Source organism: Streptomyces sp. NPDC037301 (assembly GCF_055602785.1).
Map to the genome: position 1 here is coordinate 1 of NZ_JBVJWD010000021.1, position 53,542 is coordinate 53,542.

Annotated in this window: 52 protein-coding genes and 2 pseudogenes; 26 read left to right on the forward strand and 28 right to left on the reverse strand. The window is 70.3% G+C overall.

Features of this window, described 5'->3' with window-relative positions; genetic code table 11:
• On the reverse strand, positions 1 to 88 hold an 88-nt coding region (locus ACZ7IB_RS28750), incomplete at its 3' end, for a helix-turn-helix domain-containing protein (RefSeq protein ID WP_470916820.1).
• A 317-nt stretch (positions 89 to 405) separates the two neighbouring features.
• Between ACZ7IB_RS28750 and ACZ7IB_RS28755 the strand changes: the two genes are divergently transcribed.
• On the forward strand, positions 406 to 1,383 hold the full coding sequence (locus ACZ7IB_RS28755; RefSeq protein WP_470916707.1) for an AraC family transcriptional regulator: 978 nt from the start codon (positions 406 to 408) through the stop codon (positions 1,381 to 1,383).
• A 17-nt stretch (positions 1,384 to 1,400) separates the two neighbouring features.
• Here the strand turns inward: ACZ7IB_RS28755 and ACZ7IB_RS28760 are convergent, their stop codons facing one another.
• A complete protein-coding gene (locus ACZ7IB_RS28760) occupies positions 1,401 to 2,273 on the reverse strand; it encodes an NAD(P)H-binding protein (RefSeq protein WP_470916708.1) in 873 nt (290 codons plus the stop codon).
• A gap of 194 nt (positions 2,274 to 2,467) precedes the next feature.
• Between ACZ7IB_RS28760 and ACZ7IB_RS28765 the strand changes: the two genes are divergently transcribed.
• The 4 genes from ACZ7IB_RS28765 to ACZ7IB_RS28780 all read left to right on the forward strand — a co-directional run bounded on the left by ACZ7IB_RS28765 (position 2,468) and on the right by ACZ7IB_RS28780 (position 7,451).
• Positions 2,468 to 4,696 carry an acetate--CoA ligase family protein gene (locus ACZ7IB_RS28765; protein WP_470916709.1) on the forward strand — a complete coding sequence of 743 codons (2,229 nt, stop codon included), beginning with the start codon at positions 2,468 to 2,470 and terminating at the stop codon, positions 4,694 to 4,696.
• Positions 4,697 to 4,763: 67 nt separating this feature from the next.
• On the forward strand, positions 4,764 to 5,609 hold the full coding sequence (locus ACZ7IB_RS28770; protein ID WP_470916710.1) for an enoyl-CoA hydratase/isomerase family protein: 846 nt from the start codon (positions 4,764 to 4,766) through the stop codon (positions 5,607 to 5,609).
• Positions 5,610 to 5,771: 162 nt separating this feature from the next.
• On the forward strand, positions 5,772 to 6,440 hold the full coding sequence (locus tag ACZ7IB_RS28775) for a HEAT repeat domain-containing protein (RefSeq protein ID WP_470916711.1): 669 nt from the start codon (positions 5,772 to 5,774) through the stop codon (positions 6,438 to 6,440).
• Between the two features lie 6 nt (positions 6,441 to 6,446).
• Positions 6,447 to 7,451 carry a HEAT repeat domain-containing protein gene (locus ACZ7IB_RS28780; protein ID WP_470916712.1) on the forward strand — a complete coding sequence of 335 codons (1,005 nt, stop codon included), beginning with the start codon at positions 6,447 to 6,449 and terminating at the stop codon, positions 7,449 to 7,451.
• Positions 7,452 to 7,886: 435 nt separating this feature from the next.
• On the opposite strand, the gene ACZ7IB_RS28785 is transcribed toward ACZ7IB_RS28780, so the two are convergent.
• Positions 7,887 to 8,258 carry a hypothetical protein gene (locus ACZ7IB_RS28785; RefSeq protein ID WP_470916713.1) on the reverse strand — a complete coding sequence of 124 codons (372 nt, stop codon included), beginning with the start codon at positions 8,256 to 8,258 and terminating at the stop codon, positions 7,887 to 7,889.
• A gap of 428 nt (positions 8,259 to 8,686) precedes the next feature.
• On the opposite strand from ACZ7IB_RS28785, the gene ACZ7IB_RS28790 reads away from it, so the two are divergent.
• Complete coding sequence (locus ACZ7IB_RS28790; RefSeq protein ID WP_470916714.1) at positions 8,687 to 9,976, forward strand: hypothetical protein; 1,290 nt, start codon at positions 8,687 to 8,689, stop codon at positions 9,974 to 9,976.
• A 25-nt stretch (positions 9,977 to 10,001) separates the two neighbouring features.
• Here ACZ7IB_RS28790 and ACZ7IB_RS28795 read toward each other — a convergent pair whose 3' ends face one another.
• Positions 10,002 to 10,358 carry a hypothetical protein gene (locus ACZ7IB_RS28795; RefSeq protein WP_470916715.1) on the reverse strand — a complete coding sequence of 119 codons (357 nt, stop codon included), beginning with the start codon at positions 10,356 to 10,358 and terminating at the stop codon, positions 10,002 to 10,004.
• Between the two features lie 316 nt (positions 10,359 to 10,674).
• On the opposite strand from ACZ7IB_RS28795, the gene ACZ7IB_RS28800 reads away from it, so the two are divergent.
• Both ACZ7IB_RS28800 and ACZ7IB_RS28805 read left to right on the forward strand, forming a co-directional pair.
• Positions 10,675 to 11,463, forward strand: coding sequence for a DUF5707 domain-containing protein (locus ACZ7IB_RS28800; RefSeq protein ID WP_470916716.1), 789 nt, complete (start codon positions 10,675 to 10,677; stop codon positions 11,461 to 11,463).
• A 120-nt stretch (positions 11,464 to 11,583) separates the two neighbouring features.
• A pseudogene (locus ACZ7IB_RS28805) lies at positions 11,584 to 12,111 on the forward strand (class I SAM-dependent methyltransferase); the annotation flags it as partial.
• 176 nt (positions 12,112 to 12,287) lie between these two features.
• On the opposite strand, the gene ACZ7IB_RS28810 reads toward ACZ7IB_RS28805, so the two are convergent.
• The 4 genes from ACZ7IB_RS28810 to ACZ7IB_RS28825 all read right to left on the reverse strand — a co-directional run bounded on the left by ACZ7IB_RS28810 (position 12,288) and on the right by ACZ7IB_RS28825 (position 15,252).
• Positions 12,288 to 12,563, reverse strand: a complete 276-nt coding sequence (locus tag ACZ7IB_RS28810; protein WP_470916717.1) for a hypothetical protein — start codon at positions 12,561 to 12,563, stop codon at positions 12,288 to 12,290.
• A 68-nt stretch (positions 12,564 to 12,631) separates the two neighbouring features.
• Positions 12,632 to 13,564 (reverse strand): RpnC/YadD family protein, encoded by a 933-nt coding sequence (locus ACZ7IB_RS28815; protein ID WP_470916718.1) that lies wholly within the window; start codon positions 13,562 to 13,564, stop codon positions 12,632 to 12,634.
• Positions 13,565 to 13,573: 9 nt separating this feature from the next.
• Positions 13,574 to 14,536, reverse strand: a complete 963-nt coding sequence (locus tag ACZ7IB_RS28820) for a helix-turn-helix domain-containing protein (RefSeq protein WP_470916719.1) — start codon at positions 14,534 to 14,536, stop codon at positions 13,574 to 13,576.
• Between the two features lie 275 nt (positions 14,537 to 14,811).
• Positions 14,812 to 15,252 carry an ATP-binding protein gene (locus ACZ7IB_RS28825; RefSeq protein ID WP_470916720.1) on the reverse strand — a complete coding sequence of 147 codons (441 nt, stop codon included), beginning with the start codon at positions 15,250 to 15,252 and terminating at the stop codon, positions 14,812 to 14,814.
• Positions 15,253 to 15,407: 155 nt separating this feature from the next.
• On the opposite strand from ACZ7IB_RS28825, the gene ACZ7IB_RS28830 reads away from it, so the two are divergent.
• The 3 genes from ACZ7IB_RS28830 to ACZ7IB_RS28840 all read left to right on the forward strand — a co-directional run bounded on the left by ACZ7IB_RS28830 (position 15,408) and on the right by ACZ7IB_RS28840 (position 17,392).
• Positions 15,408 to 16,286, forward strand: a complete 879-nt coding sequence (locus ACZ7IB_RS28830; protein ID WP_470916721.1) for a helix-turn-helix domain-containing protein — start codon at positions 15,408 to 15,410, stop codon at positions 16,284 to 16,286.
• Positions 16,283 to 16,492 carry a DUF397 domain-containing protein gene (locus tag ACZ7IB_RS28835; RefSeq protein ID WP_470916722.1) on the forward strand — a complete coding sequence of 70 codons (210 nt, stop codon included), beginning with the start codon at positions 16,283 to 16,285 and terminating at the stop codon, positions 16,490 to 16,492. Before ACZ7IB_RS28830 ends, ACZ7IB_RS28835 begins: the two co-directional genes overlap by 4 nt.
• A 285-nt stretch (positions 16,493 to 16,777) precedes the next feature.
• Positions 16,778 to 17,392, forward strand: coding sequence for a flavin reductase family protein (locus ACZ7IB_RS28840; protein WP_470916821.1), 615 nt, complete (start codon positions 16,778 to 16,780; stop codon positions 17,390 to 17,392).
• Between the two features lie 76 nt (positions 17,393 to 17,468).
• Here ACZ7IB_RS28840 and ACZ7IB_RS28845 read toward each other — a convergent pair whose 3' ends face one another.
• Complete coding sequence (locus ACZ7IB_RS28845; protein ID WP_470916723.1) at positions 17,469 to 18,368, reverse strand: LysR family transcriptional regulator; 900 nt, start codon at positions 18,366 to 18,368, stop codon at positions 17,469 to 17,471.
• Between the two features lie 206 nt (positions 18,369 to 18,574).
• Between ACZ7IB_RS28845 and ACZ7IB_RS28850 the strand changes: the two genes are divergently transcribed.
• The gene (locus tag ACZ7IB_RS28850) at positions 18,575 to 19,669 is read left to right on the forward strand and encodes a M20 family metallopeptidase (protein ID WP_470916822.1); all 1,095 of its coding nucleotides are present in this window, start codon (positions 18,575 to 18,577) and stop codon (positions 19,667 to 19,669) included.
• A 44-nt stretch (positions 19,670 to 19,713) separates the two neighbouring features.
• Complete coding sequence (locus ACZ7IB_RS28855; protein WP_470916724.1) at positions 19,714 to 20,442, forward strand: DUF6585 family protein; 729 nt, start codon at positions 19,714 to 19,716, stop codon at positions 20,440 to 20,442.
• 32 nt (positions 20,443 to 20,474) lie between these two features.
• Here ACZ7IB_RS28855 and ACZ7IB_RS28860 read toward each other — a convergent pair whose 3' ends face one another.
• Positions 20,475 to 21,806, reverse strand: coding sequence for an MFS transporter (locus ACZ7IB_RS28860; RefSeq protein WP_470916725.1), 1,332 nt, complete (start codon positions 21,804 to 21,806; stop codon positions 20,475 to 20,477).
• 183 nt (positions 21,807 to 21,989) lie between these two features.
• Between ACZ7IB_RS28860 and ACZ7IB_RS28865 the strand changes: the two genes are divergently transcribed.
• Entirely contained in the window at positions 21,990 to 22,328 is a 339-nt protein-coding gene (locus ACZ7IB_RS28865; RefSeq protein WP_470916726.1) for a hypothetical protein, read from the forward strand.
• Here the strand turns inward: ACZ7IB_RS28865 and ACZ7IB_RS28870 are convergent.
• Together ACZ7IB_RS28870 and ACZ7IB_RS28875 are read right to left on the reverse strand one after the other, a co-directional pair.
• On the reverse strand, positions 22,276 to 22,686 hold the full coding sequence (locus tag ACZ7IB_RS28870; protein ID WP_470916727.1) for a ribosomal maturation YjgA family protein: 411 nt from the start codon (positions 22,684 to 22,686) through the stop codon (positions 22,276 to 22,278). The two genes, ACZ7IB_RS28865 and ACZ7IB_RS28870, sit on opposite strands and share 53 nt — an antisense overlap.
• 123 nt (positions 22,687 to 22,809) lie before the next feature.
• A complete protein-coding gene (locus ACZ7IB_RS28875) occupies positions 22,810 to 24,051 on the reverse strand; it encodes an MFS transporter (RefSeq protein ID WP_470916823.1) in 1,242 nt (413 codons plus the stop codon).
• Between the two features lie 142 nt (positions 24,052 to 24,193).
• Here ACZ7IB_RS28875 and ACZ7IB_RS28880 point away from each other — a divergent pair, with 142 nt between their 5' ends.
• The 3 genes from ACZ7IB_RS28880 (at position 24,194) to ACZ7IB_RS28890 (ending at position 25,933) form a co-directional block, all read left to right on the forward strand.
• On the forward strand, positions 24,194 to 25,177 hold the full coding sequence (locus ACZ7IB_RS28880; RefSeq protein ID WP_470916728.1) for a GlxA family transcriptional regulator: 984 nt from the start codon (positions 24,194 to 24,196) through the stop codon (positions 25,175 to 25,177).
• Between the two features lie 275 nt (positions 25,178 to 25,452).
• The gene (locus ACZ7IB_RS28885; protein WP_470916729.1) at positions 25,453 to 25,704 is read left to right on the forward strand and encodes a DUF6400 family protein; all 252 of its coding nucleotides are present in this window, start codon (positions 25,453 to 25,455) and stop codon (positions 25,702 to 25,704) included.
• On the forward strand, positions 25,688 to 25,933 hold the full coding sequence (locus tag ACZ7IB_RS28890; protein ID WP_470916730.1) for a hypothetical protein: 246 nt from the start codon (positions 25,688 to 25,690) through the stop codon (positions 25,931 to 25,933). Before ACZ7IB_RS28885 ends, ACZ7IB_RS28890 begins: the two co-directional genes overlap by 17 nt.
• A 133-nt stretch (positions 25,934 to 26,066) precedes the next feature.
• Here the strand turns inward: ACZ7IB_RS28890 and ACZ7IB_RS28895 are convergent, their stop codons facing one another.
• The 3 genes from ACZ7IB_RS28895 to ACZ7IB_RS28905 all read right to left on the reverse strand — a co-directional run bounded on the left by ACZ7IB_RS28895 (position 26,067) and on the right by ACZ7IB_RS28905 (position 29,264).
• The gene (locus ACZ7IB_RS28895) at positions 26,067 to 27,116 is read right to left on the reverse strand and encodes a Zn-dependent alcohol dehydrogenase (protein WP_470916731.1); all 1,050 of its coding nucleotides are present in this window, start codon (positions 27,114 to 27,116) and stop codon (positions 26,067 to 26,069) included.
• Entirely contained in the window at positions 27,113 to 28,267 is a 1,155-nt protein-coding gene (locus ACZ7IB_RS28900; RefSeq protein WP_470916732.1) for an acyl-CoA dehydrogenase family protein, read from the reverse strand. Before ACZ7IB_RS28900 ends, ACZ7IB_RS28895 begins: the two co-directional genes overlap by 4 nt.
• Before the next feature lie 82 nt (positions 28,268 to 28,349).
• Positions 28,350 to 29,264: an SDR family oxidoreductase gene (locus tag ACZ7IB_RS28905; RefSeq protein ID WP_470916733.1), complete on the reverse strand. Its 915-nt coding sequence runs from the start codon at positions 29,262 to 29,264 to the stop codon at positions 28,350 to 28,352.
• Between the two features lie 83 nt (positions 29,265 to 29,347).
• Between ACZ7IB_RS28905 and ACZ7IB_RS28910 the strand changes: the two genes are divergently transcribed.
• Positions 29,348 to 30,274 carry a cyclase family protein gene (locus ACZ7IB_RS28910; RefSeq protein ID WP_470916734.1) on the forward strand — a complete coding sequence of 309 codons (927 nt, stop codon included), beginning with the start codon at positions 29,348 to 29,350 and terminating at the stop codon, positions 30,272 to 30,274.
• 50 nt (positions 30,275 to 30,324) lie between these two features.
• Here the strand turns inward: ACZ7IB_RS28910 and ACZ7IB_RS28915 are convergent, their stop codons facing one another.
• From ACZ7IB_RS28915 to ACZ7IB_RS28930, 4 genes are all read right to left on the reverse strand, one after another.
• Entirely contained in the window at positions 30,325 to 30,861 is a 537-nt protein-coding gene (locus ACZ7IB_RS28915) for an ATP-binding protein (protein WP_470916735.1), read from the reverse strand.
• Between the two features lie 517 nt (positions 30,862 to 31,378).
• Positions 31,379 to 32,344 carry an acyl-CoA dehydrogenase family protein gene (locus ACZ7IB_RS28920; RefSeq protein ID WP_470916736.1) on the reverse strand — a complete coding sequence of 322 codons (966 nt, stop codon included), beginning with the start codon at positions 32,342 to 32,344 and terminating at the stop codon, positions 31,379 to 31,381.
• 7 nt (positions 32,345 to 32,351) lie between these two features.
• Positions 32,352 to 33,506 carry an acyl-CoA dehydrogenase gene (locus ACZ7IB_RS28925; protein WP_470916737.1) on the reverse strand — a complete coding sequence of 385 codons (1,155 nt, stop codon included), beginning with the start codon at positions 33,504 to 33,506 and terminating at the stop codon, positions 32,352 to 32,354.
• A 7-nt stretch (positions 33,507 to 33,513) separates the two neighbouring features.
• Positions 33,514 to 34,707, reverse strand: a complete 1,194-nt coding sequence (locus ACZ7IB_RS28930; RefSeq protein WP_470916738.1) for an amidohydrolase family protein — start codon at positions 34,705 to 34,707, stop codon at positions 33,514 to 33,516.
• 155 nt (positions 34,708 to 34,862) lie between these two features.
• Between ACZ7IB_RS28930 and ACZ7IB_RS28935 the strand changes: the two genes are divergently transcribed.
• The gene (locus tag ACZ7IB_RS28935) at positions 34,863 to 36,458 is read left to right on the forward strand and encodes a class I adenylate-forming enzyme family protein (RefSeq protein ID WP_470916739.1); all 1,596 of its coding nucleotides are present in this window, start codon (positions 34,863 to 34,865) and stop codon (positions 36,456 to 36,458) included.
• Positions 36,459 to 36,484: 26 nt separating this feature from the next.
• On the opposite strand, the gene ACZ7IB_RS28940 is transcribed toward ACZ7IB_RS28935, so the two are convergent.
• Together ACZ7IB_RS28940 and ACZ7IB_RS28945 are read right to left on the reverse strand one after the other, a co-directional pair.
• The gene (locus ACZ7IB_RS28940) at positions 36,485 to 37,006 is read right to left on the reverse strand and encodes an EF-hand domain-containing protein (protein ID WP_470916740.1); all 522 of its coding nucleotides are present in this window, start codon (positions 37,004 to 37,006) and stop codon (positions 36,485 to 36,487) included.
• 80 nt (positions 37,007 to 37,086) lie between these two features.
• A complete protein-coding gene (locus ACZ7IB_RS28945; RefSeq protein WP_327278089.1) occupies positions 37,087 to 37,455 on the reverse strand; it encodes an STAS domain-containing protein in 369 nt (122 codons plus the stop codon).
• 334 nt (positions 37,456 to 37,789) lie between these two features.
• On the opposite strand from ACZ7IB_RS28945, the gene ACZ7IB_RS28950 reads away from it, so the two are divergent.
• Both ACZ7IB_RS28950 and ACZ7IB_RS28955 read left to right on the forward strand, forming a co-directional pair.
• A complete protein-coding gene (locus ACZ7IB_RS28950) occupies positions 37,790 to 38,380 on the forward strand; it encodes an RNA polymerase sigma factor (protein ID WP_470916741.1) in 591 nt (196 codons plus the stop codon).
• The gene (locus ACZ7IB_RS28955; RefSeq protein ID WP_470916742.1) at positions 38,377 to 39,744 is read left to right on the forward strand and encodes a zf-HC2 domain-containing protein; all 1,368 of its coding nucleotides are present in this window, start codon (positions 38,377 to 38,379) and stop codon (positions 39,742 to 39,744) included. Before ACZ7IB_RS28950 ends, ACZ7IB_RS28955 begins: the two co-directional genes overlap by 4 nt.
• A gap of 32 nt (positions 39,745 to 39,776) precedes the next feature.
• Here the strand turns inward: ACZ7IB_RS28955 and purU are convergent, their stop codons facing one another.
• Both purU and ACZ7IB_RS28965 read right to left on the reverse strand, forming a co-directional pair.
• A complete protein-coding gene (gene purU / locus ACZ7IB_RS28960; protein ID WP_470916743.1) occupies positions 39,777 to 40,655 on the reverse strand; it encodes a formyltetrahydrofolate deformylase in 879 nt (292 codons plus the stop codon).
• Between the two features lie 28 nt (positions 40,656 to 40,683).
• Complete coding sequence (locus tag ACZ7IB_RS28965) at positions 40,684 to 41,130, reverse strand: SCO4402 family protein (RefSeq protein ID WP_470916824.1); 447 nt, start codon at positions 41,128 to 41,130, stop codon at positions 40,684 to 40,686.
• Between the two features lie 174 nt (positions 41,131 to 41,304).
• On the opposite strand from ACZ7IB_RS28965, the gene ACZ7IB_RS28970 reads away from it, so the two are divergent.
• Positions 41,305 to 42,585, forward strand: coding sequence for an ABC transporter substrate-binding protein (locus tag ACZ7IB_RS28970; protein WP_470916825.1), 1,281 nt, complete (start codon positions 41,305 to 41,307; stop codon positions 42,583 to 42,585).
• A 69-nt stretch (positions 42,586 to 42,654) separates the two neighbouring features.
• On the opposite strand, the gene ACZ7IB_RS28975 is transcribed toward ACZ7IB_RS28970, so the two are convergent.
• Both ACZ7IB_RS28975 and ACZ7IB_RS28980 read right to left on the reverse strand, forming a co-directional pair.
• Entirely contained in the window at positions 42,655 to 44,076 is a 1,422-nt protein-coding gene (locus tag ACZ7IB_RS28975) for a DNA polymerase III subunit gamma/tau domain-containing protein (protein WP_470916744.1), read from the reverse strand.
• Positions 44,077 to 44,248: 172 nt separating this feature from the next.
• Positions 44,249 to 45,631, reverse strand: a complete 1,383-nt coding sequence (locus tag ACZ7IB_RS28980) for a transcriptional regulator (protein WP_470916745.1) — start codon at positions 45,629 to 45,631, stop codon at positions 44,249 to 44,251.
• A gap of 331 nt (positions 45,632 to 45,962) precedes the next feature.
• Between ACZ7IB_RS28980 and ACZ7IB_RS28985 the strand changes: the two genes are divergently transcribed.
• Genes ACZ7IB_RS28985 through ACZ7IB_RS28995 form a run of 3 tightly spaced genes read left to right on the forward strand, consistent with a single transcriptional unit; the run spans position 45,963 to position 49,160 of the window.
• On the forward strand, positions 45,963 to 46,619 hold the full coding sequence (locus ACZ7IB_RS28985) for a bifunctional DNA primase/polymerase (protein ID WP_470916746.1): 657 nt from the start codon (positions 45,963 to 45,965) through the stop codon (positions 46,617 to 46,619).
• A 52-nt stretch (positions 46,620 to 46,671) separates the two neighbouring features.
• Complete coding sequence (locus tag ACZ7IB_RS28990; protein WP_470916747.1) at positions 46,672 to 47,511, forward strand: ABC transporter ATP-binding protein; 840 nt, start codon at positions 46,672 to 46,674, stop codon at positions 47,509 to 47,511.
• Complete coding sequence (locus tag ACZ7IB_RS28995) at positions 47,508 to 49,160, forward strand: transporter (RefSeq protein ID WP_470916748.1); 1,653 nt, start codon at positions 47,508 to 47,510, stop codon at positions 49,158 to 49,160. Before ACZ7IB_RS28990 ends, ACZ7IB_RS28995 begins: the two co-directional genes overlap by 4 nt.
• A 41-nt stretch (positions 49,161 to 49,201) precedes the next feature.
• On the opposite strand, the gene ACZ7IB_RS29000 is transcribed toward ACZ7IB_RS28995, so the two are convergent.
• Both ACZ7IB_RS29000 and ACZ7IB_RS29005 read right to left on the reverse strand, forming a co-directional pair.
• A complete protein-coding gene (locus ACZ7IB_RS29000) occupies positions 49,202 to 50,095 on the reverse strand; it encodes an alpha/beta fold hydrolase (protein ID WP_470916826.1) in 894 nt (297 codons plus the stop codon).
• 650 nt (positions 50,096 to 50,745) lie between these two features.
• Complete coding sequence (locus ACZ7IB_RS29005; RefSeq protein ID WP_093899867.1) at positions 50,746 to 51,438, reverse strand: metal-dependent transcriptional regulator; 693 nt, start codon at positions 51,436 to 51,438, stop codon at positions 50,746 to 50,748.
• Between the two features lie 218 nt (positions 51,439 to 51,656).
• Here ACZ7IB_RS29005 and ACZ7IB_RS29010 point away from each other — a divergent pair, with 218 nt between their 5' ends.
• Positions 51,657 to 52,412, forward strand: coding sequence for an SIS domain-containing protein (locus ACZ7IB_RS29010; RefSeq protein WP_470916749.1), 756 nt, complete (start codon positions 51,657 to 51,659; stop codon positions 52,410 to 52,412).
• Between the two features lie 25 nt (positions 52,413 to 52,437).
• Here the strand turns inward: ACZ7IB_RS29010 and ACZ7IB_RS29015 are convergent.
• Positions 52,438 to 53,451, reverse strand: a pseudogene (locus tag ACZ7IB_RS29015) (sensor histidine kinase); the annotation flags it as partial.
• Between the last annotated feature and the right edge of the window lie 91 nt (positions 53,452 to 53,542).

A 53,542-nucleotide genomic window follows, 5' to 3' on the forward strand; every position in this document is an offset into this window, starting at 1 on the left:
ACGTGCGCGACAGCTCGGCTGCCTGCGCATCAGTCGGATAGAAGCGGTACTTGAACGCCCGCTTCACACGGCTCGTGGTCACGCTCACAAACTAGCGGTGCTGCGAGTTAAGATCAAATCTGCGGGTCACAGCACGGTCTTTCGCTCTGGGGGCGAAACTCCGCTCCTTGCCCTGCTCCGCAGGAGTCCGTTTCCTCTCCGCCCTGAAGGGCTGAGTATCCACGGAGGAATCCGATGAAGACGGCGCGGAGGTATGAGCCGGGCCTGATGGCCCGGCTCGTCAGCACGTTCCCCGCAGGGCTGAAGAATTACGTGAGCCCAGAGCTGTGGGGAAGCGTCAATGCCGAGTCGAGGTTGTACGGCGATGCTGTCCGGCCGACCGCCCCGTGTGCGTACCGTTGGCGCATGGACGTGTTCGACGAGTTGTTGCGTGGTGTGCGGGGGAAGGGGGCGGTCTTCGGCCGTTCGGTGCTGTATCCGCCGTGGTCGCTGAGGTTCACGGACGGCGCGTATCTGACCCTGTGCGTGCCGCTGCGCGGCGAGGGCTGGATCGTCCCGGACGGCGGCAGCGACAACGGTGATCGCGCCGCGCGCCGGGTGCGGGTCGGCGAGGCGGCGATCGTACGGGGGCCGGCCCCGTTCGTCTTCACCGACGACCCGGCCATGGGCACGAGTACGGGTACGGATACGGGTGCGTCCGTACGCGAAGTGCGCTGGGACACCGAGCCCGGAGCCGACCCGCAACCGCCGGACGAACTCAGCGGCCCCACCGTACTGTTGGCCGCCGCCTACGACGTGCACGCCGAGGTCCCGCGACGGCTGCTCCGGGTCCTTCCTCCGGTGCTCGTCGTACCGGACGAAGAGGACTGTTCGCCGCTGCGCGACTATCTGGAGACTCAGATCGGCAGGCTGCGGCCGGGCCGGCAGATCGTGCTGGACCGGCTGCTGGACTGGCTGCTGGTGTGCACGCTGCGCGACTGGTTCGACCACCCGGAGGCGGCCCCGCCCATGTGGTACCGCGCGCTCGGCGACGAGGTGGCGGGCCCGGCGCTGCGTGCCCTGCACGAGGAGCCGGCGCATCCGTGGACGACGGCGGAGCTGGCCGCACGGGCCGGGGTTTCACGGACCACGTTCGCCAAACGGTTCACCGAACTGGTCGGGGAGGGCCCGGTGGCGTATCTGACGGAATGGCGCATGACGCTCGCCGCCGATCTCCTGAGCCGCCAGGAACTGACGGTGGCGGCGGTGGCCCGCCGGGTGGGGTACGCCGACGCGTTCGGCTTCAGCGCGGCGTTCAAACGGGTCCGGGGCATCAGCCCGAGCGCGTACCGCCGCGAGCCCGCGGTACGGGGCGAACCGGACCGGGAGGCCCCGGCAGGCTGACGCCCCCTCCCCCGGGCTCAGCAGGGCCAGGCACCCGCGTCGGCCGCCCTGCGCACGAACGCACCGAAGTCCCGCGGCGCCCGCCCCAGCGCACGCTGCACCCCGTCGACGACCGGAGCCTCCCGGCTCGTACGGATCGGCTTCATCGCGTCCGTCCACAGCGCCGCTTCCTCGGCGGACATCCCCTGGGCGACCAGTCCCGCCACGAACTCCTGCTCGGGGACCGGGACGTACCCGGCCCGCCGCCCGGTGACCTTCGCGATCTCGGCCAGCGCGTCGTCGACGGTGAGCGCCCGCGGTCCGGACAGCTCGTACACCTGACCCTCGTGGCCGGGCCGGGTGAGCGCGGCGACAGCGACGTCCGCAATGTCGTCCGCGTCGACGAACGCGGCGGCCCCGTCCCCGGCGGGCAGAGCCAGCTCACCGCCGATCACCCCGTCGCGGAAGACCCCCTCGCTGAAGTTCTGCGCGAACCAGCCGGGCCGCAGGATCGTCCACGGCACCCCCGAGGCCCGCACCGCGATCTCCCCCTCCATGTGCGGCCCTGTCCCGTCGTAGGAATCCCCGAAGTACCCCGGCACGTCGGCGCCCCGGGCGGACAGCAGCACCAGCCGCCCGACTCCGGCCGCCACGGCCCGCTCCACCAGGGCGGGGGTCCGGGAGGGAGCGAGGTCCAGCGGAACGATGTACGCCGCCGCGACCCCCTCCAGCGCCGCGTCCCAGGTCCCCCGGTCGTCCCAGTCGAACGGCGTCTCCCCGGACCGCGACGCCACCCGCGTCTCCACCCCTTGCTCCCGCAGCCGTTCCACGACCCTGCGTCCGGTCTTGCCGGTACCTCCGATGACGAGTAGGGGCCGGTCTGTGCGAGCGTTCTGTGCTTCCTGTGTCATACGAGAAGCCTGTCCCGGCGCCCCGCCCACCGGCCATGTCCCGGAATCCGGAATGGATGTCCGTGCGTCCGGATCAGCCTTTGCCTGCACACCCATTCCTGACGGGCCGTCAGTTCAGTAACCTGACAGAGCGTCAGCTTTCGGCTGGCCGGGCACGAGCACCCGACGGACTTCGAGCAGGAGTGGGCGGAACGATGCTTGGATCGACTCACGGCACCCTCACCACCGACTTCCGCGCCAGGGTGGTGGCCTGCGGCGAAGAGCCGCATGCCATCGTCCACAGCATGGCGGCCGCCGCCGCGGAGGGCGATCTCGATGTCAGCGGCCGCCCGCTGCACGCGCCCGTGCCGGATCTGGACCGGTTCTTCCGGCCCGAGTCCGTCGCCGTCATCGGCGCGTCCGACACCGAAGGGCGGCCCAATACCGGGATCACCCGACAGCTGATCGGCTGGGCCGAGCGGGTCGGGGCGCGGCTGTATCCCGTGCATCCCAGCCGGGAGTCCGTGTTCGGGCGGGTCTGTTCTCCTTCCGTCGCGGACCTGCCGGAGCAGGTCGATCTGGCCGTGCTGCTGGTCGGTGATCCGCTCCCGGTGATCGAGGAACTCGCGCAGTCCAAGGTGAAGTTCGCCGTGGCCTTCGCCTCCGGGTTCGCCGAGACCGGTGAGGAGGGCGCCGCCGCCCAGGCGCGGCTGGCCGCCGCGGTGGAGCGGTCCGGGCTGCGGCTGCTCGGGCCGAACACCAACCTCAACGCCTTCGAGGAGTTCCGGGACGATCTGGACGGGCCGGCCATCGCCCTCATCACTCAGTCCGGTCACCAGGGGCGCCCCGTCTACACCCTTCAGGAGCTGGGCGTGCGGCTCTCGCACTGGGCACCCACGGGCAACGAGGCGGATCTGGAGACCGCCGACTTCATCTCGTACTTCTCGCAGCGCCCGGAGGTCGGGGCCATCGCCTGTTACGTGGAGGGGCTGAAGGACGGGCGCTCCTTTCTGCTGGCCGCGGACCGGGCGGCGCGGGCCGGCGTTCCGGTGGTGGCGGTCAAGGTGGGGCGTACGGAGACGGGGGCCCGGATGGCCGCCTCACACACCGGCAAGCTGACCGGCGCCGACCAGGTGGTGGACGCGGCGATGCGGCAGTTCGGCGTGATCCGGGTGGACGGGCTCGACGAGCTCCAGGACACCGCGGCCCTGCTGGCCCGGGCTCGGAAGCCGCAGGCCGACGGGGTCGTCGTGTATTCGATCTCGGGCGGCACGGGCGCGCACTTCTCGGACCTGGCGACCGGCGCGGGGCTGAAGATCCCCACCCTGTCCGAGGAGAAACAGCGCGAGCTGCACGAGTGGATCCCCGGCTATCTGAACGTGGCGAACCCGGTCGACAACGGCGGCCATCCGGTAGGCGACTGGCGCGGTCGGAAGATCATCGACGCGATCCTCGCCGACCCCGCCGTCGGGGTGCTGATCTGTCCGATCACCGGCCCCTTCCCCCCGATGAGCGACCGGCTCGCGCAGGACCTGGTGGACGCGGCGGAGGCCACGGACAAGCTGGTGTGCGTGGTGTGGGGATCGCCCGTCGGTACGGAGGACGCGTACCGCACGACGCTGCTCGGCTCGTCCCGCGTCGCCACCTTCCGTACCTTCGGCAACTGCATCACCGCCGTGAAGGCCTATCTGGACCACCACCGGTTCGCAGCCTCCTACCGCTCCCCCTTCGACGAGGCGCCGCGCACGCCGTCGCCCTCGTTCCGCAAGGCGCAGGCACTGATGCGCCCGGGCCACCAGTTGAGCGAGCACGCCGCGAAGCAGCTGCTGCGCGCGTACGGAATCCGCGTTCCGCGCGAGCAGTTGGTGACCAGCGCCGCAGCGTCCGTCCGGGCCGCGGGGCTGGTCGGCTACCCGGTCGTCATGAAGGCGTCGGGCGCCCGGCTCGCCCACAAGACCGAGCTGGGTCTGGTCAAGGTCGGGCTCACCTCTGCCAGCCAGGTACGCGACGCCTACCGCGAACTGACCGACATCGCACGGTACGAGGGCATCGAGCTGGACGGCATCCTGGTCTGCCAGATGGTCGAGCGGGGCGTCGAGATGATGGTCGGTGTCACGCAGGACGCGTTGTTCGGGCCGACGGTGACGGTCGGGCTCGGCGGCGTGCTGGTCGAGGTGCTGCACGATGCGGCGGTGCGCGTGCCGCCGTTCGGCGAGGACCAGGCGCGGTCGATGCTGGGCGAACTGCGCGGCCGAGCCCTGCTGGAGGGCGTACGCGGCGGTCCGCCGGTGGATGTGGACGCGCTCGTCGAGGTCGTGCTGCGGGTGCAGCGAATGGCGCTGGAGCTGGGCGACGACCTCGCCGAGCTGGACATCAACCCGCTGATGGTGCTGGGGCGCGGGCAGGGCGCGGTGGCGCTGGACGCACTCGCCGTCTGCCGCTGACCGGCCACCCGGCCGACCGCCTCGAAAGCCGCGCCACCGGCCGACCCACCTACCCAGGAGCTGCCTCATGCCGTCCTCCCCCGAAGACACCACCGAGTCCACCGACCCGCTTGATTCATTGGTACTCCACACCACTGACAACGGCGTCTCCTGGATCACGCTCAACCGCCCCGAGGCGATGAACGCCGTCACCTGGGACCAGCGGGAACGCGTCATCGCCCTGCTCGCCGAGGCCTCCGCCGACCCGGCGGTCCGGGCCGTCGTCCTCACCGCCACCGGCCGTGGTTTCTGCGCGGGCGCCGACCTGCGGGGCGCTCCGGCGACGGGCGCCCCGTCGACGGGCGACCGGGTGCCGGGCGATGTCGCCCGTACGATCCGGCTCGGCGCTCAGCGCCTGATGGCCGCGGTCCTGGACTGCGAGAAGCCGGTGATCGCGGCCGTCAACGGCACGGCGGCCGGTATCGGCGCCCACCTCGCGTTCGCCTGCGATCTGGTGCTGGCCGCCGAATCGGCGAAGTTCATCGAGGTGTTCGTACGCCGCGGCCTCGTACCGGACGGTGGCGGCGCGTATCTGCTGCCGCGCCTGATCGGCCCGCAACGCGCCAAGGAGCTGATGTTCTTCGGCGACTCGCTCCCGGCGAGGGAGGCGGAGCGTCTGGGTCTGGTCAACCGGGTGGTCCCGGACGAGGAACTGACGGCGACGGCCCGCGCGTGGGCCCGGCGCCTGGCCGACGGCCCGACCCGCGCGATCGCCCTCACCAAGCAGTTGGTGAACTCCTCCCTGGACTCCGACCGGGCGACGGCGTTCGCGGCCGAGGCGATGGCCCAGGAGATCAATATGACGACGCAGGACGCCAACGAGGGCGTGGCGAGCTTCGTCGAGCGGCGTGCGCCGAAGTACCGGGGGCTGTGAGCGGCCCCGGAAGCGAACGTGCCTCATAGCGTCACGCACGCCTCATCTGACGTGACACGCACCGAACTCGGTGGACAGAGGGCGCCTGGTGACCTCGCGGCGTGGCCCCGCTTGACCTTGACACAGTGACAAGGTCTTCACTGTGTCAAGGAGGTGGTCCCGATGACCCTGCCGAAACAGGACACGGATACGATTCGAGCTCTCCAGGGGCTGGAGGACAGCCGCTCGTCAGTGCGGCTGCGGGCAGCGCTGGCGGTCGGTACGACCCCTGACCCGCGGTTCATCGACAAGCTCATCGAACGATGCGCGATCGAACCCGAGTTCAACGTGCGCGAAATGCTTACGTGGGCGCTCACCCGCCACTCACCATCAATGACGGTCCCAGAGCTTCTCGATGAAGTCCGCTCGGAGCGTGCGCAGGCACGAAGCCAGGCGTTGCACACGCTGTCCAAGATCGGGGATCGGCAAGCGTGGCCGGCGATCACACGGGCACTTCTGTCCGACGCCAACGATGAGGTGGCGCGGAGCGCTTGGCGGGCAGCGGTCGTGCTCGTGCCCGAAGGTGAAGAGCCCGAGTTGGCCGCAGTGTTGTCGACACAGCTCGGGCGCGGCGAACGTGAGACGCAGCTGAGCCTCAGCCGGGCGCTGATCGCGCTCGGTGAGGTGATTCTGCCAACTCTGCGCGCTGCGATGACGGATCTCGACCCTCGCGTGCGCGCGCACGCGATCGCCACGGAACGGCTGTTGCGCGACCCGGATGCCGGATTCGAGTTCGCGATCGAGGAGGCGAAGCGCCTCGTAGTACTCGGCAGGACCAGCCAGGAGGGGTGATGGGCCGTGTTGATCGGTGATGTGGCACGACGGTCCGGGGTCAGCGCCCGCATGCTCAGGCATTACGACTCGCTCGGCCTGGTGCGGCCAACGGGTCGTACCGACGCCGGCTATCGCGAGTACTCCGGCGAGGACATCCGACGGATCTTCCATATCGAGAGCCTGCGGTCATTGGGGCTGTCGCTGCGTGAAGTCAGGCGCGCGCTCGGTGATCAGGGCTTCACGCCCTCAGAGCTCGTCGACGACCTCATCCGCCAGACGCGAGAACGCATTGCGGGTGAGACGGAGCTGCTCACTCGACTCCGTCGGATCGGTGCCGCGGAACCCGCCGGCTGGGAGGACGTCCTCCAGATCGTCGCACTCCTCCAGGCGTTGGGGTCGAAGAGCGCTGGGACGCGCCAGCGCGCGGCCTTGTCCTCGATCGAAGAGGTTCCGGTGCCAGTGGAAGCACTGGTCGAGGCAGCGCTGAGCGAGACGGACCCGAACGTCGCCGGAGCCCTTCGATGGGCTTTGGCACGATCGGGCGATGGCGCATTGGCACTGCTGGCGGATGGCCTCGGCTCACCAGTGGCCGAGGTGCGGAAACGTGCCGTCCAGTCCATCGCCGAGATTCCGAACAGTGAGGCGACCGCACTGCTGCAGGACGCCCTCACGAACCCCGACATCGTGGTCCGCAGGTATGCAGCTCTGGCGCTCGGGGCACGTGGAGTAGCCGACGCGATCCCGACGCTCATCGACATGGTCGTCGAGGAGACGCATGAAGTCGGTGCAGCCGATGCACTGAGCGCGCTGGCGAGTCGTCCCGCGTTGGCGGAGCAGATCGCTACCGGGCTCGTCGACTGCCTCGCCCACGGCACCGTTGAATCGTCTGTACGTCGACGGCTGGCACAGGCGCTCGCGGACATTCCGGGAATCACAGCGTCACGTGCCCTCGCAGATCTGTCACATGACGAAGACCGTGCCGTTGCGCTTACTGCGGCATACATTCTCGGGATACGCAACGCCCGATAACGGATCTTTCCTGGGGTGCTGTGTGCGCGGGGCCCAGTTGTTGCTGGTCAACGCCAACAGGGCCACGGCATCGCCAAGGACCCAGCTGTACCGCCGGCCACAGGAACAGCCGGCTCAGCGACCAAGATCGATCCCGGCGCTACTTCCGGTACCTCAACTACAAGCGCCGCCAATTGCAGCGGATGCGAACTGGCGACGGTTTGAGTGCCGCCGCCGACGGACACAGGTTTCACCGCTCTTGGGCAGCAGTACTCGCGACAGTTGAATACGCGAGTCCATCAGTAATACGGGCCGTACTCGCCGATCGGCAAGTACGGCCCGACTAACTCCCGCTCCGCATCCGTCAGTTGCGCTCGCGTCATGTAGAACGACTTACCGGATGGGGTCCCGCCACGAGAGCGAATCTCGCAAATTGATCACGCCCCGATACGCGCCCTAGTACCAGCCCTTGCCGGTCTTAGAGGCCACGATCCAGCCCTTGCGGTCGTGGTTGTCCTTGCCGTAGTACCACGTGTTCCCCGCGGAGCTGGTGGCCTGGCACACGGCCCAGAAGTGGCCGGCGAAGTCGAGGCCGTACCGCTTGGAGTACGTCTGGCCGGGGCCGCTGCGGACAGCGGCCCCGGCCAGGTCCTCCACGGTCCGCCACTGGTTGGTGATGTTCTTGGTGCAGGAGCGGCTGTCCAGGGCCGATGCCGTGGGCGCGGTTGCGAGAGTAGTGCCGAGTACAGCGACGGCAACTGCCGCCGACGCGGCGGCAGTACGGCCGAGGCGGCGCGTAGAGCCGCGTGCCTTGAGGTATGTGGACACAAAAGCCTCCTGAAGGAGAGGGTGAGGTAGCCCCCGGAGTGTGGACACAGGGGTTCATGCTGCGAGCGAGAGCTTAGCTGTCCTGTGGTGTTGCTGTTCGAACTCCATCGGGGAGAGGGACCTTCTGACCTGCGGTGGTGTTCGAGATCCTTCTCAGTGCCAATGGCTGTACGCCTGCACCCCAACGCCGTAGGCGGTCGAAACTCGGGTACCGGTGCACAAATTCACTCCGCCCGACACGTAGCGTCCCGGGCTTACCGGAAGGGCTCCCACACCTCCGGGCCGGCACCCCGCCACTCGACGAGGCGGACCGTGATCCCTACTTCGGCAAGGCGTACCAGGCGGTGGTGCGCTACACCAAGAAGTTTGCTGTACCTATGCGATCGCGCGCCAACTTGAGCCCACAGCGCGTAGCTCAGCTCTTCAAGATGTTGGAGAGCGGCCAGTACAGCATCACCGGGGCAGCCGCAGGCGGGACAAGGGGTTCGCCGAGCAACGTTGCCGACCGGCTCGCCGAGCTGCTGGACGACGGCACCGGACGCATCCGCCGCGAACTCGTCCCGCTGGCCGACTCTCTCCGCACCATGGACAGGCCGGTATCCGGCCTTGCCTGGCTGGACAGACATAGAGAACGCTCCGACTCCACCGCCGACTGGTTACGGCGGCTCGCCACGGGCGATATCGAGCTGACCCACGAAGCCTTCCACACCCTCGACCCCTGGCGGGCCGCCGCCCACCTGCGGGAACTCCTCATGTCCTGCGGTGTTCTGCCCATCATCGACAAGCAGATCTGCTCGTTCGAACGGTGGCTCATCGGTCACACCGCCGACATCTGCGACCCCGACCACGCTCAGGTCATCCGCCGGTATGCCACCTGGGAAGTACTGCCACGGCTACGGACCCGAGCCGAGAGGAAGCCGATCACTCCAGCGGCCCGCAGACGTGTCGCGGATCAGGTCAAGCAGGCCACCGCGTTCCTCGACTGGCTTGCCGACCGGGATCACACCCTCGCCACCTGCGGCCAGACCGGCATCGACGCCTGGCACGCTGATCACAACGAGCACGCCCGCAACACCATCCGGAACTTCCTGCTGTGGTGTTCGGCCAGCAAGCTCACCCGGCCCTTCCGGTTGCCGCCGGTCCAGATCCGCCGGGCCACCCCGATGCCGCAGCCCGAGCGACTGGAGCAGATCGGGCGTCTCCTCACCGACGCGGACCTGCCGCTTCGTACTCGGGTCGCGGGTGTGATCGTTCTGCTCTATGCCCAACCACTCAGCCGAGTCGTGCGTCTCACCCTCGACGACGTTGTCCGCAGCGACGAACAGACTCTCCTCCGCCTCGGCGAACCGCCATCCCCAGTCCCCGAACCACTCGCGGAACTGTTGCTTCGATGGATCGACAGCCGGGACAACATGAACACCGCGACCAACCACGCCTCCCGATGGCTCTTCCCCGGCCGCCGCGCAGAACAACCGATGCACCCCGACGTCCTGGCGGCGCTTCTCAACGACATCGGCATCCCCACCACCGCCGGCCGCACCGCCGCGATCCGGCAACTCGTGCTGGAGATGCCCGCCCCGGTCGTCGCTGAGGCTCTGAGCTACCACCGGGTCACCACGGCCAAGCTGGCCTCCGAGGCCGGAGGCACCTGGAGCCGATACGCCTCTGGTGACCACTGGCGGTCACCACCAGGTTGGACCCCACGGAGCACTACCTGAACCTGCAGTCGGCCGATTGCACCTGCTACTCCGCAGGAAGTGGGCTCAACGGAATCTGCATCAACGCCCAGCGCGTGAAGGTGAGCAGTGCCTCACCGGCGATGTCCTCAAGCCGGTCGAAATCCTCCGGCAGCACGTCGAGAAGGAAGTGCTCGACTTCCCGGTCGCTCCGCTTGATCAGGACGAGGGAGCGGTAACAGCGCTTGGGGGGATGCTCAAGAAGGATCGCTCGCAGAGACCCCGTCGCATCGTCGGCCAGGTGGTCATCAAGCCATCCAGGCTCACGTCCCCTACCGAGGTTAAGGCGCTCGCTCTTCGAACTCAGTCCAACGAGGTCCTGCTTGCTCACACGCTTGATCGCTTTGGGCACCTTCATCGGCATGAGAGCAGGTTAGCCATCAACGGCCAGAACGCGAGTTGCTGCCAGCACAGAGATGCCCCTGGGACGCCCCCAGCACACACAGTGACTGCACTGACGCTTGAGCAGCAGTACTCGCGACAGTTGAATACGCGAGTCCACCAGTAAACCGAGGCCGGAAGATGGCGTGAGCCCCGCGCTCGTCCTGGCAGCCGTGTGATCGATGGGCAACCATTCCTGCGACCTGATGGTCATGTCCGTGCCACCGTGTACTGGGTGGGCATTGTCAGCTCCGCCTCGGGACGTTCCTGAGGCGCTGGAACATGGGGGAAACGCCTTCATGCATCACCGCACCACCGTGGCAGGCTTCGCCGGGGCCCTCGCCCTGTCCGCGCTCACGATTCCGGCGGCCGCCCAGGCGGATGACTTCTCGGGCGACATCAGGATCACGAAGGTGGTCGTCAACGGAGGGAAGGACATCGTCCTGGGGACCACGGACGTGAAGACGTTCACCATCGCGGTGACCGCCACGGACGACTCGGGCATCGAGGTCGGAAGGACCTTCCCGGTCATGTGGCACACGCCCCTCCCGAACGGCGACTATTACGGTCTCGTGATCCCCGACAACATCGCGGGCAAGTGCGTGCGCCAGAGCTCCACCACGACCACCTGCACCTACATGCTGAAAATCAACCCGCGCATCCACCCCCAGGACAACACCACAGCTGGGACCTGGACCGTGAGCGCCCACGCCCTGGCCAACGACGGTGACTACATCACCAAGGATTCCGCCGCGAAGGCGAAGGTCCTGCGCAACTCCAGGCTGACGGTCAACGCCTCGCCGGAACCGGTGAAGAAGAACAAGACGATCACCGTCACGGGCGCCCTGACCCGCGCCAACTGGGAGACCTACAAGTACGGGGGCTACACCAAGCAGCCGGTGAAGCTCCAGTTCAAGAAGAAGGGCACCAGCACCTACAAGACCCTCAAGACCGTCACGACGGACAGCAAGGGCAACCTGAGGACGACGACGAAGGCCATGGCGGACGGCTACTTCCGCTACTCCTTCGCAGGCACGTCCACCACCCCGGCGGTCGCCTCCGCGGCGGACTACGTCGACGTGAAGTAACCCTCGGGAGGGTCATCTATCCTCCAGCAAGCGCAGAAGGCTCAGGCCGGAGACCCTTCGGTCTGGGCCTTCTTGAGCCCTGGCTGTTTCCCGGCCGGCGGGCCGGTCAGCCGCTGCGGATGCGACGCCTTCGCTGACACCGTGAGCGAGCTTGGGCCTGTCCTCGACGTCGGCTGCGGACCCGGAACGGTGACCGCCTACCTTGCCGAACGCGGCCTCGACGTGTCCGGGGTCGATCTCTCCCCCCGCATGATCGAGAACGCGCGCCGTCTTCATCCGCAATGCCGCTTCAGCGTCGCCTCTGCCACCGACCTCGACCTTGGTGAAGCGTCCCTCGGCGGCGTGCTCGGGTGGTGGTCACTGTTCAACCTCCCCCGTGACGTCCTTCCTCAGGTCCTCGCCCTGTTCGCGCGCGCCCTGAAGCCAGGCGGACACTTCATCACCGCAACACACGTCGGCGACGAAGACGCGGTGCGCACCGAGGCCTACGGAGGTGTACCCGTTCGTTGGACGACACACAAATGGCGGCCGGAACAACTCGTGGACCTGATCGAGCAGGCTGGACTGCGCCCGGTCGCCGAACTTCGGCTCCCTGCAGATGAGCAAAGCGGGCCGGGTCTGGTCGTCATGGCCAAGCAACCCGGTTGAGAGTCAGGCGTCGGAAGCGGCACAGGGTCCCGCGCCGGGCAAGGCTCCTCCGGACGGTCGCGACGCCGGTTGAAGGTGCTGCCTCCACCCGAAGCCCTCTGGCGTCTGTCCCCCTGTCCTCCCGCTACGCCCTACCGCCGGAGAGGTGCCGGTGCGCTCCTCCCCGCCGGCTGCGGCTACCCCACTGCGAAGACGTCCTCGACGGTTGCGGCAGTGGGGGCGCGCAGGAGCCAACAGCTCAAGGTGTCGAGGTCCGTGCAGCCTCTGATGCGTTCGCGGGCCTCGTCGGGTACGTCGATACCGGCCTGGGCGAGGAGGAGCAGGATGCTCTTCGCGACGCCCTCTGCACGGCCTTCCGCACGGCCTTCCGCACGGCCTTCCGCACGGCCTTCCGCACGGCCCTCGTCCCGGATTTCTTCCGAGAGCGGTGACTTGTAGAAAGAAAGGTCCACGGCCACCAGGTTCCTCCACTGTTGTGCGGCCGGGACTCACCGGTCGGCGGGCCCCGGCCGCAGTCCGCCTACTTCTCGGTGAAGACGTCCTCGACGGATGTCGCAGTAGGAACACGCAAGAGCCAGCGACTCAAGGTGTCGACGTCGGTGCAGCCCATGATGCGTTCGTGGGCCTCATCGGGTACCTCGATGCCGACCTGGGCGAGGAGGAGCAGAATGCTCTTCGCGACGCCCTCTGCACGGCCTTCCGCACGGCCCTCCGCACGGCCTTCCGCACGGCCTTCCGCTCGGCCTTCCGCTCGGCCCTCGTCCCGGATTTCTTCCGAGAGGGGTGACTTGTAGAAAGAGAGGTCCACGGCCACCAGGTTCCTCCACTGTTGTGCGGCCGGGCGATTGCCCAGGCCCTGTGCGGTGAGTTCGACGATGGGGTCGGCGATGGTTTCCGGTGCGTCGCGCAGAGCGGTCGACAGCGTTTTGAGTATGGCACCGATGTCCGGATCGCCTGCGTGTGTGATCGCGGCCAGCGTGGCTAATGCCAGGTCCTTGCGGGCCTGGGCCACATCCGTGATCACCGGCATGTTGTGCGGGCCCGCGACGAGGGCTTGCAGGGTGAGCACGGGCGATTGCGGGTGGCCGACGGGGAACGGGCGCGCGGCCCATTCGGCGGTGGCCCGGTCCTGGCAGACGACCAGCAGCATGGGCGGCAGTTTGTACTTCGCCTGAAGGTACGACAGGTAGTACATCCAGCTCGCCGGCTTGTCCGGGTCCTTCTTGCCCTGGGCCTCGATCGCCAGGAGGTAGGACCGGTCGTCCTCCATGTCGATGCGCAGCAGGGTGTCGACACGGCGTTCGAGGGGCCGGTTCTCGGTGAGGTCGGTGGGCATGACGGTGGCTGAGGCGGGTGAGCCGATCTCAACCCCCAGCACCTCGGAGACGCGGGAGAACAGGCCCGGGTACTCCTGGAAGATGCGGTGCATCGCCTCGTGGGACGAGCTGACCATGTGGTTTTCCTAGAGCTCTTGAACAGTCGGATGGGAGTTGGTCCGGCAGTCGGGGCACTCTCCTGGCTCCGCCGCGCGGAATGCCCGGTCGCAGCCCTCGCAGTTCTGCAGCGGGATCGGCCTGGGCGGGAGCGTGGCCGGGGGCAGGAACGGGGGCGGTGGCGGAAGCCGGGCGGTGAGTCGGTGGGCCAGGAGACCGGCGGGGCGGCGCATCCCTTCGGGCGGGAGGTCGCTGGTCAGGGCGTGCTGTACGGCGGCGGGGCCCACCTCGCGCTCCAGCCATGCGGCGACCCCCGGGGCCAGGACATCCACGTCCTGCGCGGAGAGCAGCAGGCGCGGGTCCTGGTGGTGCAGCCCGGCGAGCAGGTCGGCTGCGGTCCGGAGGAGGGACGCGGCGGGGAAGGCCGGCTTCGGTACGAGCAGGGGCGCGGGTCGGCTACGTGGGGCGCGCTCGCGGCGTGGTGCAGGCGCGGGCTCGCGGCATGGTGCGGGCACTGTGTGGACCCGGGGCCTTGCAGGGCGCGTGTCATCGGGGTCGGGCGTCATGCAGGGCCTGGAAGGCGTGGGCGGACGGTCCGTACGCTGCGGGCGCGGCGGACAGTCACCGCCCGGCAGAGCGTCCGTGAGCCGCCGGTCGGCAGGCTGGTTGCAGGAGACCGTGCGGGTGACGATCCGGCCGTTGGACAGGCGCGTCCGGGTGCGTCGAAGGTAGCCGTGGGCTTCGAGTTCGCGTAACGCTGCGGCGATCCGGGCCTCGCTCTCCGGGAAGCGGCCGGCGAGGTCCTTGATGCCGATCCCTGCCCCGGCGGGCATGGACTGGATGTGCGCGGCGAGCCCGATCGCGGTGAGGGAGAGCTCGCGGTGCTGGGTGAGGTGGTTGCCCACGACCGTGAAACGGCTGGTGTGCCGGGAGTTGTCGTGCACGACACCGGACGAGGCGCGCGAGGGCGCGCTAATCTGCTGGGTATCCATCGGGAAGGGTTCTCTTCCTCGTTGGTCAGGCCCTCGATCGGGATGCCAGTCCCGGCCGGGGGCCGTCGCATGTCTGGGGTTGTTTGTCGCGGCGAGCATATGCCAGCCAACCGGGCCGAAATCCAGCTCAGTTGGACGATCTCACCCGTGTGGGTGACGGCAGGTGGGGTGGGTTCGGGAAGGTTCATTGCCCAAGGTGTTCAAGGCTTTTGATGTCCCACGGCGCCGCGTCGCGGACCACCGGATCGTGGATATCCGCGACCCGGCGGCGGCGGTCACGGCATGAGGTCGAGCTCGGCCCAGACGGTCTTGCGGGGGACGGGACCGGGGCTGACGCCCCAACGGTCGGCGAACGCCTCGACAATCAGCAGGCCGCGCCCGGACTCGCAGTCGTCATCCGGGACGGCCGTGCCGCCCGGACCGGGCGGAAGGCGCTCGCCACGGGCGTCGCTCACCTCGATCCGCAGAAGCGCGCCGCCGTCGTGGATCGTGAGGTCGAGCCGGAAGTCCCTGCCCGGTACGCGGCCGTGCACCATGGCATTGGCGGCCAGTTCGGCGACGATCTGCACGGCCGACTCCGAAGGGATCCCCCACTCGCCCAGATACGCGGCGGTGAGCAGCCGGGCCAGCCTGGCTCCCCGGCGGGTGGGCGAGAGCAACACGGTGAACGTGCGGCTGGGGGCAGGGGGTTGAGGGAGGGTAATTTCTTGTTTCACGTCACTCAGCGTGGCCGGGCACGCATACGCTGACCAGTGATCGACTGGATGCGTACGGTGACTGTCCAGCGGTTGTCCGGAGCTGTCCGCGCTGTCCGGAGGGGGCGTGCGGGTAGAGGGCGTCGAGGTGTGACGGCACGTCGGAGGTGGCGCGGATGCGAGTGGATGCGAACAGTACGGAACGGCCCGGGGGCGAGGCGGACGAGCCCGGTTGGGACGTCGACCCCGACGACGAGTCGGGGGCGGCGGTCGTCGCCACGGTGGGGCGGCAGCTGAGGCTGCGTCGTGAGGCGGTCGGCATGCGGGCGGCCGATTTCGGTGTGGCGATCGGGTACGGGGAGGACCAGGTCTACAAGGTCGAGGCCGGGAAACCGATTCCGCGCCAGGAGTATCTGGACAGGGCGGACGAGGTGCTGGGGGCGGGTGGGCTGATCGCCGCGATGAAGAAGGACGTGGCGGAGGTCCGGTACCCGAAGAAGATTCGGGATCTGGCGCGGATGGAGGCGCGGGCAGTCGAGCTGCTGTCGTACGGGAGCCACAACCTGCACGGCCTCCTTCAAACGGAGGAGCACGCTCGGGCGTTGCTGAGGACGAGGCGTCCGGCCCTGTCGGACGACGAGGTGGAGCGTGGTGTCGCAGGCCGCATGGCCCGGCGCTCCATCTTCGACCGCTCGCCGGCCCCCGAGCTGAGCTTTATCCAGGAAGAGGCGACACTCAGCCGCCCCACTGGAGGCAAGATGGTGCTACGCAGGCAACTGGAACACCTCCTGGAGGTAGGGCAGTTGCGCAACGTCGAAATTCAGGTGATGCCGACCGCCTACTGGGATCACCCTGGGACAGGCGGGCGGATCCAGATGCTGAAGTTCGAGGACGGCACGGCAGTCGGGCGTTCTGATGACGAGTTCGGCGGTCGTCCCGTCTCCAGCCCGAGGCAGCTACGGATCCTTGAACTCCGCTATGGCATCATCCGGGCGGAGGCTCTCAGCGCACGGGAGTCGCTGGCCTTCATCGAGCGAGCGCTGGGAGAGACATGATCCGGAAGACCTCCGCTGGGTACGGCTCCGAGCTGGCGTGGTTCAAGAGCAGCTACAGCGACAGCAGCAACCCCAACGACTGCGTCGAAGTCGCGACCACTCCCAGCTCGATCCACGTCCGCGACTCGAAGAACGCGCAGGGCCCCAGGTTCGCCGTAACCCCCGAGACCTGGACCGATTTCGTGACGTACGCCGCCAGAAGCTGACCGCCGACGCTCGCCCCGATCCCGGCACCGGTTCGGGCGGGCTCGGGGGCCGGTCACCGGCTGAGCATGTACCAGTCCGGCGAGTCGAGATCGCCGTACTCCCGGTTGAGTTCGGGCCGGTCCGACGTACCGCCGATCCGCCAACCGTCGGCGTCGCGGGGTTGACCTGGACCAGCACCGGTTCCACGGCGTGGCAGCGGCTCGGTGCACGAACCGCCTTCGCCCCAACCCTTCCGATCTGACGCTACGTCAGTTTCAATGGAAGACGTGATGGGACACGCAGGCATGGCCGCCACCGCCGTCCGGTACCTCAGGTCCGTCGGCGCCGCCACCACCGCAGGGCCGGCGCCGGTCGATCCGCTGCCGCCCCCGGATCTGCGGGCCGTCGCGGACGACGAGCGGCTGCCGGTCGACCCCGCCGAATTCCGCCGCGTACTGGGGCACTTCGCGAGCGGGGTCACCATCGTCACCGCGCACGACCCGGACGACGCGGAGGGACCGGCGGGCTTCGCCTGCCAGTCGTTCGCGTCGCTCTCGCTCGACCCGCCGCTGGTCACCTTCATGGTCGCCCGTACGTCGACGACCTGGCCGCGCATCGCCCGCGCCGGGGCCTTCTGCGTCAACATCCTGGGCGCGGACCAGGGTGCGCTGTGCCGGAGCTTCGCGGTGAGCGGGGCCGACAAGTTCGCCGGGGTGGCGTACGAGGCGGCCCCCGCGACCGGGTCGCCGCTGCTGGACTCCGTACCGGCCTGGATCGACTGCCGCATCCAGGCCGTCCACACGGGGGGCGACCATCTGATCGTGGTGGGCAGGGTGGAGGCGCTGGGGGCGGCGGACGGGGACGGTCCGCTGCTCTTCCACCGGGGGGTGTTCGGGCGGTTCGGGCCGCTCGGCGGGTGAGCGTTCACCGCGACCCCGGCCCGGACCGGCGGGTGAACACGCACCACGGCCCCGATCGTGCCCGGCGGACGGCGGTTCAGCCGACGGCGTCGCGCAGCAGATCCCGCAGTTTCAGTGCCGCCGGAAGCGGGGCTGCGGGCAACGCGACATGTACGGTCCGGCGCGGGGCGAGGTCGCCGAGCCGGCAGAGGGAGAGTTCGGCCGGGACCGCCCACGAGGCCAGCGAGGGGACCAGCGCGACCCCCAGCCCGGCGGCCACATAGCCGAACTTCCCGGTCCACTCCGCGATCCGGATGGTCTTTCTCGGCCTGAAGCCGGCCCGTGCGCAAATCTCGGCGAGCATCATGGGCCGGTCCGCAGGCGCGTCCTGGAGCCAGGCCTCATTGCGCAGTTCACGCAGATCGATCGCCCCGGATCCGGCCAGGCGATGGCTGCGCGGAAGAGCGACGAGCAGCTCGTCCACCAGCAGAGTCTCCGTGGTGACACCGTCGGCCGAGGGCAGGCCGGACGGGTAGTCGCTGACCACGGCGAGGTCGAGCGCTCCCTCCGCGAGGCGTTGCATCAGCGCACCGCTGCGACCCTCGGCTGCGATGACCTCGACATCCGGTCTGGACTGCACAAACGCCCGCAGAGCGGCGGGCACCAGGGAGATGTTGGCGGTGGCGAACGCCCCCACGCGCAGCGTCCCGCCATGCCCCGCATGGATCACGGTCAGTTCGTGCTCCGCCCTCGACAGACGGTCGAGCACCTCCACGGCGTGACGGTGCAGCGCATGCCCGGCAGGGTTCAGCCGTACGCCCCGGGCGAGCCGTTCGAACAGCGGCCCGCCCGCCTGCTTCTCCAACGAGGCGATGCGCCGGGACACCGCGGACTGCGTGTAGTCGAGCCGGGCCGCGGCCTGCGTGAACGATCCGGTCTCGGCCACCGTCACCAGCAGACGCAGTGCGTCGATCTCGAACACATTCCCCCCAAGCATGGCTCGCATGCAATCTAGTCGCTGGTGGAATGCCTTGTCCCGCCCTAGCGTCAATCGCGTGGTCGCGCTTGCGGGACGGGGCCGGACAGCACCGCCGCCCCGCGGCTTCTGCGGCATCAACTCCGAGGAGGAAACGTGTCATTACCGATAAAGGCCTGTGCGGGGCGGGGCCGGTGACCGCGCGAGCCGCGCTCGCGTTGCCGGCGATGCTGGCCGATCTGGAGGAGCTCGTGGTCTGCGAATCCTTCTCGGCCGACCACGCGGCGCTGGCCCGTAGCGCTGAGGCCGTCGGCGCCCTGGGCGAGAGGCTGTTGGGCCCGGCACCGGAGACGATCGTGATCGACGGGGTGCCCCATCTGCGGTGGACCTTCGGAACACCGCGTGTGCTGCTGGTGGGACACCACGACACGGTGTGGCCCATGGGTTCGCTGGAAACGCATCCCTGGTCGGTGTCCGACGGGATCGCCCGGGGCCCCGGTGTCCTGGACATGAAGGCCGGGCTGGTGCAGATGTTCCACGCGCTGGCCTCCCTGCCGTCCCCCGACGGCGTGTGCGTGCTGGTCAACGGGGACGAGGAAATCGGCTCCCCGACCTCCCGGGCAATGATCGAGGAATCCGCGCGCGGTTGTGCGGCGGCCTTCGTACTGGAGGCGTCCGCGAACGCGGAGGGCGCCCTGAAGACCGCCCGCAAGGGCACCTCACGCTATGAGGTCGTGGTGCAGGGCCGGGCCGCTCATGCCGGTCTGGAACCGGAGAAGGGGGTCAACGCCGCGATCGAGGCCGCCCACCAGGTCCTGGCCGTCGCCGGCCTCGCGGCCTCGCTGGGCACCACCGGTTCCGAACTGGGAGCCCCGACCGTCACGCCCACCCTGCTGTCGGCCGGCAGCACCCTCAACACGGTGCCCGCGCTGGCGAAGGTGTCGGTGGACGTGCGCGTACCGACCCTGGCGGCGCAGGACCGGATCGACGCCCTCATGCACGGGCTGACCGCCCGGACGCCCGGAGCGCGGCTGAGGGTACTGGGCGGCAGAAGACGGCCCCCGATGGAACCGGAGTCCTCCGCCGAACTGTTCGCCCTCGCCTGCGCGATCGCCTCCGAGCTGGGACAGGAGCCGCTGCGGGGAGTCGCCGTGGGCGGCGCATCCGACGGCAACTACATCGCGGGCACGGGCTGCCCGACGCTGGACGGCCTGGGTGCGGTCGGCAGCGGAGCCCACGCGGACACCGAGCACGTCGCGATCGGGCAGATGATCCCCCGCACCCGCCTCCTCGCCCAGCTGATCGCGCGGACCCGGCGATGACCCGACACACCGGTCGTTCCGGCGCGAACGCGAAGGAGAGATTCATGGCAGCAGCACCGACCGCCCTGTCGCCCGAGGCCGCCGAACTGGCCGCCCGTCATCAACTCGGCGCACTGGAAGGCGCGTTCATTCCCAAGCGCCTGGGCAAACCGATCTTCGCCCTCTACATCTTCACGATCGTCCACCTCTTGGCAATCTTCGTGATCCCCGGCCTGCTGTTCTTCTGGTGGCTGCGCAGGTATCCGAACTTCAGCAGAAAGCAGGCCGCCAAGCGTCTCCACCTGTTCGAGCACGGAATGATTGCGCACCCGCAGTCCGGCGACGGCATGGTCGCCATCCGCTGGGACTCCGTGCGGCTCTACCAGAACATCAGCCAGAAGATCATCAACGGTGTCCCCGGCCCCATCACCCACGTCTACTCCGCGGTGGCCCCGGGCCGCGTCAACGCGACGATCACAGATTTCTACGAAGGCCCCCAAACCTGGGGACCTCATATGCAGGGGGCCATCCTCCGTGCCCAGGGACCGACGGTCCTGGAATCGATCCTGGAAGGCCAGAGGGTCAACTTCGGTGACTTCTCGCTCTCCCGCACCGGCATGGCCACCACCAGGAACGGCCACCTCCCCTGGTCCGACGTCCAGGAGATACGGGTCGGGGCGGGCAGGGTGCACGTCATGAGGACCGGCGGATCCGGCCCCTGGTGCAGCGTCGCGGTCAGCGACATCGCGAACCTCCACGTCTTCCTGACGGTCGCCGAGAACCTCTCCGCCTGAGACCGGTCGGCGCCCGTCCGCCTCCGGCACCGTCAGCCGAGTCCGGCGGCGACGCCCGACGGCTCCCGGACCCGCCGGATCACCAGCGCCATCAGGGCCGCCATCGCGCACAGCGCCCCCGACGCGTACCAGACCATGTCGTACGAGCCGAACACATCACGCGCCACACCGCCCAGGAATGCCACCAGTGCCGCGCCCACCTGGTGGGAGGCGAGGACCCAGCCGAAGACGATGGCGCTGTCCTCGCCGTACTGCTCGCGGCACAGGGCCAGCGTCGGCGGGACGGTGGCGACCCAGTCCAGACCGTAGAAGACGATGAAGAACACCATCGGCGGATGCACCGTCGGCGCCATCAGCATCGGCAGGAAGAGCAACGAGACGCCGCGCAACGCGTAGTAGACGGCGAGGAGCCGGCGGGCGTCGAAACGGTCGGTGAGCCAGCCGGAGAAGACCGTGCCGATGATGTCGAAGACCCCGATGACAGCGAGCAGCGAGGCCGCGGCGGTGATGGGCATGCCGTGGTCGTGGGCCGACGGCACGAAGTGTGTACGGATCAGGCCGTTGGTCGAGGCCCCGCAGATCGCGAACGTACCGGCCAGCAGCCAGAACGGCCCGGTGCGGGCGGCGTCGAACAGGACGCGTACGGTGCGCCTCGCCGCCCCGCGTGCGGGTGCCGGCTTCTCCACGTAGGTGCCGCCGTAGGGGGCGAGGCCCACATCCGCCGGGTGGTCGCGCATCAGGAGCCAGACGAACGGGACGACGACCAGGGCGGCGAGGGCCACGGTCACCGAGGCCGGGCGCCAGCCGTGCTCCTCGACGATCCAGGCGCACAGCGGCAGGAAGACCAGTTGGCCGGAGGCGCCGGCCGCGGTGAGGATGCCGGTGACCAGGCCGCGTCGGGCCACGAACCAGCGGTTGGTGACCGTTGCCGAGAAGGCCAGCGCCATCGAGCCGGTGCCGAGGCCGACGAGCAGCCCCCAGTAGATCATCAGCTGCCAGGAGGCCGTCATCCAGACGCTGGCCAGGGCCCCGGCCGCCACCGCGGAAAGGGCCACGACGACGACCCGGCGGATGCCGAAGCGGTCCATCAGCGCGGCGGCGAACGGCGCGGTGAGCCCGTACAGCGCCATGTCGATGGAGACGGCGAGTCCGATCTCCCCGCGTGACCAGCCGAATTCCGTGTGGAGCGGGTCGATGAGGAGGCCGGGCAGGGAGTTGAAGGCGGCGCCGCCGATGATCGTCACGAAGGTGACGACGGCGACGATCCAGGCACGGTGAATGCGCCGGCGGGAGCGCCCGTCGGGGGCTGCGGAGGTGGCCTGCCGGTCGTCGTCCCGGGCGGCGCTTTCGGTTGTCTGGGTCACGTCACTCAGCATCGGGTCATGGCGCGCACTCTCACGAGTGGCCGGAGGGACACGCTTCGCAGGAATCGGGCCATGGCGACCTACGCCTTCCGGCCCGAACGGGCTCGTAGGCGCGTACGATCACCTGTCGGTCGGCGGGCGGTGCGTCCGCCCCTTCGACTGCGTACCGAACCGGGGGGTCTCATGCAGTGGGCAGCACGCCAGCAGTTCCACCACCGCTCCGCACTGATGCAGACCTGGGGCGCCGTGCTGCTGCTCGTCGCCTGCGCCCTGTGGATCTGGCTGGGCTTCCTGCTGGTGGACCAGCAGGACCTGTACTGCTACCGGATCTCCACGCAGTGCAAGGTGGTCACCGAGTTGCCGAAGCAGCTGGCCGTTCTGGGGATCTCCGCCCCCTTGTCCGTCCTCGGTGCGGCGCTGCTCGTCGGCGGCAGTGTGCGCAGGCAGACCAGTGCCCATGTCTTCCAGGTCATCGAGATGCAGAAGTCCGAGGATCGCGACCGGGCGAACCGGCCGAAGTAGCCGAGGCCGAAGCCAGGGCCGCCCAGGCGAACCCCGCCCCCACCACGTACCAGAACAGATCGGGCGCGTTAAAGGTCGAGCCGAACACCAGCCGCGCCACCGCGCTGTGCCGGGAGAACTCCGCGGGCACCCCGGTCAGTTGCAGCAGCTCGACCGACCAGCTGAACGCGAGCGCCGCCCCGGCCTTGACGACCGGCCGGGCGCGGGGTGCGATCACGGCGACCAGGGCGCAGATCAGCACGGTGTAGAGCGCGTCCCCGGCGTACTTGGCGACGTCGCCGCCCATGAACGCCCTGACCCCGAGTCCGGCGGCAACGGTCAGCGCCGCCGCCCCGGCCGCGACCGCACGTGCGCGCACCGCCGTCCGAACCGGCCCGGACCCGCCCACCACCGACGCGTCCCCACTTCCCCGATCCTCCCTCACCCGATCCCCGCTCACCCGATCCCCTCCCATCCGCCCCCGCCCATCCGTCGTGACCGGTCACCCGATCCGCTCCAGCCGCCGGATCGGCCGGGCCACCAGCAGTACCGCCACCACCATCAGGTTGATCACCGCTCCGGCCAGCAGCACCTGCGGTGCGCCCAGCCGGTCCGCGACCGGTCCCGCCAGCGCCCGGCCCGCCGCCAGCATCAGCAGGGAGCCCGCCACGTCGTACGCGTGCAGGCGGTTCAGCGCCTGAGGCGGGACATGGGTCTGCACCGTCGTCGACCACATCACCAGCCAGAACGCGAACGCCGCACCCGCCACGAACTGCCCCGCCCCCAGCGCGGCCACCGGCAGCCCGAGGCCCAGCACCACCAGGTTCACACAGACCGCGGTCAGCGCGACGGCCCCCGCCGCGAGCGGGCGGCGCGGCCTCAGGCGCAGGGCGAGCAGACCGCCGACGACGCTGCCCGCGCCGTTCACCGCCATCATCACGCCGTACGCCCCCGAGCCGTGCGCCTCGGTCACCTCGACCGCGGTGAGCGGCAGCATCGGGCCGAGCACCGTGAAGCCGTAGACCGTCCAGATCGCGATCACCCCCCACAGCCAGCTGCGCGCCCGGAACTCCCGCCATCCGTCGACCAGTTCGGCGACGAAGGTGCCACGCTGCGCGGCGTCCGACGGGGCCGGGGCGAGTCGCAGCAGGAACAGGCAGAGGCCGGAGACCAGGAATGTCGACGCGTTCGCCACGTAGACCGCCCCTGCGCTGGCCAGTCCGACGAGCATGCCCGCGAAGGCCGGGCCCGCCATGGTCATCAGCGCCTCGGAGACCCGGAGCACCGCATTGGCGCGCTGCACGTCCGAGGACACCCGGGGCACGGTCGATGCGACGCCCGGCTGGAAGAGCGCGGCGCCCACACCGGCCACCGCGCTGAGCGCGTACACCGCCCACAGCGGCGGGTTCCCCATGGCGAAGGAGACCGCCAGCACCGAGGCCCCGACCAGCCGCAACGCATCCGCGATGATCATCATCCGGCGCGGGGTGAACCGGTCCGCCAGTACACCGCCGAAGAGCACGAAGAGCGCCAGCGGGCCCATCCAGGCCGCCAGCGCGAACCCCACCGACGAGTGCGGCCGGCCCGCCCCCAGCAGGCCCGCGGTGAGCGCCACCGGGATCATTCCGTCGCCGAAGAGCGCGGCGGTACGGGCGACGAAGAAGAGCCGGAAGTTACGGTTCCAGAGCTCGGCCGGCCGGCCGACACCCAGGCCGTCACCGAGCCCGTCGCCCATCGGCCCCATGCTCGACGAACGAGGCGAAAGGGGCGGCGCGCCCTCGCGGTCCGCGGCGGGAATGCGCACGCGCTCTGCTGACTTTTCCTTCACAGCAGTGACATGTATCAGCTTAAGGTCTATACCAGCTAGGGGTGAAGGGAGTCCGCCGATGCCGCACCGAATCGCCGTCCTGGCCCTCGACGGGCTGCTTCCCTTCGAACTGGGCATCCCCCAAAGGATTTTCGGCCTTTCGCGCGGTTCCGAGCCGCACAACAGGGGCCACAATCTCTATGAAGTCGTGACCTGTTCCGTGCGCCCGCCGGGCCCGGTCCGCACCGACGCGGACTTCACGATCACCGTCGAACGCGGCCCCGAGACCCTGGCCACCGCCGACACCGTCGTGATCCCCGCCAGTTACGAACTCGGCCCCGTCTACACGGAGGGCAGGCTCACCGACGAGCTCGCCGCCGCGTTCGCGCACATCAGGCCCGGCACCCGCATGGTCTCCATCTGCACGGGCAGCTATGTGCTGGCCGCTGCCGGATATCTCGACGGACGCCCCGCCACCACCCACTGGTCGTCCGCCGACCACTTCCAGCAGCTCTTCCCCGAGATCCGGGTCGACCCCGACGTCCTGTTCATCGACGACGGGGACGTCCTGACCTCCGCCGGGGTCGCCGCCGGAATCGATCTCTGCCTGCACATCGTGCGCCGCGACCACGGCACCGCCGTCGCCAATGATGTCGCCCGCCGCACGGTGGTGCCCCCGCACCGGGACGGCGGGCAGGCGCAGTACATCCAACGCCCCGTGCCCGACGCGCAGTTCGCGACCACCACCTCCGCGCGCACCTGGGCGCTCGGCCGGCTGGAGCGCCCGATCCTGCTGCGCGACATGGCACAGCAGGAGTCGATGAGCGTACGGACGTTCACCCGCCGGTTCCGGGAGGAGGTCGGGGTCAGCCCCGTCCAGTGGCTGACCCGGCAGCGGGTCGAACGGGCCCGGCAGCTGCTGGAGTCGACGGACCTGTCGATCGACCAGGTGGCGAGGGACGCGGGCTTCGGGACACCCACTTCGCTGCGGCAGCATCTGCAGGCGGCGCTGGGGGTGTCCCCCACGGTGTACCGGCGCACATTCCGCGCGGGGAGGCCCTGACCGGGCGCTCCGGCCGTTCCCCCTCCGCATCACCCGGATCACCCCGCCCGACGCCCCGGACAACCCCATGAAGTACGTCACAGTGCCGCCCGTGGACCGCGTCCACCGTCGGGGCCCCGGTGCCGGCAACGACCCACTTCTGCCGACCGATCCGAGGGTTCCTCCCTCAGAGGCCCGGAGCCGCTTCGCCTCGGAGCGACTTAGGTCACCCTTCCCTGCCGCCGCTTCCGCCTGATAGGCATGTGGAGTTCCACCGGTACTTCGGAAGTTTCGCCATGAAAAAGGGAAATCCAGACAGCCTCATACCCTTCACGATCGATCTGACGTTCGAGGAAGCTCGGCGCCGGGTCGAGGTCGTGGCCGCACTCGGGCCCGACTGGGACCCGGTCGCCGCCCTCCAGGGCGAGGACGAGGCGTACGCGCTCCTCTACTCGGGCCTGGACGCCGAACAGCAGCGCACCTACGACCTGCTGGTGGCGACCGGCGTCCTGCCGGGAAGGGGGCCGGGCCGTGCGACTGCCGATTGATCCGCAGGCGGACGTGGCCCGCCGCGCCTGGATGCCCTGCCCCGTCTGCGACGACGCCCGTCATTGCGAGAACTGCGCCGGCCTCCGTACCTGCCGTGAGCACTGGCGCTATCTGATATCCAACAACGGACCGGTCGTTCACCTCCAGTGTCCGCAGTGCACCCACATGTGGTCCGTGAACACGCGGCCCGGCGTCACCCCGCGCGACAGCAGCGCCTTCGGCGACTGACCGACGGCAACGCGGCCGGGCGAGGCGCCGGGGCGGCATGCAGCCCCGGCGCGATCCGGACAGGAGGGCCTGGCGGAGGACCCGGGATTCGCCGGTCCGGGAAGACGCCGGCCCCACAAGACCTTCGCAGGGCCTAGAACACCAGCACCCCCCGTGCCACCCGGCCGTGGTGCGCGTCGTCCGCCGCCTTGGCGAAGTCCTCCACCGCATAGGTCTCGGTGACGAGTTCGTCCAGGAGCAGCCTGCCCTCCCGGTACAGGTCCGCGTAGAGCGCGATGTCCCGCTGCGGGCGCGAGGAGCCGTACCGGCAGCCCAGGATCGACTTGTCCAGGAACATCGACGAGACGAGGAACGACGCCTCCGCCGTCGCCGCGGGGACGCCCAGCAGGACCGCCTGGCCGTGCCGGTCCAGCAGATCGATCGCGGTACGGATCAGTTCCGTCCGGCCCACGCACTCGAAGGCGTGGTCGGCGCCGCTCGGCAGGATCTCCCGTACGCCCTCTGCCGACGTCAGGAAGTGCGTCGCGCCGAACTGCCGCGCCACCGCCTCCTTCGCCGGGTTGGCATCGACAGCGACGATCGTCAGGGCGCCCGCGATCCGGGCGCCCTGGATCACATTGAGTCCGATGCCGCCGGTGCCGATCACCACGACCGTGTCGCCCCGGTCGACTTTCGCCCGGTTGAGTACGGCTCCGACTCCCGTCAGCACCCCGCAGCCGATCAGGGCCGCCGAGGTGAGCGGCAGATCGGCGGGGATCTTCACCGCCTGCACGGCCTTGACCAGGGTCCGTTCGGCGAAGGCCGAGTTGGACGCGAACTGGTACAGCGGTTTCCCGCGCCGCGAGAACGGCTGTCCCGGCATCCCGATCGCCTTGCGGCACATCGTCGGCCGGCCCCGGTCGCACTGGGCGCACGCCCCGCAGTTGGCCAGCGTGGACAGCGACACATGGTCGCCGGGCGCCACATGGCCGACGCCCGCACCGACGGCCTCCACCACGCCCGCGCCCTCGTGCCCGAGCACCACCGGCGACGGGAACGGAATCGTCCCGTCGATCACCGACAGATCGCTGTGGCACAGCCCGGCCGCGGCCACCGCCACCAGTACCTCACCGGGGCCCGGGTCGCGTATCTCCAGATCGTCGACGACCTCGGTCCGCTTGCCGTCGAAGACGACGCCTCTCATCTCGGCTCCTTCGGTAGGCCGAGCACCCGCTCGGCGATGATGTTCCGCTGGATCTCGTCCGAGCCGCCGTAGATGGTGTCGGACCGGGTGAACAGGAACAGGCGCTGTGCCTCGTCGAGTTCGTACGGTGTCTGCGCCGACCAGTCGTCCGGGCCGACGGCACCGGCCGCGCCCCTGATCTCCACGGCCAGCTCGCCGAGGCGCTTGTGCCAGCCGCCCCAGAGCAGTTTCGCCACGCTGGGTGCGCCGGGGTCGCCCGTGGAGCCCAGGGTGCGCAGGGCGTTCCAGCGCATGGTCTGCAGCTCCGCCCACTGCCTCACGAGGCGCTCGCGCAGTACCGCGTCGGTGACGGCGCCGCCGTCGACGGCGGCGCGGACCACCCGGTCGAGTTCGGCGGCGAACCCGATCTGCTGCACGAGTGTGGAGACGCCGCGTTCCAGGGCCAGCAGCCCCATGGCGACCGCCCAGCCGTTGCCCTCGCCGCCGACACACTCCTGCGCGTGCGCCCCGTCGAAGAAGACCTCGTTGAACTCGCTGGCACCCGACATCTGACGGATCGGCCGCACCTCGATCCGGCCCGGCTGGTCCATCGGCACCAGCAGGAACGACAGGCCGTGATGGCGGCTGGAGCCGGGCTCCGTACGGGCCAGGACGAAGCACCAGTCGGCATCCCTCGCGAGCGACGTCCAGATCTTCTGCCCGGTGACGAGGTGGCCGCCGCGGCCCTTGTCGGGTACGGCGGCCGTCCGCACCCCGGCGAGGTCCGATCCGGCACCCGGCTCGCTGTATCCCTGGCACCACAGCTCGTCGCCGCGTGCCACGGCGGGCAGGAAACGCTGTTTCTGCGCCTGCGTGCCGTAGGCGATCAGGGTCGGGGCGAGGAGATTCTCGCCGATGTGGCCGGCCCGGGCGGGGGCGCAGACGCGGGCGTACTCCTCGGCCCAGACGACCTGCTGGGTGAGGCTTGCGTGCCGGTTGCCGTGGCCGGCGCCGCGGTTGTCCCAGCCGAGGCCGATCCAGCCGGCCCGGCCCAGCTCCTGCTCCCAGGCACGGCCGCCCTCGGTGGCGCAGGGCTGCGTGAGGTGGGTCTCCAGCCAGGACCGGGCCTCCTGGCGGAAGGCGTCGTCCGCCGCGTCGAATGCGAAGTCCACATCCACTCCTTGGGGTCGGGCGCGAGATCCAGCCCCTCCGGCGATCGAGGAGCGGGGTCCGGGGCGGAGCCCCGGTGAGAGGTCAAGCGTTCGGTCGCGCCTTCGCCGCCGCCGCAGCCGCCATCTCCTCCAGCTGCGCCAGCATCGGCATCGGATCCGTGCCCACCGTCCCCGGCAGGAAGTCCGCGATCCGTTCCGGGGTCCAGGCCCCCTCCGCGTACCCCGCCCGCAGCTCCCTCGGCTGGGCCCAGACCGCGATCTTCGGTCCTGCGATCGTGTACACCTGGCCGGTGATCTTCTCCTTGCGGGCCCGTTCGCTGAGCAGGTAGACGACGAGCGCCGCCACATCCTCCGGCTCGCCGATCTCCTTGAGTTCCATGGGCACATTGGCGGACATCCGGGTGCGGGCGACCGGGGCGACGGCGTTCGCCGTGACGCCGTACTTGTGCAGGCCGAGCGCCGCGCTCCGTACCAGCGAGATGATCCCGCCCTTGGCGGCGCTGTAGTTGGCCTGGGCGACGCTGCCCTGATGGTTGCCGCTGGTGAAGCCGATCAGCGTGCCGCCGTCCTCCTGCTTCCGCATCACCGCCGACGCGGCTCGGAAGACGGTGAAGGTGCCCTTGAGGTGGGTGGCGACCACCGGGTCCCACTCCTCCTCGGACATGTTGAACAGCATCCGTTCCCGCAGGATCCCGGCCACGCACACAACCCCGTCGATCCGCCCGTACTGCGCGAGCGCCGTGTCCACGATCCGCTGCCCGCCCGCCATCGTGGAGATGTCGTCGGCGACGGCCACCGCCTCGCCGCCCGCCGCCTCGATCTCCTTGACGACGGACTCCGCTATCTGGCTGCTCGGCTCGCCGCCCTCGATGGATACGCCGTAGTCGTTGACGACGACTCTCGCCCCCTCGGCCGCCGCCGCGAGTGCGACCGCCCTCCCGATGCCGCGCCCGGCACCCGTCACGGCGACCACTTTGCCTGCCAAGAAGTTCCCCATGTCCGGCCCCTTCCCGCGGTTTCTGACGGACCGTTAGATTTTATGGGTCATCAGGTCCACGAGCACAAGCCCCGGGAGGCTCCATGTCACTGCCGGCCGAGTTCCACGACATCGCCAAGCGGGTCAACAACTGGGGCCGCTGGGGCGCCGACGACGAGATCGGCACGCTCAACCTGATCACCGACGCGGTCGTACGCGAGGCGGTCGCCGCCGTCCGCACCGGACTGCGCATCCCGCTCGCGCTCCCCCTCCAGCAGGACGGCGTCCAGAGCGGACTGATCCCGGGGCGGATCAATCCGCTGCACAGCATGGTTCAGATCAATCAGGAACTCTTCGGCCCCGGCACCGTCGCCACCAGCGACGACACAGCCGTCCTGAGCCTGCAGACGGCCACCCACTGGGACGCCCTCACCCACGCCTCGCACTCGGGAAAGATCTACAACGGCCGCCCGGCCGCCACGATCACCGCGCACGGCGGCGCGCGGTTCAGCGGGATCGACAAGGCACCGCACATCGTCTCGCGCGGGGTGCTCCTCGATGTGGCACGCGCACACGGCACGGACAGGCTGCCCGGCGACCATGCCGTCACCCCCGAGGACCTGGACGCGGCCGAGGAGCTGGCGGAGGTCAGGGTCAGGGCCGGTGACATCGTGCTCGTACGGACGGGGCAAATACAGGTCTATCTGGCGGGCGACAAGCATGCGTACGCCTATCCGTCGCCCGGTCTCTCGATCAGGACGCCCGAGTGGTTCCGTGCGCGCGATGTCGCGGCGGTCGCCAATGACACCCTGACCTTCGAGATCTTCCCGCCCGAGATCGAGGATCTGTGGCTGGGGGTGCATGCTCTGGACCTGGTCGAGATGGGCATGCTGCAGGGCCAGAACTGGAACCTGGAAAAGTTGTCCACAGCCTGTGCGGAAGAGAAGCGGTACAGCTTCCTGCTCTCCGCGATGGCGGAACCGTTCGTCGGCGCGACCGGCACCCCGGTCGCCCCGGTCGCCGTCCTCTGAAGGGGCTCGGGCCGGCGCCGTACCGCAACCCGGACCGACCGCTTCAGCCTTTATCCATGATGCGTAACGACTCGTGACGGCTCGTACGCCTCACGGTCCGCATCCGCCGCGCCCGGTGCGCCATGAGCACCTTGTACGCTCTGCACGCCCGGATGCACCGGCACCACCTGGATCACCGGGGCGCTCCGGTCGACCTCGCACCAGATGCGCTTACCCGCGCCCTCCGGCTGCCAGCCCCAGCGGTCCGCGAGGCCGTCGACGAGCTCCAGGCCCCGGCCGCCGGTGTCCTCGCCCGCCGCGTGGCGCTGCTGCGGCGGACGACAGCTGGTGTCGGCCACCTCGACCCGTACGGTCCCGGCCGTCCCCGCCGTTTCCGCCGCGCCGAACAGCATGCGCAGCACGGCCGGACAGCCGGTGTGGACGACGGCGTTGGTGACCAGCTCCGAGATCAGCAGGATGAGCGTCTCGGCCAGCGGCTCGTCGTCTCTTATCCCGGACCCGACCAGTCTCGATCGCGCCCATCTACGAGCCCTCCCGACCTCCGCGGGATCCGGCCCGACCTCCAGCTGAACCTGAAGCACCTGCACCGCTCACACCATCCGAACCGGCGGACACATCGCCTCGCGCCTCCTCAGGGTCACGGAACGTGATTCCCTTACGAGACAGCATGGTTGACGTACAGTCACCGCAACAAGCGCTTCGGGCATATTCCAGCGCGAAGGAGTACGCGTGGTGCATACTGTGCGACGCGCGCTGCGGAGAGTCGAACAGAGGCGCATCGAGGCTGCGGGAGTCGTCTCCCGGGCAGGCCCGGCGCTTCTGCGTGGAATGCGAGCAGGGCACCTCTTCCGGACCGGAGTCGCCGCACGGGCAACATCCGGATCATCCGATTCCAGAACCTCTCGCATCCAACGGAGCGTACCTGAGCCCGGCGCCGACTCCACCCCGTGACGAATCACGCAAAGGACACAAGCCGGCATCGGAACCCGTCGACTCCACTGCGTAACTCCGCAGCGTGAGGCTCAGCGGCCTGCCTGTCACGCTCGTGCATCCCACATCCACCCGCCGTCGCTCGTCCGAAGCCTCCACGGAACCCATGCGCAATCAGCACAGGTCGGCTGCGAGCGCCTCCTCGGCCGCCGCCGCCGTCAGCCACTGCCCGGACCGCAGCCACGCCCGCTTGAGGTGCAGATGGACGTCTGCCTCCCAGGTGAAGCCCATTCCGCCGTGCACTTGAAGGCAGTCGCGTGCGTTGCGGACCGCCGCGTCGTCGGCGAGCAGTTTGGCGCCCGCGATCTCGGCCCGGTCCGCGGTCACGGCCGCCGCATAGACGGCGCTGCGGGCCAGCTCGGCGCGGACCAGCATCCCGGCGCACAGGTGTTTGACTGCCTGGAAGGACCCGATCGGCGAACCGAACTGTTCACGTTCACCGGCGTGTTGGACGGCCATCTCGGTCGTACGGGCGGCGCTGCCGAGCTGTTCGGCGGCGGCGAGCAGGGCGCCCTCGTCGCGCAGCCGCGCCCCGCCGGACAGGAGCTCGCCGGGCCCGACGGGGCCCGTGACCCGCCACAGGGGCGTGAACGGGTCGAGCGACCGTACGGGCCTGGCGGCCTCCCGTACGACATCCCGCAGCGCCCCGCCGGTCACGGCCCGCGCCTCCCCCGGCTCCGGACCCGAAGCCGGCCCGAGTACGAGCAGGCCGTCCGCATCCCCCAGGTGCCCCACCGGCTGCCCCGCGTCCAGCACCGCGACCACCGTCTCGCCCTCCGCCGCCCCCTTCACCGCACCGGCGGCGAGATGGGTGGCGATCAGCGGTCCGGGCAACAGCGACCGCCCCGCCTCCTCGAAGAGGAGGACCGATTCGGGCAGCCCGAGCCCGACACCGCCCTCCGTCTCCGGCAGCCGCAGCGCGAAGAACCCGGCCTCGCCGAGCTCCCGCCACAGGGCCCGGTCGATGCCCGTGCCGCCGTCGAGGGCCGCCCGCATCCGGTCCCTGCCGAAGCGCCCGGCGAGGAGTTCCCGTACCCCCGCCCGCAGGGCCCGCTGGTCGTCCGAGAGCTGGAAGTCCACAGTCCGCTCACCGCCCCTTCGGCAGGCCGAGGATCCGCTCGGCGACGATGTTCCGCTGGATCTGCGAGGTGCCCGCGGCGATGGTGTACGAAAGCGAGGAGAGCCGGTCCAAGGCCCACTCCCGGTCCAGATCGGCCGCATCCGCGCCGAGCACCTCGGCGGCCGCCTCGTACAGCTCCTGGCGGGCGTGCGAATAGCGCAGCTTGAAGACCGAGCCGCCGGTGCCCGGGACGCCCCCGCTGCTCTGCGCCTCGCTGACGTTCCACTGGGTGAGCCGCCACAGCGCCCGGAATTCGGCGTTCAGCCTGCCCAGCCTGCGGCGCAGGACCGGGTCGTCCCAGCGGCCGTTCGCCCGCGCCTCGGCCGCCAGGGCGGCCAGGGTGCGGCGGCAGGCGACGACCTCGCCGACGAATGCCGTACCGCGTTCGAAGGAGAGGGTGACCATGGTGACCCGCCAGCCGTCGTTCTCCGCACCGATGCGGTGCGAGACCGGCACCCGCACCTCGTCGAGGAACATTTCGGCGAATTCGGTGGACCCGGCGAGCGTGCGCAGCGGGCGGACGGTGACGCCGGGAGCGTCCATCCTCATCACCAGCCAGCTGATCCCGCGGTGCCTGGGCACCGTCGGGTCCGTACGCACCAGCAGCTCGCACCAGTCGGCGACCTCCGCATGCGAGGTCCAGATCTTCTGCCCGCTCACCACGTAGTGGTCGCCGTCGCGCACCGCACGGGTCCGCAGCGAGGCGAGGTCCGAGCCGGCGTCGGGCTCGCTGAACCCCTGGCACCAGATCTCGTCGCCGCGCAGCAGCGGCGGCAGCCAGCGCGCCCGCTGTTCGGCCGTGCCCTCGGCCGCGATCGTGGGCCCGGCATGCAGCAGCCCGACGAAGTTCGCGCCGACGTACGGGGCGCCGGCCTTCTCGGTCTCCTCCAGGAAGATCAGATGCTGGGTCGGGGTGGCGCCCCGCCCGCCCGCGTCGACGGGCCAGTGCAGGCCCGCGTAGCCCGCGTCGTACAGCATCCGCTGCCAGGCGGTGTCGTATGCGCGGCGCCCGGGCCAGTCGTCGGGGCCGGGCTTCGCGGGCAGTGACGGCAGCACGGCGGCCAGCCACTCGCGCAGCCGCGCCCGGAACTCCTCCTCGGCCTCCGTGTACGCGAGATCCACCGCGCGCCTACTTGTCCAGGTCCAGATCGAGCATCCGGATCGCGTTTCCGCGCATCAGTTTGTAGACGGTCTCGTCGTCCAGTCCCTCGACGTGGTCGAGGGCGACCTCCTTGGTGTGCGGGAAGGTCGAGTCGACGTGCGGGTAGTCGGTCTCGAAGGTGGCGTTGTCCCGTCCCACCACATCGAGCGAGGCGACGCCGTGCTTGTCGCGGAAGAAGCAGCAGAACATCTGCCGGTAGTAGTACGTGGACGGCGGCTCGGGAATCAGATCGCGCACCCCGCCCCAGGCCCGGTGCTCCTCCCAGACGTCGTCGGCGCGTTCCAGGGCGTACGGGATCCAGCCCATCTGGCCCTCGCTGTAGGCGAGCTTCAGCCGTGGGAACTTCACCAGCACCCCGCTGAACAGGAAGTCCATCATCGAGGCCATGGCGTTGTTGAAGGAGAGGCTGGCCTGTACGGCGGGCGGGGCGTCGGGCGAGGCGGCGGGCATCTGCGAGCTGGACCCGATGTGCATGTTGACGACCGTGCCGGTCTCCTGGCAGACCGCGAAGAACGGGTCCCAGTAGCCGGTGTGGATCGACGGCAGCCCGAGGTAGGTGGGGATCTCGGAGAAGGTCACCGCCCGCACCCCGCGCGCCGCGTTCCGCTTGACCTCCGCCACCGCCAGGTCGATGTCCCAGAGCGGGATGATGCAGAGCGGGATGAGCCGGCCGCCGCTGTCGCCGCACCACTCCTCCACCATCCAGTCGTTGTAGGCGCGGACGCAGGCGAGCGCCACTTCTTTGTCGTGCGCCTCGGCGAAGGTCTGGCCGCAGAAGCGCGGGAAGGTGGGGAAGCAGAGGCTCGCCTCGACATGGTTGAGGTCCATGTCCTTGAGGCGCTCGGCCGGGTCCCAGCAGCCGGGCCGCATCTCGGCCCGGGTGATCCCCTCCAGCGTCATGTCGTCGCGGTCGAAGCCGACGGCGGCGATGTTCCGCTTGTACGGGAACTTGAGGTCCTCGTAGATCCACCAGTCGGTCGGCGGCCCGTCCGGGTCCATCGTGATGACGTACTTGCCCCCTGTGTACGCCAGCTCGCCGATGCCCGCGGTGAGCGGCTGCGGGCCGCGCTCGCGGTATTTGGCGGGCAGCCAGGTCGAGAAGAGGTGCGGCGGCTCGATCACATGGTCGTCGACGCTGACGATCCGAGGCAGTTCCGTCATGGTGTCCCCTTCGGCGCACACTGAAAGTATCTGATGGTTCGTCAGATTCAGTTTCGGCACAGGTTAGCCCCGCACCCCTGGACCGACAAGGCACGGCGCTCTACGCTCTCGGCACGATCTGACTACCCGTCAGTTACGAGGGAACGGGGAACGCAGTGAACGAGACCGCACACGCCCTGGGCGCATCGGGCACCTTCTGGGAACTCATCGAACGCCGGGCCGCACTGACCCCGGACCGCCCCGTCCTGATCCAGGACGACCGCACCCTCACCTTCGGCGAGCTGCGCAGCCGCTGCGAGCGGGTCGCCGCGGGGCTGTGGGGGATGGGCGTGCGCCCCGGCAGCGTCGTCGCCTGGCAGCTGCCGACCCGGATCGAGACGGTGCTGCTCTCCTTCGCCCTCACCCGGATCGGGGCCGTGCAGTCGCCCGTCATCCCGTTCTACCGGGACCGCGAGGCGGGGTTCGCGCTGCGCGAATCGAAGGCCGGCTTCTTCGCCGTGCCGGGCGCCTGGCGCGGCTTCGACCACACGGCGATGGCGCACCGGCTGGCCGCGGAGGCCGAGCACCCGCCGCTGGTCTTCGAGGCGTACGCGTCGCTGCCGGACGGTGACCCGTCCGTACTGCCGCCACCACCCGCCGACGGGACGGCGGTGCGCTGGATCTACTGGACCTCGGGCACCACCTCCGACCCGAAGGGGGTCCTCCACACCGACCGCAGCCTGATCGCGGGCGGCTCCTGCCTGGCCCACGCGCTGCGTCTGTCGGCGGACGACATCGGTTCGGTGTCCTTCCCGTTCGCCCACGTCGGCGGGCCGGACTATGCGGTGATGCTGCTGCTGTACGGCTTCCCGGCGGTCCTCTTCGAGCACTTCGCGATGCCGGACGCGCTGGAGGGCTACCGGCGCCACGGGGTGACGGTCGCGGGCGGGTCCACGGCGTTCTACTCGATGTTCCTGACCGAACAGCGCAAGGCCCCGGACCGGAAGCTGATCCCCACCCTGCGGCTGCTGGCGGGCGGCGGGGCGCCGAAACCGCCGGAGATCTACCACGCGGTGGTACGGGAGATGGGCATCCAGCTCACCCACGGGTACGGCATGACCGAGGTCCCCATGATCACGATGGGCGCCCCCGACGACACGACGGAACACCTCGCCGAGACGGAGGGGCGCCCGCCCGAGGGCATGGAGATACGGATCACCGACGAGGACGGCAAGCCACTGCCGTACGGCACGGACGGCGAGGTACGGCTCCGCGGGGAGGCCGTCTGCAAGGGCTATCTGAACCCCGAGGCGTCAGCGGCGGCCTTCGACGCGGACGGGTTCCTGGTCACCGGCGATGTCGGCCATGTCGAGGCGAGCGGGCATCTGGTGCTCACCGGGCGGCTGAAGGACATCATCATCCGCAAGGGCGAGAACATCTCCGCCAAGGAGATAGAGGACCTGCTGCACCGGCACCCGGGCGTCGGGGACGTGGCGGTGATCGGGCTTCCGGACCCGGAGCGCGGCGAACGCGTCTGCGCGGTCGTGGAACAGCCGGCGGGCGCCGCCCCCCTGACCCTGCCGGAAATCACCGGCTACCTGCGGGCGGAGGGCCTCTCCGTGCACAAACTGCCGGAACAGCTGGAGGTGGTGGCGGCGCTGCCGCGCAACGAGGCGCTGCGGAAGGTACTGAAGTACCGCCTGCGGGAGCGGTTCTCCGCCCCAGGCCCGCCCGGCGTTCGAGCGCATCTCATGGGCCCGTCCGCCGATTGAGGACGATCGGCCGCCGGACCGACCGGCTACACGTCCGGGGCGATCACCGTGAAATAGGCGGCGAACGCCGCCACCGCCTCGTTCTCGCCGACCTTGCCGTCCTGGTCCGCGTCCAGGTTCCGCGCCGCGAAAGCCGCCGTCTCCGCGCTCGCGCCCAGCACCTTCAGTGCACGCTCCACAGCGGGTACGGAGGCCGCGCCCTCGTTGTCCTGGTCCGCCACGGCGAGCGCGGCGTGCAGGAAGGGGCGGGCGATCTCCGCGAAGCGCTCCGGGTTGTCGCGCAGCCGTTTCACGGCCCCGCCCACGAACTCCTCACGGGTGACGCGCTGGTCCCCGTCGACGTCGGCGATGCCCGCCATGCCCTGCCAGAAGGCCTCGGCCCCGGTGTAGAGCGCCTGGCCCTTGTCAGAGCGGGCCGTCGTACCGAACTCGGTGAGCAGACGGGCCGCGGCGGCACTGAAATCCGCGCGATCGATGTATCCGCTGCCGTCCTGGTCGAAGGCGGCGAAGCGTCGGGCGATCTTGCGCTCATACTCTGCGCTGTCCATGCGGGGAGCCTACGGCGCCGACAGGCGTCAGGTGTCACTTACGCGCGCCACCGGTGTTACAACCTGGTCATGGACCGGCTTCACGCCGAGAGCGGCCGGGCCTCGTCGTCGACGGCCGCGTACCGGTCGGGGTAGACGTCGAAGAGACGGCGTACGCCGAGGGCGGCGAGCACCCGGTTGACGTGGGAACCCTCTTCCGCACCGCGGGCCGGCAGGATCAGCCGCAGCCGGCCGCCGCAGGAACGCATCAGACGGCGGGCCGCGATCAGTACGCCGACGCCACTGGAATCGCAGAACAGGACCTCGGAGAGGTCGAGCACCACATCGTGGCGGCCGACGGCGACCGCGTCATGGACACACTGGCGCACGACGGGCGACGTCACCAGATCCAGTTCGCCCCGTATGCGCAGCACGGTCCAGTCGCCCTGCACGGTCTCGGCCACTTTCAGTGGCGTCCGGGAACGTTCCTGGGTGAGCCGGGGGGCGTGGGTGGTTGCAGCCGGTGGATGGTTTCCACGAGGGCAAGGATTCCTCACGCGACTGGGCCTCTCGTTGCGGGGATTCCGACGTTCCGGAAGTTTCCGTTCCTCCTCGCGGCTGCCCCCGCCGCAGCCCCATGAAACACCGAGCCGCGCGGCAGGACGCAATCGGGACCGTCGTCGGTGGATGGCGCATTCCCTATCATCCCGGGCCTCATCAGGGGCGTACTTGCCGCAAAGGGCGTGCATCGTCGGTGCCGCGGACTACATTCGATGTGACGAGGGGAACAGGGCTGGGGGTCGTATGTCGAAGAACGCACCACCCCGCTGGGACCGCAAGATGCAGCAGCGGCTGACGCGCGGTGAGGCGGCTGCTCTCGGCGAGCTCTACGACCGGTTCGCCTCGCTCGTGCACAGCCAGGCCCACCGGATGCTCGACGACGAGACCGCCGCCGATCTGGTGACTCGCGAGGTCTTCGGCTACGTGTGGGAGAACCCGGACGCGTACGACCCGAAGCAGGGCTCGATGCGGTCCTGGGTGGCCCGGCTCACGCACCGCCAGTCCGTACGGCGGCTGCGCGAGGAGGACAGCCTCCCGGGCGGTACGGACGAGGAGACCGGGGCCGCGGCCCGCGCCGATCTGGAGGAGCGGGTGCGCCGGGCCACGGCCGCGGCCCGCGCCGACTACATCGTGGCGTCCATGCCCGCCCCGCTACGGGCCGCACTGGAGCTCGCGTACATCCAGCGCCGGGACTACCGGCAGACGGCGGCCGACCTCGGGGTCACCGAGGACGAGGCCCGCCGCCGGCTGCGGCTCGGGCTGCAACTGCTCTCCACCGCGCACACCCGCCCTCTGGAGGGGGCGTCGCCGCCCGGATACGGACGGCCGCTGTGACGGGTGACGACGACTCGAACGGACACGAGGGGGACGGACGCTACGACGAGTTGCGGGGCGCGCCGCGCATACCGGGACCCCGGGCCGCCGCGGACGACTTCGACCTCGACGCCTTCCTCCTGCCGCCGCCCGTGCCCGCGACCGAGCCCGAGGAGCCGCGGCCGGCCCCGCAACCGCAGACACCAAAACCGGAATCCGCCGTGGCACCACCGGACCCTTCGGACCCGCCCGGCGCACCGGCGCCGGTGCTGCCCCATCGCGTCCTCAAGGCCCTCCTCGGCGCCTGGGCCCTGGCCGCCTGCTCGGCGGAGGAGACCGAGGCCGTCGAGGCGCACCTGACCGTGTGCGCCGCGTGTGCGGACGAGGCCCTGCGACTGCGCGACGCGGTCGGCCTGCTGCAGACCGACCGCAGTCTGGATCTCGATCCGCCGCTGCGTTCCCGGGTGATCGACACCTGTCTGAGCCGCCGTCCGGCCGACATCCCGGTGCCGGACTGGGCCGCCCCGTACGACGCGGAGACCGCGCGGCTCGACGCGCTGCTGCGTGACATCGGCGGCTCGGAGTGGCACGCCCCGGTACGCCTGAAGTGGTTCGAGGGCGAGCAGGCGGTCAATCGCAAGACGACGGTCGCGGGCGTCATCGGCCACCTCATGACCGTCGACGGGCTGGTCGGCACCGCCCTCGGCATCGATGTACCGCTCGGCGACGGCGCCCTGGGCCGGGGCGTCGACTGGCCGCTCTCGCCCGGCGCACGAACGGAGAAGTACTGGTCGGGGGCCCGGCGGCCACTCACCCGTGCGATCCGCGAGCCATGGCGCGAGCAGAGCCACGCCCTCATCCGCACGGTGTCCTTCGCCGGTCGGAAAGTCGCCGAACTCTCCGTCTCGTACGGGGACTTCGCCCTTCCGATGCACGACTCGCTGCTGGACCGGGCCTTCGAATGCTGGGTGCACGGCGGCGACATCGCGGATGCGGTGGACTATCCGTACGAGGCGCCGTCGGCCGCCCATCTCAACCGGATGATCGACCTGGCGGCCCGGCTCCTTCCGGCGGCTCTTGCCGAGCGCCGCCGGTCGGGGCTGGCCGGCCCGGCCCGCCATCTGGTGACGGCCGGTTCACCGGGCCGTTCGCTGCATCTGGAGGTCGAGGGCTCGGGCGGCGGTGACTGGTACATCCCGCTGGACTCCCCGGCCGCGGTCGGCTCGCCCGCGCACGCGGTGGCGCAGGTCGCGCTGGACAGCGTCGAGTTCTGCCAGCTGGTGGCCGGGCATGTGCCGCCGGAGGAGGCTGCGGCCGGTCAGGAGGGCGACCGCGAGGCGATCCGCGACGTACTGTTCGCGGCCGCGTCGCTGAGCCGGCTCTAGGCCGGGCCCGCAAAGTCCCCGCCCGGCCCGTCCTACGAGAAGATCACCGTGCGGCGGCCGTTGAGCAGAATGCGGCGCTCCGCATGCCACTTCACCGCCCGCGCCAGCGCCTGGCACTCCACATCGCGGCCGATGGCGACCAGCTGGTCCGGCGTGACGCCGTGGCCCACCCGCTCGACCTCCTGCTCGATGATCGGCCCCTCGTCGAGATCGGCCGTCACATAGTGCGCCGTCGCACCGATCAGCTTCACACCACGGGCGTGCGCCTGGTGGTACGGCTTCGCGCCCTTGAAGCTCGGCAGGAAGGAGTGGTGGATGTTGATGATCCGGCCGCTCAGCTGCTTGCACAGATCGTCCGAGAGGACCTGCATGTAGCGGGCGAGGACGACCAGTTCCACGTTCTCCTCGCGGACCAGATCCAGCAGCTCCGCCTCCGCGGCGGCCTTGTTCTCCTTGGTCACCGGGATGTGCCGGAAGGGAACGTCGTACGAGGCGACGAGTTCGGCGAAGTCCGTGTGGTTGGAGACGACGGCGGCGATCTCGACCGGCAGCGCCCCGATCCGGGAGCGGAACAGCAGGTCGTTGAGGCAGTGCCCGAACTTGCTGACCATCAGCACGACCCGCATCCGCTCCGAGGAGCGGTGGATCTGCCAGTCCATCCGGAAGGAGTCGCCGATCGCGGCGAAGCTGGCCCGCAGCTTCTCCACGGTCACCGGGCTGTGCGCCGAGAAGTGGACGCGCATGAAGAACAGACCCGTGTCGTGGTCGCCGAACTGCTGACTGTCCTCGATATTGCAGCCGGTCATGAAGAGATAGCTCGACACGGCGTGCACGATGCCTTTTTTGTCCGGGCAGGAGAGTGTGAGGACGTACTGGTCCGGGGTGGTCTCAGCAGGCTGCGGCACGGTCATCCCCGTAGCGTGCCACACCGGAGCGCTGTCAGGCCGTCCTGGTCATGATGCGGAGCACATCCAGGGAGCGCGGCGGGGCATCCGGGTCGTCGCCGTCGTTGGTGGCGAGCAGCACATGGGCCTCACGGGCGGCCCGTACGGCCTCCGGCCAGCCGTGGTGCTCCAGATACGCCGACACGGGGGCGTCCGCGCCGACCTGGTGCATGATGCGCAGCACCCGGAGCACGGCGACGTCGACGAGGGCGGCCTCGCCGGAGTCCCGGAAGATCGTCCCGACGTATTTCTCGGCGGACCAGTTGTCCAGCCAGGTGTCCTCGACCAGGCGGTACACGGCGTCGGTGACGTCGCCGTACCCTTCCTGGCCGGCCAGCCAGCACTCATGGTGGAAGACGGGGTCGGAGAGCATGTGCAGCGCCGAGCGCACGTTGCTGCGCCAGCGCCACCAAGGCATGTCATTCAGCGGCATGCCGCCCATGGTGGAGGAGCGACGGCCGCGACGGGAAGTGTTCTCCGAACCTTGCTGCACGGTTGTCGATCGTACGTTCCCTTCCCGGCTCCCCGCACAGGCCCCCGTAATTCACCTGGATGTCACCGAGCGTTGTGCGGAGCACACAGCGGCGTTACCCCACGGGCGGAAATGTCCATGCCCATGACCGGACGGCGACGCCTCACCTCCCCCCGCCCCTACAAGCTCCTCACAAGTACGGCGGCGGTCGGGGCGTTGCTGGTCACCGGCTGCGGTGCGCTCCCTGGGGCCTCGGGGGACTCCAGGGAGCCCCTCACCGTCGTGACGTGGGCCCCGGGCGGCGCCACGGGCCCGGACACGGTGAACATGGCGGGCATGACCGCCATGGCGCGCACGTACGCCCGCTGGGTCAACAACAGCGGCGGGCTCGACGGACACAGGCTGCGCGTCGTCACCTGCGACGAGCAGGACACCTCGATCGGCGCGGCAGACTGCGCCCGGCTGGCCGTCAAGGAGCAGGCGGTGGCGGTCGTCGGCTCGTACAGCCGGCACGGGTCCTCGTTCATGGCGCCGCTGGAGACCGCCGGAATCCCCTACATCGGCGGCTACGGGGCGTCCGACGAAGAGTTCAGCAGCTACGTCTCCTACCCCGTCAACGGCGGCCAGCCGGCGCTGCTCGCGGGCAACGCCCAGCAGCTCGCCCGCAGTTGCGAGCGGGTGTCCGTGGTACGGCCCGACACCCTGGCCGGCGACGGCCAGGCCTGGCTCCTCAAGACCGGACTCACCGAGGCCCGTCGGCCCGAGCCCGCCGACATCCGGGCGGCGGAGTCGGCCACTTCGTACGACGAGGCCGCCGGGCGGGCGCTCCGGGCGGCGGGGACGAGCGGCGGCTGTGTCACGAGCGTGCTCGGGGAGCGTACGGAGACGTTCTTCGACTCCTTCCGCCGGCTCGGGCCGTCGTACGGGAACGTACGGATCTCGTCCGTCCTCGGCAGTGTCGGGCAGCCACTGATCAACAGCACCGGCGGCCGGAACAGCCCGTTCGAGGGGGCGTACGTCACCGGCTGGTACCCGGAGCCGGGCGACGCCCGCTGGGACCCGATGCGGGAGGTGATCCATAAGCACGCCTTCGGCGACAACCGGATCGACCCGGACGACACGGGCGTCCAGACCACATGGGTCGCGTACACCGCGCTGAACGAACTCGTGAAGTCGATCGACGCCCCGAAGATCACCGCCGGGAAACTCGCCTCCGCCCTCAACCACGGCACCCCCGTCGACACCGGCGGTCTCACGCCGGTGCTGCGCTGGCGCTTCGAGGACATGCTCGGCTCGTCCGCGTATCCGCGCGTCGTGAACACCAGGGTGACGTTTCAGGTGGTGCGTGACGGGCGGCTCGTCGCGGACAAGAAGGGGTTCGTGGACGTGACGAAGACCCTGTCGGATGCGAGCGCGAAGGGGTGAGGTACCGGGGGCCATGCCCCCGGACCCCCGCTCCTCAATCACCGGAAGGGCCTGATACCGAGCCTCGGGTCAGAGCTCGGTCGCCGCCCGCCGGGTCAGCCCGTACTTCGACGCGATCGAGTTCCACAGCCCCGACGCCTCCTGCTTCGCCTTGCTCGCCTCGGCGCTCTTCGCAGTGGCCTGCTGCGTCTCGGAGGTCGTACGGGCCTTGCCGTGCTTGCAGGCCTTCTTGCCGTCCTTGGCCTGGCCCGCCCACGCGGCATAGTGCTCGTCGGCGGCGGCGGACGCCTGCCAGGCCTTGGTGAGGGAGGCGGTCAGCCGCTCGTGGCCCGGCAGCTTGTCGACGGTCAGCCCCTGGAGCCGGGTCACCAGGTCACGGCGCTGCTGGGCAGCGCCCTTGAGATCGGTCACGGCCTGGTCCAGGTCGGTGCAGCTCTTGGTCTTCTCGACGGCCCCGACGACCGCGGCACGACTGTTGTTGCTGTCCGCCAGCAACTTGTCCAGCGCCTCGGCCTGCGGCTTCGCCGGATCGGCCGCGGCCTGCGTGGAGGGCTGGTCGGCGGATGAACTGGCGGCGGCCACCGGCTGCTTGTCGTCCGCGCCCTTGTCGTCGCCACCGCTCATCAACGCGCCCGCGCCGAGGCCGACGACGGCGCAGCCGGCGACGACCGCAGCGATGAGCGTGACGTGCGCCCGCTTCTTGGGCTGCCCGGTCCGCCCCTGCGGACCCTCGTCCACGGGCTGGTACTGGGCCTGCGGGGGCTGATGGGCGCCCTGGTGCTGCTGCGCGGGGTCGAACCGGGGCATCTGCTGGGTGGCGCCCGCGGGCCCGTCGTTGCGGAACAGGTTGTCGAACTCGGCGGGAGGCTGCCGCTCGCCGGGGGTCCCGGGCCTGATGCCGTACGGGGCGCCACCGGGAACCGGCGGGATGAACTGGGTCGCTTCGGCGTCGCCGCCGTGCGCAGGCGCCTGGGGCTGCTGGTACGTCTGCGGCTGCGGCGCTCCATGGTCGAGGAACTGGGTGGCCTCCGCCGGGCTCTCCGGCGGCAGCCCGCCCGGCGCGGGCCCGGCGGGCACCGGCGCGATGTACTGCGTGGCATCCGCGTCCCCGCTCATGCCCATGCCGGGCACGGCCTCGGGCGGCAACGGCTGGGCGTACGACTGCTGGGGCTGATGGGGCTGTGCGGGAGGCAGCGGCTGGGCCTGCGGCTGTCCGTACGCCTGCGCCGGCTGCCCCTGACCGTACTGCCCCTGCCCGTACGCCCCGTGCCCCTGAGCATGTGGCTGTGGCTGTGGCTGCGACGAGGCGTCCTGGTGCGCCGCCGGCGGCCCCCAGGGCTGCCCCCACGGCTGGCCGCCCGCCGGGGCGCCCTGATCCGCGGGCCCTCCCGGTATCCAGGGCTCGCCGCCACCCGCGGGCAGCACGACACCTTCGTGCGCGGGCCGTACAGCAGGGAGCTGCCGCTCGTCACCCTGTCCGCTCTGCGTCACCGGGACTCCTACGTGTAAACCTACGGAATCGTCGGCCCACGCTATCGGGTGGTTGCCACCCTTCGCCAAGCGCGTGATGTCACGCACCCCCCTTCACAGGCGCTGTAACACCCAGCGCTCTCAAGACGCAGTTAAGGGGGCGCTCGGTCACACTCCGCCGGTCGGGCCCCGATCACGCCGCCTGGAGCTCCAGCCGCGCCCCGAACTCCCGTACCGCCGACTCGTCCCCATAGGGCATCAGCCGCTGCTGCAGATCGTCCAGATACTCCGCTCCCCGGCTGGAGCGCACCGACCCCAGCAACTCCATCGCCCGCGTGCCCGTGTGGCAGGCCTGCTCCACCTCGCGCAGCTGGACCTGGGCCGTGGCGAGGAGCACCAGGCCGATGCCGCGGCGGCGGGCCCGGGACTCCGGGTGGCCGTCCAGGGACTCCTTCGCACGGCGCGCGGCCGCCTCCGCCTGCCCGAGGTCGCGGTGACAGTGCGCCAGCTCGTCGGCGAGATAGGCGTGGTCGAAGTGGGCGATCCAGTCGGGGTCGTCCCCGGTGTCCGGTTCGGCATTCTCCATGGCCGTCAGCGCCCGGCCCGTCACCGCCTGGCAGGTGCGGGCGTCGCCGAGCAGGGCGTGTCCGCGCGCCTCCGCCGCGTAGAACATCGCCTCCGCCCTCGGGGTGACACGCCCGCGCGCGCCCTCCTGTGCGGCCCGTGCCAGCTGGGCGATCTCCCGCGGATTGCCGAGCTGCGCGGCGAGGTGGCTCATCGACGCGGCCAGGACGTAACCCCCGTACGCCCGGTCGCCCGCCGCCTGAGCCAGGCGCAGCGCCTGGATGTAGTAGCGCTGGGCAAGCCCCGGCTGGCCCGTGTCGACCGCCATGTACCCGGCGAGTTCGGTGAGCCGCGCGACCGCCGCGAACAGCTGCCGCCCGACCGATTCGCGGTACGCCCCCGAGAGCAGCCCGGAGACCACGCTGTTCAGGTAGTGCACCAGGACCGGCCGCACATGTCCGCTGCCGAACCGGTGGTCGAGGTCGACGAGCGCGGCCGTCATCGCCCGTACCGCCTCCACGTCCGACATCCCGACGCGGGCCCCGGCGGCCCGGGCCACCTGCGGGTCGGCGCCGGTGATCAGCCAGTCGCGGCTGGGTTCGACCAGCGCCGACGACGCGATCGTCGAACCGGACAGGAAGTCGCGGCGGCCGACATCGCTGCGCCACAGCTCACAGACCTGCTCGATCGCCCCGATCACGGTCGGGGCGAACTGCAGGCCGACGCCGGACGCCAGATTCTTGCCGTTGGCCATGCCGATCTCGTCGATCGTGACCGTACGGCCGAGCTTGCGGCCGAGCGCCTCGGCGATGATTCCCGGTGCCCTGCCGCGTGGTTGCTGTCCACGCAGCCAACGGGCCACGGAGGTCTTGTCGTAACGCAGATCGAGCCCGCGCTCCGCGCCGACCATGTTGACGCGGCGGGCAAGGCCGGCGTTGGAGCATCCGGCTTCCTGAATGAGCGTCTGGAGCCGTTCGTTCGGCTGGCGGGCGACGAGAGGCCTGGCTGCCATGTTTCCCCCTGGGGCCGCAGTGATCCATGAGCGGATCACTGCCCGGCAAATACACGGAAAATGCACACATTCATCGTGTTCATCACGTCCGTCGTGTTCCTTGCCATTCGTGTCGGCATATGACAGAGGCCGACCGTTCCGGAGCTGCCCCTAAACGGCTACCCGCCCGACCGGGCACCGCCTCACGCGCGCCCCCACCCATGCATCCATGCGCCCCGCGTGCCGGATCGATGAGCCGTGACCACGCCCGCCACGCCCGTAACCCCATGTGGTGGCGGTAGTTGTGCTGTTCGTGGAAGAGCCCATCGGAGTCGAAGAGCCCATCGGAGTCATGGAAGCCACGAAGATCCTCCGACAACGGGGCGAGCAACTGCTCGACGCCGCGGTGCGGTACGCGCAGGAGCGGCACTGGGCCGTGTGCCCCGGCACCTGGCTGGAGGCGGCCGAGGGAGCCGAGCGGTGCTCGTGCGGCGACGCCGGCTGCGCCTCCCCCGGCGCCCACCCCGCCGGACCCGACTGGGCGGGCCAGGCGACCGGCAGCGGTGCCGCGGCCCGCCGGATGTGGTCCAAGCACCCAGGGGCGTCGATCCTGTTGCCCACCGGTCGCACCTTCGACGCGATCGACGTACCGGAGTCCGCCGGCTTCCTCGCCCTGGCCCGGATGGAGCGGATGGGCGTGCCGACCGGGCCCGTCACCCGCACCCCCGACCGACGGATGCTCTTCTTCGTCCTGCCGGGTACGACGACCGAAGTGGACGCCCTGGTAAGTAAGTTGGACTGGCGAGCAGCAGCGATCGGCCTCGTCGGCCGCGGCGACGGACACTACGTGACGGGGCCGCCGACCCGGATCGGCGGACGGGGGGCGGTGCAGTGGGCCCGCCGTCCCACATCCGCCAACCGGTGGCTGCCGGACGCCGAGGAGCTCATCAGCCCGCTCGCCTACGCCTGTGCAAGGGAAGCAGCCGACGCACGAGCACGCCTTTCCTGAGGTGCCCTTTCGTAAGCTGTCCCCATACACGGGGACACCGAAAGGCTTCATCATGCAGGACCGGAAAGAGACCGACAGAGCAGTGCGGGCAGGGGAAGCGGGAGAGGCGGGCGGAGCGCCGACGGCGCCGCCCGCCGTTCGCGTACAGGGGCTGTGGAAGCGGTTCGGCGAACAGACCGCGGTCGCCGGGATCGATCTGGAGCTGCCCGCAGGCAAGTTCATCGGCCTGGTGGGGCCCAACGGAGCGGGCAAGACCACCACTCTCTCGATGGTCACCGGACTACTCCGCCCCGACCAGGGACTGATCGAGGTCGGCGGCCATGACGTGTGGCGCGACCCGGTCGAGGTGAAGTCCAGGATCGGTGTGCTCCCGGAGGGGCTGCGGCTCTTCGAACGCCTCTCGGGGCGCGAACTCCTCGCGTACACCGGAAGATTGCGCGGGCTGCCGGGCGCCGAGGTCGACAAACGAGCCACCCAGCTGCTCGATGTACTCGATCTGGCGGGCGCCCAGCACAAGCTGGTCGTCGACTACTCGACCGGCATGCGGAAGAAGATCGGACTCGCCGCCGCGCTGCTGCACAACCCCGAAGTGCTCTTCCTGGACGAGCCGTTCGAGGGCGTCGACCCGGTGTCGGCGCAGACCATCCGCGAGGTTCTGGAGCGGTACACCCGCTCGGGGGCGACCGTCGTCTTCTCCAGCCATGTGATGGAGCTCGTGGAGTCCCTCTGCGAATGGGTGGCCGTCATGGCCGCCGGCACGATCCGGGCCCAGGGCACCCTGGCCCAGGTGCGCGGAGAGGCGTCCTCGCTGCAGAACGCCTTCCTCGAACTCGTCGGCGCGGGCTCCCGGACCACCGGTGAGTCCCTGGACTGGCTGGGCGGCGACCGATGAGCGTGCTCGACGCCCCCGTGGGAGCCGCCCCCGGCCGGAACGGCACGAGCGGCGGCGAGGGGCTCGTCCCCGTCTTCGTACGGCTCAAGCTGACCCTGCTGCGCAACGGGCTGCGACAGTCGGCCGGCCGACGGGCCGCGTACATCACCTCCGTCGTCCTCGCCCTGCTGATCGCCGCGGGCCAGCTGATCGCGCTGATCGCGCTGCGCGGGAACGCCCATGCCGACTCCCTCGTCGTCCTGCTGGCCGGCGTGCTGGCGGTCGGCTGGACCGTGATGCCGCTGTTCTTCCCCAGCGGTGACGAAACCCTCGACCCGAGCCGTCTGGTGATGCTGCCGTTGCGGCCGCGCCCGCTGATCGCTGCGCTGCTGATGGCGTCGCTGGTCGGGATCGGTCCGCTGTTCACGCTCTGTCTGGCGGCCGGCTCGGTGATCGCGGTGGCACACGGGGCGGCCGGTGCGGCGTTCGCCGTGGTGGCCGCGCCACTCACGCTGCTGCTGTGCGTGGCGCTGACCCGGGCCGTGGCCACGGCCAACACCCGGCTGCTGACATCACGCAAGGGCCGCGATCTCGCGGTGCTCAGCGGGCTCTTGATCGCGGTGGGCTTCCAGGTCGTCAACTTCGGTGCGCAGCGGCTGGGACAGGCGGGTGGTCTCGCCGCGCTCGAACCGGTCGCGGACGTGGTGCGCTGGCTGCCGCCCGCCTCGGCGATCGGGGCGGTCGACTCGGCGTCGCAGGGCTCGTACGGGCAGGCCGCCGTACAGCTGCTGCTGTCCGTGGCGGCGCTGCTCACGCTGTTGTGGCTGTGGCAGCGGAGCCTGGTGAAGCTGATGACGGCCCCGGACGGTTCGACCCTGGCGGCCGCCGAGCCGAACCGCGAGAAGGCCGGCAAGCGCGGCTCCAAACTCTCCGCACTGCTGCCCCAGGGGCGTACCGGCCCGGTAATGGAGCGCGGTCTGCGGTACGTCGCACGCGACCCGAAGACGAAGGCCGCCTGGGTCACCGCGCTGGCGATCGGGCTGATCGTACCGATGCTCAACGCGTTGCAGGGCACCGGCTCCCTCTACTTCGCCTGCTTCGCCGCCGGGATGCTCGGCATGCAGATGTACAACCAGTTCGGGCAGGACACCTCCGCGTTCTGGATGGTGGCGCTGACCATCTCCTCCACCCGGGACGCGTACCTCGAACTGCGGGCGCGGGCACTGGCATTGCTGCTGATCACGTTGCCGTACACGATTGTGGTGACAGTGGTGACGGCAGCGGTCCTCGGCGACTGGGACGCGCTGCCGGGGGTCATGGGGCTGTCGTTCGCCATACTGGGCGCGATGCTGGCGACGGGTGCGGTGGCGTCGGCGAACTTCCCGTACTCGATCCCGCAGGACGGGGCGTTCAAGAACGTGGCACCGGGGCAGGCCGGGCTCGCCTGGATCTCGATCTTCGGCGGCATGGTCTCGGCGGCGCTGCTCTGCGCACCCGTGATCGTGGTGACGATCTGGCTGCATGTCGCCGACATGGAGCAGTGGCTGTGGCTGCTGCTGCCCGCGGGGGCGGTGTACGGGGCGCTGATCTCCTGGGCGGGGCTACGGCTCGCCGCTCCCCGAACGGCGAACCGGCTCCCGGAGATCCTGGCGGCGGTCAGCAAGGGCTGAGAGCTTCCTCCGCAGGGCCTGTCTCTCTTTGCCGGTCGGTCTCAAGGGGAGACAGGCTCGCGGTCGTCCTGGGGGTCCTCGGCGAACTGCTCCAGGAAGGGTTCGACCGCTGCTCGCCAGCCCTCCGGCTGGTCGTAGTGGATGAGATGGCCGGCGTCGGCCACCTCCGCGTACTGCCCGCGCGGCAGTACGCGGACCATCTCCTGGGCCTCCGCCCGGCCCAGCTCGCCGTCGAGGCCGCGGAGCACCAGGGTCGGGCACCGGACCTGTGCCAGCTCCTCCCAGTGCGCGTCGAACACCCACGTCGCGCGGGACTGGAGCATCTGGCGACGGGAGAAGACGGGGCGCCAGCCGTCGGCCCGCTCGGCCATCACCTCGGCGAAGAATTCACCGCGGGCGGGGTTGGGCCGCTCCACCCAGGGGTCGTCCTCGCCGAACCACTTCCGTACGTCGGAGAGCGTCGCGAACGGCACCGGCCAGGACTTGAACCAGTCCTCCCACTCCCGCTGCGAGGCCGCCCCGAGCGCGGAGGCCCGCATGTCGCAGATGACCAGGGCCCGGACGAGATCGGGGCGCTTCGCGGCGAGCTGCCAGGCGGTGAGCGCTCCCATCGAATGCCCGACGAGGGTGACGGGGGCGAGGCCGAGCTGTTCGATCGCCGCCTCGGCGTCGGCGACGTACGCGTCACGGGTGTACGGGCCTTCGGCCGGCTTCTCGCTGCGGCCGTGCCCTCGCTGGTCGAGGCCGACGGCGCGGTGCCGCTCGGCGAGCCAGCGGGTGGTCGAGGCCCAATGGGAGGCCCGGCCCATCAAACCGTGGAGCAATAAGACCCCGGGGGCGTGTTCGCCCTCCGTGCGCCCTTTGGGCGGGTCGGCGAACTCCCAGGCCGCGAGGCGTACGCCGTCGGTCCCGGTCACATCGATGCGCCGCACCATATGTTCTGGCACCCCCTTCTGGTCCTCGATCACCGCTTGATCACCGCTCGATCACCGTGTGGTCGCGTCACGCCAGACTATCGAACCTCTATTCGAAAACCGGGCTCCGGCATCCAACACCCCTCGTTCGAGTGACCGGCTCCGAGGATTGACGGCGGCCGCGAAGGGGAGACCTTCTCCGGGAGGCGGGCCACTCGGGGATGAGGGCCCGTGGGGATCGACCTTGAGAGCTCGGGGCTCCAGGTCGAAACAGGGGAGGGCAGGCCCCGGCGCCGCAAGGCGCCGGGGCCCTCTGCCGTTCGGGGAGCGGTCGCTCGGGAAACGGCCGGCGCCAAAACGCCTTCACGGGCGGCGGCACTGGCTTCATGGGCGGCCGGGCACGATCCGCAGGCGGCCGGGCGTGGATCGTGGGCGGCCGGGACAGCGGCAGCGACCTCCCGGTGCGCGTGCCGGACATGCCGGACATGCCAGTACAACGGGCGCATGCGCCTGCTCCCTCCCCGACTGCGCGACCAGGTGGCCGACACTCTCAGGTATGCCTCAGCCACAGCCTGGCACGGGATCCGCCCCGGCGCTGCAATTCCGGGCGGAAAAACGGAATGCGGACGTTAAGCTTCAGCGCCCTGCCGGCACCCGGTCGGCGGCGCCCGTCACCGCTTGGCCACGAACACATGCGAGGCGATCTCGGCGTCCAGCTCCGCCGCCTCGCCACTGCTGCCGACCAGCACCCCGCCGGGCGACTGGGTCACGCTGACCACGGAACCGGGCTGAACACCAGCCCGCCGCAGCGTGTACATCAGCTGGGCGTCCGTCTGGATCGGCTCACCGATCCGGCGCACGACCACCGTCTTGCCCTCGGCGCCCGGGTCCAGCTCCGACAGGCTCACCATGCCCTCGTCGAGGAACGGGTCGGCCTCGGCCTTCTCTCCCAGCTCCTCCAGGCCCGGGATCGGATTGCCGTACGGGGACTCCGTCGGGTGGCGCAGCAGCTCCAGCACCCGCCGCTCCACGGCCTCGCTCATCACATGCTCCCAGCGGCATGCCTCGGCGTGGACCTGCTCCCACTCCAGGCCGATCACGTCGACGAGCAGGCACTCGGCGAGCCGGTGCTTGCGCATGACGCGGGTCGCGAGGCGGCGCCCCTCGTCGGTCAGCTCCAGGTGGCGGTCGCCCGCGACCTGCACCAGGCCGTCGCGCTCCATGCGAGCCACCGTCTGGCTGACCGTCGGACCGCTCTGGTCCAGCCGTTCCGCAATCCGGGCGCGCATGGGGACCACGCCTTCCTCTTCGAGTTCGAGGATGGTGCGGAGATACATCTCCGTGGTGTCGATCAGTCCGGACATTCGTGCCCCTCGATGCTGTGACATGAAAACGTCGTAAGCGCTGCGCGCTGGCCCTGACCCAATTCTGACGCATACCGCCGACAACCGTGCCGAGCCGACCGAACGCTGGGCAGCGGAGCGCCGCGGGCGGTATTGACAGGCCACTGGTCCAGACCGCAACGTGATCCGCGGCACGGACACCCCACGAACAATTTCTCCCGCCGGAAAGGGCCTCCTCGATGAGCGACAGCAAGCTGGCCGGCCAGTTCTTCGATGCAGCGATCGGTCTGCTGGAGCGCGTACGCGACGAGGAGTCCGGCAACATCGCGGCCGCCGGTGCCGCGATCGCCGACACCGTCGCCGCGGGCGGCAGGCTCTTCGCCTTCGGCGCCGGGCACTCCTCGCTCGCCGCGCAGGACGTCGTCTACCGGGCGGGCGGACTCGCCCTGATGAACCTGCTGGCCGTGCCCGGGAGCGTCGGCGTCGACGTCATGCCGGCGCCCCTCGGCTCGGCACTGGAGCGGGTCAACGGGCTGGCGGGCGCGGTGCTCGACTCCAGCCCCGCGAAGGCGGGCGACGTCCTCGTGATCATCTCGCTCTCCGGGCGCAACGCGCTTCCGGTGGAGATGGCGATGAATGCGCGGGCGCTCGGCCTGAAGGTCATCGGCGTCACTTCGGTGGCGTACGCGGACGGCACCCGGTCCCGGCACAGCTCGGGCGGCTTCCTGCGGGACCACTGCGACATCGTGCTCGACAGCAAGATCTCCATCGGCGACGCGGAGCTGACCGCCGAGGGGGTCGAGGCGCCGTTCGCACCCGCGTCGACGGTCGTCACCAGTGCGGTGATGCAGGCGATGATGGCCGCCGCGGTGGAGCAGCTCGTGGCGCGCGGAGTCGAACCGCCGATGCTGCGGTCGGGAAACGTCGACGGCGGTCACGAGTGGAACGGGCGCGTCATGACGGAGTACCGGGACCGGATCTTCTACCGCCACTGATCGCGCCGGGCCACCGGCCGCCCCGCTACGGGCACGTCGGCAGCACGACCCGGACCGTCAGTCCGCCGCCCGGGTTCGCCGTCGCACTCGCCTCGCCGCCGTGCGCCCTCGCGATCGACGCCACGATGGAGAGCCCCAGACCGGCCCCCTCACCGGGAGCGTGGCGGCGGGCCTGCGCCCGGCGGAACGGTTCGAACAGCAGCGGCACGGTCGCCGGGTCCACCACCGGCCCGGTGTTGGCGACCTCGAGACCGCCCGGCCCCACCCGGACCCGTACCGTCCCGCCGGGGTGGTTGTGGCGCAGCGCGTTGGCGACCAGGTTGTGCACGAGGTGGTCCAGCAGGACCGGGTCGCCCTCGACCGACACCGGCCGGGCCTGCGCCTCGACGGTGATGGACCGTTCCTTCGCCTCCGCCTCCAGCGCCTCGGTCACCGTGGCCGCGGTCGCGTCCAGGCCGACCCGTTCGCGCCGTCGCAGGCCCTCGTCGGAGACCGCGAGGAGCAGCAGTCCCTCGATGAGCTGCTCGCTGTCGGCGGCGGTGTCGATGAGCTTGTCCCGGATCCAGGCGACCTTCTCGGGCGGCGGGTCGTCGGCGAGGCCGATCTCGGCTGCGGCCCGCTGCACGGCGAGCGGGGTGCGCAGCTCGTGGGCGGCGTTGGCGGCGAACCTCTGCCGGGCGGCGACCAGCTCCTCGATCCGGTCGAGCATCCCGTCGAAGGTGTCGGCCAGCTCCTTGAGCTCACCGGGCGGGGCCTTCAGCGCGAGGCGTTCGTGCAGGTTGCTGCCGGAGAGCCGGCGGGCGCGGGCGGTGATGACGCCGACCGGCCGCAGCACCCGGCCCGCCATCCACCAGGCGAGCGCGACGGAGAGCGCCGAGTAGACGGCGAGGGAGACCCCGGAGACCGTCAGCAGCTGGTTGAGCGCGGCGTCCCCGGCCGCGGTGGTGACCCTCTTCGCCACCGCGTACTGCCCGGGTTCCATGACCACGGTCTGCGCCCAGTCCGACGTCGGCAGCGCGGGCGCGGTGGCCACGCCCGACCGGACGGCGGAGGCGGGGGGGGGGGGGGGGGGGGGCAGGGTGCCCACACCGCGTACAACGGGACGGGAGAGACTGCCGCGACGAGGGAGG

What these genes read in the sequence shown, in the direction of transcription:
- ACZ7IB_RS28755 (WP_470916707.1), top strand. Translation starts at nt 406, where the DNA reads ATGGACGTGTTCGACGAGTTGTTGCGTGGTGTGCGGGGGAAGGGGGCG.
- ACZ7IB_RS28760 (WP_470916708.1), bottom strand. Translation starts at nt 2,273, where the DNA reads ATGACACAGGAAGCACAGAACGCTCGCACAGACCGGCCCCTACTCGTC.
- ACZ7IB_RS28765 (WP_470916709.1), top strand. Translation starts at nt 2,468, where the DNA reads ATGCTTGGATCGACTCACGGCACCCTCACCACCGACTTCCGCGCCAGG.
- ACZ7IB_RS28770 (WP_470916710.1), top strand. Translation starts at nt 4,764, where the DNA reads ATGCCGTCCTCCCCCGAAGACACCACCGAGTCCACCGACCCGCTTGAT.
- ACZ7IB_RS28775 (WP_470916711.1), top strand. Translation starts at nt 5,772, where the DNA reads ATGACCCTGCCGAAACAGGACACGGATACGATTCGAGCTCTCCAGGGG.
- ACZ7IB_RS28790 (WP_470916714.1), top strand. Translation starts at nt 8,687, where the DNA reads ATGTTGGAGAGCGGCCAGTACAGCATCACCGGGGCAGCCGCAGGCGGG.
- ACZ7IB_RS28795 (WP_470916715.1), bottom strand. Translation starts at nt 10,358, where the DNA reads ATGCCGATGAAGGTGCCCAAAGCGATCAAGCGTGTGAGCAAGCAGGAC.
- ACZ7IB_RS28800 (WP_470916716.1), top strand. Translation starts at nt 10,675, where the DNA reads ATGCATCACCGCACCACCGTGGCAGGCTTCGCCGGGGCCCTCGCCCTG.
- ACZ7IB_RS28815 (WP_470916718.1), bottom strand. Translation starts at nt 13,564, where the DNA reads ATGGTCAGCTCGTCCCACGAGGCGATGCACCGCATCTTCCAGGAGTAC.
- ACZ7IB_RS28820 (WP_470916719.1), bottom strand. Translation starts at nt 14,536, where the DNA reads ATGGATACCCAGCAGATTAGCGCGCCCTCGCGCGCCTCGTCCGGTGTC.
- ACZ7IB_RS28830 (WP_470916721.1), top strand. Translation starts at nt 15,408, where the DNA reads ATGCGAGTGGATGCGAACAGTACGGAACGGCCCGGGGGCGAGGCGGAC.
- ACZ7IB_RS28835 (WP_470916722.1), top strand. Translation starts at nt 16,283, where the DNA reads ATGATCCGGAAGACCTCCGCTGGGTACGGCTCCGAGCTGGCGTGGTTC.
- ACZ7IB_RS28840 (WP_470916821.1), top strand. Translation starts at nt 16,778, where the DNA reads ATGGCCGCCACCGCCGTCCGGTACCTCAGGTCCGTCGGCGCCGCCACC.
- ACZ7IB_RS28845 (WP_470916723.1), bottom strand. Translation starts at nt 18,368, where the DNA reads ATGCTTGGGGGGAATGTGTTCGAGATCGACGCACTGCGTCTGCTGGTG.
- ACZ7IB_RS28850 (WP_470916822.1), top strand. Translation starts at nt 18,575, where the DNA reads ATGCTGGCCGATCTGGAGGAGCTCGTGGTCTGCGAATCCTTCTCGGCC.
- ACZ7IB_RS28855 (WP_470916724.1), top strand. Translation starts at nt 19,714, where the DNA reads ATGGCAGCAGCACCGACCGCCCTGTCGCCCGAGGCCGCCGAACTGGCC.
- ACZ7IB_RS28865 (WP_470916726.1), top strand. Translation starts at nt 21,990, where the DNA reads ATGCAGTGGGCAGCACGCCAGCAGTTCCACCACCGCTCCGCACTGATG.
- ACZ7IB_RS28875 (WP_470916823.1), bottom strand. Translation starts at nt 24,051, where the DNA reads ATGGGGCCGATGGGCGACGGGCTCGGTGACGGCCTGGGTGTCGGCCGG.
- ACZ7IB_RS28880 (WP_470916728.1), top strand. Translation starts at nt 24,194, where the DNA reads ATGCCGCACCGAATCGCCGTCCTGGCCCTCGACGGGCTGCTTCCCTTC.
- ACZ7IB_RS28885 (WP_470916729.1), top strand. Translation starts at nt 25,453, where the DNA reads ATGAAAAAGGGAAATCCAGACAGCCTCATACCCTTCACGATCGATCTG.
- ACZ7IB_RS28895 (WP_470916731.1), bottom strand. Translation starts at nt 27,116, where the DNA reads ATGAGAGGCGTCGTCTTCGACGGCAAGCGGACCGAGGTCGTCGACGAT.
- ACZ7IB_RS28905 (WP_470916733.1), bottom strand. Translation starts at nt 29,264, where the DNA reads ATGGGGAACTTCTTGGCAGGCAAAGTGGTCGCCGTGACGGGTGCCGGG.
- ACZ7IB_RS28910 (WP_470916734.1), top strand. Translation starts at nt 29,348, where the DNA reads ATGTCACTGCCGGCCGAGTTCCACGACATCGCCAAGCGGGTCAACAAC.
- ACZ7IB_RS28930 (WP_470916738.1), bottom strand. Translation starts at nt 34,707, where the DNA reads ATGACGGAACTGCCTCGGATCGTCAGCGTCGACGACCATGTGATCGAG.
- ACZ7IB_RS28940 (WP_470916740.1), bottom strand. Translation starts at nt 37,006, where the DNA reads ATGGACAGCGCAGAGTATGAGCGCAAGATCGCCCGACGCTTCGCCGCC.
- ACZ7IB_RS28950 (WP_470916741.1), top strand. Translation starts at nt 37,790, where the DNA reads ATGTCGAAGAACGCACCACCCCGCTGGGACCGCAAGATGCAGCAGCGG.
- purU (WP_470916743.1), bottom strand. Translation starts at nt 40,655, where the DNA reads ATGACCGTGCCGCAGCCTGCTGAGACCACCCCGGACCAGTACGTCCTC.
- ACZ7IB_RS28965 (WP_470916824.1), bottom strand. Translation starts at nt 41,130, where the DNA reads ATGGGCGGCATGCCGCTGAATGACATGCCTTGGTGGCGCTGGCGCAGC.
- ACZ7IB_RS28970 (WP_470916825.1), top strand. Translation starts at nt 41,305, where the DNA reads ATGACCGGACGGCGACGCCTCACCTCCCCCCGCCCCTACAAGCTCCTC.
- ACZ7IB_RS28980 (WP_470916745.1), bottom strand. Translation starts at nt 45,631, where the DNA reads ATGGCAGCCAGGCCTCTCGTCGCCCGCCAGCCGAACGAACGGCTCCAG.
- ACZ7IB_RS28985 (WP_470916746.1), top strand. Translation starts at nt 45,963, where the DNA reads ATGGAAGCCACGAAGATCCTCCGACAACGGGGCGAGCAACTGCTCGAC.
- ACZ7IB_RS28990 (WP_470916747.1), top strand. Translation starts at nt 46,672, where the DNA reads ATGCAGGACCGGAAAGAGACCGACAGAGCAGTGCGGGCAGGGGAAGCG.
- ACZ7IB_RS28995 (WP_470916748.1), top strand. Translation starts at nt 47,508, where the DNA reads ATGAGCGTGCTCGACGCCCCCGTGGGAGCCGCCCCCGGCCGGAACGGC.
- ACZ7IB_RS29000 (WP_470916826.1), bottom strand. Translation starts at nt 50,095, where the DNA reads ATGGTGCGGCGCATCGATGTGACCGGGACCGACGGCGTACGCCTCGCG.
- ACZ7IB_RS29005 (WP_093899867.1), bottom strand. Translation starts at nt 51,438, where the DNA reads ATGTCCGGACTGATCGACACCACGGAGATGTATCTCCGCACCATCCTC.
- ACZ7IB_RS29010 (WP_470916749.1), top strand. Translation starts at nt 51,657, where the DNA reads ATGAGCGACAGCAAGCTGGCCGGCCAGTTCTTCGATGCAGCGATCGGT.